General features: G+C 72.4%; 45 protein-coding genes (1 of these 45 cut by a window edge). 22 read left to right on the forward strand and 23 right to left on the reverse strand.

Annotated features, from left to right (window positions below; genetic code table 11):
* Both BM339_RS44555 and BM339_RS44560 read left to right on the forward strand, forming a co-directional pair.
* Positions 1-783 carry the end of an amidohydrolase gene (locus tag BM339_RS44555; protein ID WP_075024766.1) on the forward strand. Its footprint begins 1,086 nt before the window's first position, so the window shows 783 of its 1,869 coding nt (coding positions 1,087-1,869); the start codon falls outside the window, past its left edge; its stop codon occupies positions 781-783.
* A gap of 15 nt (positions 784-798) precedes the next feature.
* Positions 799-2,640, forward strand: coding sequence for an amidohydrolase (locus BM339_RS44560; RefSeq protein ID WP_075024767.1), 1,842 nt, complete (start codon positions 799-801; stop codon positions 2,638-2,640).
* 60 nt (positions 2,641-2,700) lie between these two features.
* On the opposite strand, the gene BM339_RS44565 is transcribed toward BM339_RS44560, so the two are convergent.
* From BM339_RS44565 to BM339_RS44585, 5 genes are read right to left on the reverse strand one after another with little or no spacing between them, the layout of a single operon-like run.
* The gene (locus BM339_RS44565; protein WP_200871954.1) at positions 2,701-3,879 is read right to left on the reverse strand and encodes an NAD(P)/FAD-dependent oxidoreductase; all 1,179 of its coding nucleotides are present in this window, start codon (positions 3,877-3,879) and stop codon (positions 2,701-2,703) included.
* Positions 3,880-3,882: 3 nt separating this feature from the next.
* The gene (locus BM339_RS44570; protein WP_021595083.1) at positions 3,883-4,071 is read right to left on the reverse strand and encodes a ferredoxin; all 189 of its coding nucleotides are present in this window, start codon (positions 4,069-4,071) and stop codon (positions 3,883-3,885) included.
* A gap of 1 nt (position 4,072) precedes the next feature.
* Entirely contained in the window at positions 4,073-4,921 is an 849-nt protein-coding gene (locus BM339_RS44575) for a fumarylacetoacetate hydrolase family protein (RefSeq protein WP_075024786.1), read from the reverse strand.
* Entirely contained in the window at positions 4,921-5,826 is a 906-nt protein-coding gene (locus BM339_RS44580) for a 3,4-dihydroxyphenylacetate 2,3-dioxygenase (RefSeq protein ID WP_075024768.1), read from the reverse strand. The genes BM339_RS44575 and BM339_RS44580 overlap by 1 nt, the downstream gene beginning before the upstream one ends.
* Entirely contained in the window at positions 5,814-7,262 is a 1,449-nt protein-coding gene (locus BM339_RS44585) for an aldehyde dehydrogenase (RefSeq protein WP_075024769.1), read from the reverse strand. Before BM339_RS44585 ends, BM339_RS44580 begins: the two co-directional genes overlap by 13 nt.
* Before the next feature lie 145 nt (positions 7,263-7,407).
* Here BM339_RS44585 and BM339_RS44590 point away from each other — a divergent pair, with 145 nt between their 5' ends.
* From BM339_RS44590 to BM339_RS44600, 3 genes are read left to right on the forward strand one after another with little or no spacing between them, the layout of a single operon-like run.
* The gene (locus BM339_RS44590; protein ID WP_218163926.1) at positions 7,408-8,346 is read left to right on the forward strand and encodes a TIGR03619 family F420-dependent LLM class oxidoreductase; all 939 of its coding nucleotides are present in this window, start codon (positions 7,408-7,410) and stop codon (positions 8,344-8,346) included.
* A gap of 13 nt (positions 8,347-8,359) precedes the next feature.
* The gene (locus BM339_RS44595) at positions 8,360-9,847 is read left to right on the forward strand and encodes an aldehyde dehydrogenase (protein WP_075024770.1); all 1,488 of its coding nucleotides are present in this window, start codon (positions 8,360-8,362) and stop codon (positions 9,845-9,847) included.
* A complete protein-coding gene (locus BM339_RS44600) occupies positions 9,844-10,566 on the forward strand; it encodes a gamma-glutamyl-gamma-aminobutyrate hydrolase family protein (RefSeq protein ID WP_021594448.1) in 723 nt (240 codons plus the stop codon). Before BM339_RS44595 ends, BM339_RS44600 begins: the two co-directional genes overlap by 4 nt.
* Here the strand turns inward: BM339_RS44600 and BM339_RS44605 are convergent.
* Positions 10,543-11,247, reverse strand: a complete 705-nt coding sequence (locus BM339_RS44605; RefSeq protein WP_021594449.1) for a type 1 glutamine amidotransferase — start codon at positions 11,245-11,247, stop codon at positions 10,543-10,545. The two genes, BM339_RS44600 and BM339_RS44605, sit on opposite strands and share 24 nt — an antisense overlap.
* 135 nt (positions 11,248-11,382) lie before the next feature.
* On the opposite strand from BM339_RS44605, the gene BM339_RS44610 reads away from it, so the two are divergent.
* Positions 11,383-12,267 carry a LysR family transcriptional regulator gene (locus BM339_RS44610; protein WP_021594450.1) on the forward strand — a complete coding sequence of 295 codons (885 nt, stop codon included), beginning with the start codon at positions 11,383-11,385 and terminating at the stop codon, positions 12,265-12,267.
* A gap of 27 nt (positions 12,268-12,294) precedes the next feature.
* On the opposite strand, the gene BM339_RS44615 is transcribed toward BM339_RS44610, so the two are convergent.
* Complete coding sequence (locus BM339_RS44615) at positions 12,295-14,016, reverse strand: sensor histidine kinase (RefSeq protein WP_075024771.1); 1,722 nt, start codon at positions 14,014-14,016, stop codon at positions 12,295-12,297.
* Positions 14,017-14,121: 105 nt separating this feature from the next.
* Between BM339_RS44615 and BM339_RS44620 the strand changes: the two genes are divergently transcribed.
* A complete protein-coding gene (locus BM339_RS44620) occupies positions 14,122-14,544 on the forward strand; it encodes a pyridoxamine 5'-phosphate oxidase family protein (RefSeq protein WP_021594452.1) in 423 nt (140 codons plus the stop codon).
* Here BM339_RS44620 and BM339_RS44625 read toward each other — a convergent pair.
* Together BM339_RS44625 and BM339_RS44630 are read right to left on the reverse strand one after the other, a co-directional pair.
* Positions 14,534-15,010 (reverse strand): cyclic nucleotide-binding domain-containing protein, encoded by a 477-nt coding sequence (locus BM339_RS44625; RefSeq protein ID WP_033333447.1) that lies wholly within the window; start codon positions 15,008-15,010, stop codon positions 14,534-14,536. The genes BM339_RS44620 and BM339_RS44625 overlap by 11 nt on opposite strands.
* A gap of 195 nt (positions 15,011-15,205) precedes the next feature.
* Positions 15,206-15,769 carry a DoxX family membrane protein gene (locus tag BM339_RS44630; protein ID WP_024933977.1) on the reverse strand — a complete coding sequence of 188 codons (564 nt, stop codon included), beginning with the start codon at positions 15,767-15,769 and terminating at the stop codon, positions 15,206-15,208.
* A 222-nt stretch (positions 15,770-15,991) separates the two neighbouring features.
* Between BM339_RS44630 and BM339_RS44635 the strand changes: the two genes are divergently transcribed.
* Both BM339_RS44635 and BM339_RS44640 read left to right on the forward strand, forming a co-directional pair.
* Positions 15,992-16,570 (forward strand): Rv1733c family protein, encoded by a 579-nt coding sequence (locus BM339_RS44635; protein WP_075024772.1) that lies wholly within the window; start codon positions 15,992-15,994, stop codon positions 16,568-16,570.
* Positions 16,571-16,704: 134 nt separating this feature from the next.
* The gene (locus BM339_RS44640; protein ID WP_021594456.1) at positions 16,705-17,394 is read left to right on the forward strand and encodes a response regulator transcription factor; all 690 of its coding nucleotides are present in this window, start codon (positions 16,705-16,707) and stop codon (positions 17,392-17,394) included.
* 33 nt (positions 17,395-17,427) lie between these two features.
* On the opposite strand, the gene BM339_RS44645 is transcribed toward BM339_RS44640, so the two are convergent.
* From BM339_RS44645 to BM339_RS44660, 4 genes are all read right to left on the reverse strand, one after another.
* Positions 17,428-18,084, reverse strand: coding sequence for a hypothetical protein (locus BM339_RS44645; protein WP_143118845.1), 657 nt, complete (start codon positions 18,082-18,084; stop codon positions 17,428-17,430).
* 139 nt (positions 18,085-18,223) lie between these two features.
* Positions 18,224-19,153 (reverse strand): Rieske (2Fe-2S) protein, encoded by a 930-nt coding sequence (locus BM339_RS44650; RefSeq protein ID WP_024936209.1) that lies wholly within the window; start codon positions 19,151-19,153, stop codon positions 18,224-18,226.
* Between the two features lie 106 nt (positions 19,154-19,259).
* On the reverse strand, positions 19,260-20,132 hold the full coding sequence (locus BM339_RS44655) for an alpha/beta fold hydrolase (protein WP_235206535.1): 873 nt from the start codon (positions 20,130-20,132) through the stop codon (positions 19,260-19,262).
* A 760-nt stretch (positions 20,133-20,892) separates the two neighbouring features.
* The gene (locus BM339_RS44660; RefSeq protein WP_083598534.1) at positions 20,893-21,633 is read right to left on the reverse strand and encodes an SDR family oxidoreductase; all 741 of its coding nucleotides are present in this window, start codon (positions 21,631-21,633) and stop codon (positions 20,893-20,895) included.
* A 58-nt stretch (positions 21,634-21,691) separates the two neighbouring features.
* Between BM339_RS44660 and BM339_RS44665 the strand changes: the two genes are divergently transcribed.
* Both BM339_RS44665 and BM339_RS44670 read left to right on the forward strand, forming a co-directional pair.
* A complete protein-coding gene (locus BM339_RS44665) occupies positions 21,692-22,300 on the forward strand; it encodes a TetR/AcrR family transcriptional regulator (RefSeq protein WP_075024774.1) in 609 nt (202 codons plus the stop codon).
* The gene (locus tag BM339_RS44670) at positions 22,300-23,217 is read left to right on the forward strand and encodes a hypothetical protein (RefSeq protein WP_075024775.1); all 918 of its coding nucleotides are present in this window, start codon (positions 22,300-22,302) and stop codon (positions 23,215-23,217) included. Before BM339_RS44665 ends, BM339_RS44670 begins: the two co-directional genes overlap by 1 nt.
* Before the next feature lie 6 nt (positions 23,218-23,223).
* On the opposite strand, the gene BM339_RS44675 is transcribed toward BM339_RS44670, so the two are convergent.
* Positions 23,224-24,048, reverse strand: coding sequence for a class I SAM-dependent methyltransferase (locus BM339_RS44675; protein ID WP_218163928.1), 825 nt, complete (start codon positions 24,046-24,048; stop codon positions 23,224-23,226).
* Between the two features lie 35 nt (positions 24,049-24,083).
* Here BM339_RS44675 and BM339_RS44680 point away from each other — a divergent pair, with 35 nt between their 5' ends.
* The 6 genes from BM339_RS44680 (at position 24,084) to BM339_RS44705 (ending at position 30,603) form a co-directional block, all read left to right on the forward strand.
* Positions 24,084-24,974 carry an AraC family transcriptional regulator gene (locus tag BM339_RS44680; protein WP_075024776.1) on the forward strand — a complete coding sequence of 297 codons (891 nt, stop codon included), beginning with the start codon at positions 24,084-24,086 and terminating at the stop codon, positions 24,972-24,974.
* Positions 24,975-25,129: 155 nt separating this feature from the next.
* Complete coding sequence (locus tag BM339_RS44685) at positions 25,130-26,137, forward strand: sulfotransferase domain-containing protein (RefSeq protein WP_143118846.1); 1,008 nt, start codon at positions 25,130-25,132, stop codon at positions 26,135-26,137.
* On the forward strand, positions 26,137-26,937 hold the full coding sequence (locus tag BM339_RS44690) for a class I SAM-dependent methyltransferase (protein WP_075024778.1): 801 nt from the start codon (positions 26,137-26,139) through the stop codon (positions 26,935-26,937). Before BM339_RS44685 ends, BM339_RS44690 begins: the two co-directional genes overlap by 1 nt.
* Positions 26,934-28,133, forward strand: a complete 1,200-nt coding sequence (locus tag BM339_RS44695; RefSeq protein WP_021594468.1) for an MFS transporter — start codon at positions 26,934-26,936, stop codon at positions 28,131-28,133. The genes BM339_RS44690 and BM339_RS44695 overlap by 4 nt, the downstream gene beginning before the upstream one ends.
* A complete protein-coding gene (locus BM339_RS44700) occupies positions 28,130-29,356 on the forward strand; it encodes an ATP-grasp domain-containing protein (RefSeq protein WP_024936207.1) in 1,227 nt (408 codons plus the stop codon). Before BM339_RS44695 ends, BM339_RS44700 begins: the two co-directional genes overlap by 4 nt.
* Entirely contained in the window at positions 29,353-30,603 is a 1,251-nt protein-coding gene (locus tag BM339_RS44705) for a lysine N(6)-hydroxylase/L-ornithine N(5)-oxygenase family protein (RefSeq protein ID WP_075024779.1), read from the forward strand. The genes BM339_RS44700 and BM339_RS44705 overlap by 4 nt, the downstream gene beginning before the upstream one ends.
* Here the strand turns inward: BM339_RS44705 and BM339_RS44710 are convergent.
* The gene (locus tag BM339_RS44710; RefSeq protein WP_075024780.1) at positions 30,590-31,879 is read right to left on the reverse strand and encodes an ATP-binding protein; all 1,290 of its coding nucleotides are present in this window, start codon (positions 31,877-31,879) and stop codon (positions 30,590-30,592) included. The genes BM339_RS44705 and BM339_RS44710 overlap by 14 nt on opposite strands.
* A gap of 834 nt (positions 31,880-32,713) precedes the next feature.
* On the opposite strand from BM339_RS44710, the gene BM339_RS44715 reads away from it, so the two are divergent.
* From BM339_RS44715 to BM339_RS44730, 4 genes are all read left to right on the forward strand, one after another.
* On the forward strand, positions 32,714-33,187 hold the full coding sequence (locus BM339_RS44715; protein ID WP_021594472.1) for a DUF6069 family protein: 474 nt from the start codon (positions 32,714-32,716) through the stop codon (positions 33,185-33,187).
* Between the two features lie 227 nt (positions 33,188-33,414).
* Complete coding sequence (locus tag BM339_RS44720) at positions 33,415-33,966, forward strand: M15 family metallopeptidase (RefSeq protein ID WP_256255839.1); 552 nt, start codon at positions 33,415-33,417, stop codon at positions 33,964-33,966.
* A 62-nt stretch (positions 33,967-34,028) separates the two neighbouring features.
* Entirely contained in the window at positions 34,029-34,718 is a 690-nt protein-coding gene (locus BM339_RS44725) for a response regulator transcription factor (RefSeq protein WP_021594474.1), read from the forward strand.
* Positions 34,711-35,919 carry a sensor histidine kinase gene (locus tag BM339_RS44730; protein WP_083598538.1) on the forward strand — a complete coding sequence of 403 codons (1,209 nt, stop codon included), beginning with the start codon at positions 34,711-34,713 and terminating at the stop codon, positions 35,917-35,919. Before BM339_RS44725 ends, BM339_RS44730 begins: the two co-directional genes overlap by 8 nt.
* Here the strand turns inward: BM339_RS44730 and BM339_RS44735 are convergent.
* Positions 35,881-36,195, reverse strand: a complete 315-nt coding sequence (locus tag BM339_RS44735; protein WP_021594476.1) for a hypothetical protein — start codon at positions 36,193-36,195, stop codon at positions 35,881-35,883. The genes BM339_RS44730 and BM339_RS44735 overlap by 39 nt on opposite strands.
* A 134-nt stretch (positions 36,196-36,329) precedes the next feature.
* Positions 36,330-36,908, reverse strand: a complete 579-nt coding sequence (locus tag BM339_RS49365; RefSeq protein ID WP_021594477.1) for a hypothetical protein — start codon at positions 36,906-36,908, stop codon at positions 36,330-36,332.
* Between the two features lie 270 nt (positions 36,909-37,178).
* Between BM339_RS49365 and BM339_RS44740 the strand changes: the two genes are divergently transcribed.
* The gene (locus BM339_RS44740; protein WP_021594478.1) at positions 37,179-37,592 is read left to right on the forward strand and encodes a VOC family protein; all 414 of its coding nucleotides are present in this window, start codon (positions 37,179-37,181) and stop codon (positions 37,590-37,592) included.
* Between the two features lie 525 nt (positions 37,593-38,117).
* On the opposite strand, the gene BM339_RS44745 is transcribed toward BM339_RS44740, so the two are convergent.
* The 6 genes from BM339_RS44745 to BM339_RS52400 all read right to left on the reverse strand — a co-directional run.
* Entirely contained in the window at positions 38,118-39,089 is a 972-nt protein-coding gene (locus tag BM339_RS44745; RefSeq protein ID WP_177287926.1) for an ABC transporter substrate-binding protein, read from the reverse strand.
* Between the two features lie 44 nt (positions 39,090-39,133).
* Entirely contained in the window at positions 39,134-39,478 is a 345-nt protein-coding gene (locus BM339_RS44750; RefSeq protein WP_021594481.1) for a 4Fe-4S dicluster domain-containing protein, read from the reverse strand.
* Positions 39,475-41,049 carry an FAD-dependent oxidoreductase gene (locus tag BM339_RS44755; RefSeq protein WP_075024782.1) on the reverse strand — a complete coding sequence of 525 codons (1,575 nt, stop codon included), beginning with the start codon at positions 41,047-41,049 and terminating at the stop codon, positions 39,475-39,477. Before BM339_RS44755 ends, BM339_RS44750 begins: the two co-directional genes overlap by 4 nt.
* Complete coding sequence (locus BM339_RS44760) at positions 41,046-41,831, reverse strand: ABC transporter ATP-binding protein (protein WP_024936203.1); 786 nt, start codon at positions 41,829-41,831, stop codon at positions 41,046-41,048. The genes BM339_RS44755 and BM339_RS44760 overlap by 4 nt, the downstream gene beginning before the upstream one ends.
* Positions 41,828-42,676 carry an ABC transporter permease gene (locus BM339_RS44765; RefSeq protein ID WP_256255840.1) on the reverse strand — a complete coding sequence of 283 codons (849 nt, stop codon included), beginning with the start codon at positions 42,674-42,676 and terminating at the stop codon, positions 41,828-41,830. The genes BM339_RS44760 and BM339_RS44765 overlap by 4 nt, the downstream gene beginning before the upstream one ends.
* Positions 42,677-43,094: 418 nt before the next feature.
* On the reverse strand, positions 43,095-44,423 hold a 1,329-nt coding region (locus BM339_RS52400; protein WP_143118847.1), incomplete at its 5' end, for an alpha/beta fold hydrolase.

A 44,423-nucleotide genomic window follows, 5' to 3' on the forward strand; every position in this document is an offset into this window, starting at 1 on the left:
GACGGCGCGACCGACCGGGAGAAGGTCGACGAGCTCACGGCCATGATCGGGCTGGTTCACCAGGCCGGAATGCAGGTGGGGACGCACGCCACGGGCGACGCCGCGATCGACGCGGTCGCCGCGGCGTACGCGCGGGCGCTCGGGCGGCGGCCGCGCGTCCACCCGCGGCACTACGTCATCCACGGCGACTTCACCTGGCCTGAGACGCTGCGCGTCCTGGCGGAGAACCACTGCGGCATCAGTCTCAACCCGAACATCAAGCACCTGATCGCCGACGGCCAGCCGGACATCGTGGGAGCCGGGCGGGCGGCCTACCAGACGCCCTATCGTTCCGCGCTGGAGGCGGGCCTGACGGTGACGAGCGCGTCCGACTCGCCGAACGTCGCGCCGGACTGGCGGCAAGGGCTGGAGACGATGCTCCTGCGCGAGGGCAGGTCGGGCGAGGTGTCCGGCCCGGATCAGGTCATCGGCATGCGGGACGCGCTGCGCACCTACACCACCGCCGGCGCGTGGCAGGACCACGCGGACCGCTGGAAGGGCACGCTGTCCCGCGGAATGGCCGCCGACCTGTGCGTCCTCGAAGGCACCCTGCTCGACCGGCACGGACGGCCGGCATCCGACGCGCACGACATCACCGGCATCCCGGTCGCGCTCACCGTGGTGGACGGCGACATCGCCTACGACGCCGGGAACCCGTCCCATCGCACCGCCGCCCGGCATGGTCAGGCCGTGAGCTGGGCGCGGCGCCCCGACCCCCGCCAGGTATGTGCCCACTGCTCGTGAAAGGAAGGCCCTGACATGGGGAACAGACTCGGACGACGCCGGTTCCTGCAGGGGTCCGCCGCCGCCGCGGCCGGCCTCGCCCTCACCGAGGCGGCGGCCCCCGGGGCCGCCGCGGACACCGGGAGGGGCGGGCCCGCCGACCTGATCATCCACAACGGCACGGTCCTGGTCCTGGACGGGCGCTTCCGCACCGCCGGCGCGGTGGCGATTCGCGACGGCGTCGTGATCGGCGTCGGACGCGACGGGGACATGCGCCGCTTCGCGGGCCGGCGCACGCAGACCCTCGACGCGAACGGCGGCACGGTGCTGCCCGGCATCAACGACTCCCACCTGCATCTCGGCGGCTTCGGGCTCGACTACCCGCCGTTCACCATCGACGTCGACACCGCGACGATCGAGGAGCTGGTCGCCGCCGTGCGCACCGCGGCGTCCGACGCGGCCCCCGGCGCCTGGATCCGCGGGCAGGGGTGGAACGACAACCGGCTGCCCCGGCCGCCGCGCAGGACCGACCTCGACCCCGTCTCCGGCGACCATCCGGTGATCCTCAGGGACTTCTCCGCCCACGCGGTGGCGGTCAACTCCGTCGTGCTGAGGATGGCCGGCATCACCCGCGACACCCGGCCGCCGACCGGCGGGGTGATCGAGAAGGACTCCGACGGCGAGCCCACGGGCGTCCTGCGCGAGACGGCGCGGGACCTCATCGCCCCGCACGTCCCGCCGTTCACCGACGACGAGGTCTCGCGAGCCCTCGACCGCTCGATCGAGGTGCTCCACGGCCTCGGCATCACCAGCGTCACCGATCCGGGGATCGACCTCGGCCGGCTCGCCCTGTACCGGGAGAGGGCACGGGCGGGGACCCTCGGCCTCCGGCTCAACGTGCTGCTGTCCGCGGGCACGTCGCCGGACACGCTGCGCGATGTGCTCGCCGCCTACGAGCCCCTGCGGGACGTGGACCCCCGGGTGCTGCGCGTCGCCGGAGTCAAGATCTTCGGTGACGGCATCCCGACCGCGGCCCGGACCGCGTGGCTGCACGAGCCGTATCTCGACGGCAGCAACGGCAGCCTCATGACGGAGGGAGACACGGCCGCCGAGCAGGTGGCGAGCCTGCACGAGCTGGTCCGGATCGCTCACGACGCGGGACTCCAGGTCGGGACGCACGCGACGGGGGACGCCACGATCGACGCGGTGGTGGCGGGCTACCTCGCGGCGATGCGGCGGAACCGGCACCGCCGCGACCTGCGGCACTACGTCATCCACGGCGACCTGACACCCCGCGCGACACTGCGGACGATGGCGCGCCATGACATCGGCGTGAACATGAACGCGACGATCAAGTACCTGCTCGGCCGGACGCTCGATCCCGTGCTCGGACCGGAGCGGACGGACTACCAGTGGCCGTACCGCAGCGCCCTCGACCTGGGCGTGCGGGTGAGCAGCGCCTCGGACGCGTCGGTGACCTTCCCGAGCTGGCTCCAGGGGGTGCAGTCCGCCCTCCTGCGCGAAGGGAAGTTCGGCGGGGTCGCGGGTGAGGCAGAGCGCATCACGCTGGAGGAGGCCCTGGCGACCTACACCCGGACGCCCGCCTGGCAGGACCACGCCGAACGTTGGAAGGGGACGCTGCGGCCCGGAAACGTGGCCGACGTCTGCGTCGTCGACGCCGAACTGATGGACGCCGACCCGCACAAGCTGGTCGACCTGCCCATCGCCGCCACCGTCCTCGGCGGCAGTGTGGTCTACGACGGCAAGGCCGGCACCCGGACGAAGAAGATCGTGAAAGCCGGAATGTCCCGCGAACGGCACGACCACCGTGTCGCCGCCCTGCAGGGCGGCAGGTGCTGCTGCGACCTCGCCGTCTGAGGCCGTGGCCCAGAGGGCCCCCGATGCCGGATCCGGCATCGGGGGCGCCTCGGCGTCCTCCTAGGAGGCGGGAACCCGGACGTCGTCCAGCAGCAGCTTGCGGTAGCGGGCTTGGGAACGGGTGCAGCCGAGCATGACCACACCGACCAGCCTGCCGTCGCGGTGGTATCCGACCACCGCCTCGCCGCCGAGGTCGCCTTCCAGTACGCGGATGTCGTCGCCGCCCAGGCCCGGCGCGCCGAACGACTGCAGCCGCATGTCGTACTGGTCGCTCCAGAACGAGGGAAGCGGCATGAACGGCCCGCCCTGCTCCCCCAGCAGGGCTCGCGCCGCGCGCTTGGCGGTGTCGGTGGGGATGCTCCAGTGCTCCACCCGCCGGGGGACGTCGTCGTACCGGGGGTTGGGGAAGCGGGCGACATCGCCGACCGCCACCACCTCGGGGCGTCCCTCGACCCGGAGGGCGCCGTCGCACAGCACACCGTCCGACAGGTCGAGCCCGTTGCCCTCCAGCCATTCCACGCACGGCACCGACCCGACCGCCTCGACGACGACCTCGGCGCGCACCATCGAGCCGTCCGACAGCTCCAGCCCGGACTCGGTGAACCGGGCGACCGTGCGGCCGAGAAGGAACCGCGTTCCCCGCCCCTCGTGCCGGCGGCGCAGCTCGGCTCCGAGAGCGGGGCCGAGCGGACGGAGCATCGGCTCGCTCTCCGGCGCGACCACGGTGACGTCCGCGCCGAGCGTGCGGGCGGTCGCGGCGACCTCGCATCCGATGAAGCCCGCCCCGACCACGGCGACCCGGGCTCGCGGACGCAGGCGTGCGCGCAGGGCCGCCGCGTCGTCCAGCGTCCGCACGACATGGCGCGCGGGTCCCGTTCCCGGGACGTCCAGCCGCCGCGGCCGCAGCCCGGTCGCGATCACCAGGCCGTCGTAGGAGACCTCCGTCCCGTCGTCCAGGCGCACGGTGCGCGCGGCGAGGTCGGCGCCGGTGACGGCCGTCCCGAGGCGCCAGCCGACGTCGTCGACGCCGGACCGCATCCTGAACGCCACCCGGTCGAAGGACACCTCGGCGGCCAGGACCTCCTTGGACAGCGGCGGTCTGTTGTAGGGGCGGTGCGGCTCGTCGCCGATGACCACCAGCTCGCCGGCGTGGCCCGCGGCGCGCAACTGCTCGGCGGCGCGCAGCCCGCCGAGGGACGCGCCGACCACGACGATCCGTCCCCCTGCTCTGCCGGGCACCGCCTAGTCCTGGACGGTGATGGCCTGGAGCGGGCAGACGTCCGCCGCGTCCTCGACGGCCTCGCGCAGGGCGTCGTCGGGCTCGCTCTCGTACTCCAGGTGCCCCTCGTCGTTGAGCCGGAAGACCTCGGGTGCGGAGAACACGCACTGCCCGTGGTCCTGGCACGTGTCCATGTCGACGATGACCTTCATGTCACTTCCTCCTCGGTGCGCGGACGCCGCGGAACTCCCAGTCACCGCCGAGCGCGGTGGAGACGACCTCTTCGGACTCGGTGGGCTGCGCGCCGACGTCGTCCCGGACGGGCACCGGGCCCGCCACGATCCGGTTGCGCAGCCGTCCCAGCCCCTCGGCCTCGACCTCGACCACGTCGCCCGGACGGACGGGGCGCGACCCGGCGGGCGTGCCCGACAGCAGCACGTCCCCGGGGAAGAGAGTGATGGTGCGGGCGATGTCGGCGACGAGGTAGTGCATGTCCCAGGCCATCTCGCCGGTGTTGCCATCCTGGACCAGCTCGCCGTTGACGTAGGTGCGCAGGTACTTGCCGCGGAAGTCCCAGCCGGTGACGAGGCCGGGGCCGAGCGGGCACAGCGTGTCGGACCCCTTGACCCGGAGCATCGAGCCGGCATCGGTGTCGCGGAAGTCGTGCAGCCCGTAATCGTTGGCCACCGTGTAGCCGGCGATGTACGCGGCGGCGTCCGCCGGGGCGATGTTGCGGCAGGTCCGGCCGATGACGATCGCGATCTCGCCCTCGTAGTTGAGGTATCTGCACCGTTCCGGCCGAACGACCGCACCGCCGTGGGCGTTCAGCGCCGAGACCGGCTTGTGGAAGTAGGTCGGCGCGGCGGGCAGCCGTGCCCGGAACTCCTCCACGCGGCTGCGGTGGTTGAGATGCACCGCGACCACCTTGGTCGGCCGGCACGGCGGCAGGTGCACGGCCTCCTCGGCGGGCACCCGGCGGCCGTCCGCGGCGACCAGGTCGCCGCCCTCGCGGACGACCTGGACGTCCGCGCCGTCCAGCAGGATCCTGCGGTATTCGGGCATCAGGCCGTCCATCCGTTCTCGGGCCGGTCGAACCAGACGTGCACCTGGCCCGTCCCGACGGAGTTCTCGTACGCGCTGTACAGCCGCCCGGGGGCGGTGCAGGCCCGCTCCCCCAGGGCGCCGATCATCATCAGGTAGTGCCCGAACCGGGCTTCCGGCTTGAACCGGAGGAACTCCGGCATCGTGTCGAGGACGCGGGCGTGGTCCCCCCGCGTCAGCCACGCGATCCGCTCCTCGTCGGCGGCGCGGGCCTCGGGGGTGAAGATGTGCGCCGGGTCGGAGGCCTCGTGGTCGCGGATCTCCCGCAGCGGCCAGAACGTGTGCGACAGCGCCCCCGAGGCGATGAGCAGGACCCGCCGGTCGGTGGCCGCGATCGCGTCGCCCAGGGCGCGCCCGAGCCGCAGGAAGTCCTCGGTGTCGGCGGTCTGGCACACGCCGATCGACATCCACCGCTTGCCCGGCAGCTCCAGGTACGGGTCGTCGCGGACCCCCAGGTACGTCCACAGGTTGACGGTGGCGTAGAAGATCGGCAGGTACGGGTCGTCGATCGGGGTGATCCAGGTGCCGTGCGCGTCGGCGTGGCTCGCGACGGCGCGCGCCAGTTCGGGGTCTCCGGGGAAGTCGTAGGGCACCCGGCACATTCCGCGCGGCAGCTCCTCGGACGTGTACAGCCCGGCCCGCCGGTCGTGCGCGGTGGTGACGAACTCGACCGTCGTGGCCCAGTGGGAGTCGAGGACGACGACGGTGTCGTAGTCGTCCACCCGGTCGAACACGTCCGTCCTCAGCCGCCTCAGCCCGTCGACCAGGGTGGAGTCCTCGCCGCCGTTCAGCTCGCGGCGGGTGACCTCGGGCAGCACGATCGTGGGGACGTGGGCCAGGAGCCCGGCGCCGGTCACTTCTCCCATGGCGCCGTCACCGTGTTCTTCAGGTCGCAGTAGAAGTCGAAGCTCCAGTCGCCGCCCTCGCGGCCGATGCCGGACTCGCGGGACCCGCCGAACGGCGCCCGCAGGTCGCGGACGAAGAAGCAGTTGACCCACACCGTCCCGGCGACCAGGCGCTCGCTGACGCGGGCGGCGCGCTCGGGGTCGCCGGTGGCGAGGGTCGCGGCGAGACCGAACCGGGTGCCGTTGGCCATCGCGACGGCCCGCTCCTCCGAGTCGAACGTCTGGAGGGTCAGGACCGGGCCGAAGACCTCCTCGGTGAGGATCTCGCTGCCCTCGGGGGCGCCGGTGAGCAGCGTGGGCCGGTAGTAGAGGCCGCCGAGGTCGGTGTTGGGGCCGCCGCCGGCCGCCACCCGCGCGCCGTCCTCGACCGCGCGCCGCACGAACCCGTCGACGCGTTCGAGGTGCCGGCGGTGGATCTGCGGCCCGATGCCGGTGGCCTCGTCCCGCGGGTCGCCCTGGACGAGGCGCCCGATCCGGTCGAGGAGCCGCTCGGTGAACTCGCCGGCGACCCGCTCCTCCACCAGCAGCCTCGTCGCGGCCAGGCAGACCTGCCCGGCGTTGTCGTACTGCTCCGCGGCCAGGTCGGCGGCGAGGTCCAGGTCGGCGTCGGCGAACACCAGCAGGGGCGACTTGCCGCCGAGCTCCAGCGACAGCGGGGTGAGGTTGGGGGCCGCCGCGGCGGCGATGCTCCGCGCGGTCGGGACCGAGCCGGTGAAGCTGATCCTGCGCACGCCGGGATGCGCGACGAGGGCCGCGCCCGCCTCCGCCCCCGTCCCCTGGAGGACGTTGAGGACGCCGCCGGGCAGCCCGGCCTCGGCGGCGATGTCGGCGAGCAGCGAGGCCGTGAGCGGCGCCCACTCCGCCGGCTTCAGCACGACGGTGTTCCCGGCGGCCAGCGCCGGGGCGACCTTCCAGGTGGCCAGCATGAGCGGCGCGTTCCACGGGGTGATCAGCGCGCAGACGCCCGCGGGATCCCAGCCGACGTGGTTGCGGTGCCCGCGGGTCTCGAAGTCGTCGTGGCCGAGCCGCAGCAGCCGGTCGGCGAAGAACCGGAAGTTGTGCGCCACGCGCGGCATCACGCCGCGCCGGTGGGACCGGATGAGCGCGCCGTTGTCGGCCGTCTCGACCTGCGCGAGCTCCTCGGCGCGCTTGTCGACGCCGTCGGCGATCGCGTGCAGGATCCGCGCCCGGTCCTCCCGGCTCGTGCGCGCCCATCCCGGGAACGCCCGCGCGGCGGCGGCCACCGCCGCGTCGGCCTCCGCGGCCCCGCCGCGCGCGACCTCGGCGAGCGGCCGCTCGTCGATGGGGGAGACATCGGTGAACGCGGCGGCCGACCCGACCCGTTCACCGCCGATCCAGTGGCCGGTGTCGACGGTGACGCCCGCGACCTCTGCCATAGCGGCACCTCCAGTTCGTTTGGTCCCAAATAATCTAGGAGAACGGGCCCGCCAGGTCAATTCCCGGCGGGCGCGCCTTGACAGTTCGTTTGAGCCCGAACATTCTGGGTGCCGTTCCGAGGACGATGTCTGAGAGGGGACGAGGGTGCAGCCACCGCGCCTGGTGCTCGTACTGAGCGAGAACTGGACGATGACCTCCGGCCGGGACCTGCCGGCCCTGGTCCGCTGGGCCCGCGAGGCCGAGGACGCCGGCTTCGACGCCGTCATGATCAGCGAGCACATCGTCCTCGGCCCGGACTCCGCCGCCGGCGGCGTCATGGGGAACCCGCGGGAGTACGCGCTGCCCGGCAACCAGGACCCGCGCACGCCGTGGCCGTCCTCGCTCGTGCTCCTCGCGGCGATCGCCTCGGTCACGTCCCGGCTGCGGCTGGCCGCGGCGGCGGTGCTCGCCCCGCTGCGCCACCCGCTCGCGCTCGCCCGCGACCTCGGCACGCTCGACCTGGTCTCCGAAGGGCGCCTGGTGGTGCAGCCCACCGTGAGCTGGAGCCGCGACGAGTACGCCGCCCTGGGCGTGCCGTTCGGCGAGCGGGGCGCCCTCCTGGACGAGCAGCTCGAAATCTGGAGCATGCTGTGGCGCGGGTCCCCGGTCTCCTACCGGGGGCGGCACTTCGGCTTCGAGGACGTGTACTTCGAGCCGCGCGCCCATCGGCCCGACGGCCCGCGCATGTGGTTCGGCGGGCAGCGGCTGCACGACAGGCTCCTCGACCGCCTGGTGCGGTACGGGCACGGCTTCCATCCGCTGGGCAGGCCGTCCCCGGAGGAACTCGCCCGCCTGCGCACCGCCCTCGCGGACGCCGGACGCGACGCGGCCGACCTGGAGATGATCGGCGGAACCCGCCCCGTCTTCCCCGACGACCGCTCCTGCGCCCCGCTCGCCCCCGCCCTGGAGAGCATCCCGGAGCAGGTCGCGCAGGGGTTCACGACCTTCTGCGTCAAGCCGTCGCAGTTCATCGACGACCCGGACGGCGTCGGCGACTTCTGCCGCGAGGTCGTCAAGCGAACCGGCGCACTGCTCGGTCACTGAACGGAGAGCGACCATGACCGACGTCCCGTACGAGGAGTGGCGCAGGCGGGCCGCCCGGCTCGCCCCGCGCACCCACCATCACATCGGGGGCGCCTTCGTGCCGAGCCGGGACGGCGCCACGTTCCCGGTCGTCTCGCCGCGGGACGGCCGCGCGATCGCCGACGTGGCCGCCGCCGGCCCCGCGGACGTCGACCGCGCCGTGGCCGCGGCGCGGCACGCCTTCGACGAGGGGCCGTGGCCCCGCCTGTCCCCCGCCGGACGCAGGGCCGCCCTCCTGCGGCTGGCCGATCTCGTCGAGCGCGACCGCGAGGCCCTGGCCCTGCTGGTCTCGTTGGAGATGGGCAAGCCGGTCACCGAGGCGGACGGCATCGAACTGCGCGCCCTCATCGGCTGCCTGCGCTGGTACGCCGAGGCCGCCGACAAGCTCATCGACGAGTCCCCGCGCACCGGCGCCGACTCGCTGGCGCTGGTCACCCGGGAGCCGGCGGGGGTGGTCGGCGCGATCGTCCCGTGGAACTTCCCGCTCACCATGGCCGCCTGGAAGATCGCGCCGGCGCTCGCCGCGGGCTGCACGGTGGTGCTCAAACCCGCCGAGGAGTCCCCGCTGTCCGCCCTGCACCTGGCCGCGCTGGCGGCCGAGGCGGGCCTGCCGGACGGCGTCCTCAACGTCGTCAACGGGCGCGGGGAGACCGCCGGTCGGGCGCTGGGCGAGCACCCCGGCGTCGACGTCATCGCCTTCACCGGCTCCACCGAGGTCGGCCGCCACTTCCTGCGGTACGCGGCCGGCTCCAACCTCAAGCGGGTCTGGCTGGAACTGGGCGGCAAGTCGCCCAACATCATCCTGCCCGACGCGCCCGACCTGGACGCCGCCGCCGACACCGCCGCCTGGGGCGTCTTCTTCAACGCCGGCGAGATGTGCACCGCCCCGTCCCGGCTGCTCGTCCACCGCTCCGTCGCCGGCCGGGTGCTCGACCGGATCGTCGCCCGCGCCGGCTCCCTGGCCGTCGGGGACCCGCTCGATCCCGCGACCGAGATGGGCCCCCTCGTCTCGGCCCGCCAGCGCGACCGCGTCCTGTCGTACCTGGAGGCCGGGGCCGCCGAGGGCGCCCGGCTGCGCGCCGGGGGCTCCGCGATCGACGGGGACGGGCACTACGTGCGCCCGTCCGTGTTCGACCAGGTGAAGCCCGGGATGAGGATCGCCCGGGAGGAGATCTTCGGCCCGGTGCTGGCCGTGCTGGAGTTCGACGACATCGACGAGGCCGTGCGCCTGGCCAACGACACCGAGTACGGCCTGGCCGCCGCGCTGTGGACCTCCGACCTGACGACCGCGCACCGCGTATCCCGCGCGCTCCGGGCCGGCACCGTGTGGGTCAACTGCTACGAGGAAGGCGACATGAGCGTCCCGTTCGGCGGCGTGAAGCAGTCCGGCAACGGCCGCGACAAGTCCCTGCACGCCCTGGACAAGTACCTCGACCTCAAGACCACCTGGATCGCGCTGTGAGCGCCCGCCCGCTGATCGCGATACCGGCCCGGTTCTCGGCGAGCGCGTCGGCGCTGCGCTACACCGCGGAGGTCGCCGCCCGCGCGCTCGTCGAGGCGGTCTGGCGCGGCGGGGGCGAGCCGTTCATCATGCACCCGGCCGACCCGGCGGACGCCGCCGGGCGCCTGGCCCGCTGCGACGGCGTCCTGCTGCCGGGCGGCGGCGACCTGCGCCCGCACCACTACGGCGCGGCGGACGAGCACGAGGCCCTCTACGACGTCGACGACCAGCAGGACGCCTTCGACCTCGCCGTCGCCGCGCACGCCCTCGCCGCGGGGACGCCGCTGCTGGCGATCTGCCGCGGCCTCCAGGTCGTGAACGTCGTGGCGGGCGGGACGCTGCGCCAGCACATGGAACCCGACCACCGCCACGTCGTGCACCGCGTCACCGCCGAGGCGGGTTCGCTGCTGGCCAGGACGACCGGAACCCTCGCGCCGGCCGTCTCCTGCTACCACCACCAGGGGATCGAGACGCCCGGCGCCGGGCTGGCCGTCACCGCGCGGGCGGCCGACGGGACGATCGAGGCCATGGAGCTCCCCGGCGCGCGCGGCTGGTTCCTCGGCGTCCAGTGGCATCCCGAGGACACCACCAGCGACCCGGCCCAGCAGGCCCTTTTCACCGCGCTCGTCCGGGCGTCGGGCGAGGCGGCGGCCCGCTCACCGAAGGCGGGCGTGGCGTAGGAACGCGTCCACGAAGCCGTGCGCGCGGCGCTCGGCGGCGGGAGCCAGCTCCCGGGTGCGGGCGAGCACGGCGCCGGGGTCGAGCCCCAGCCGCCGCATGTCGTCCCCGGCGCCGTTGGCCAGCCACGACTCCAGCTCGCGCACGGTGATCTCGGGATGGAACTGGACGCCGAGGCTGCGCCCGACCTTGAAGGCCTGCGGCCCCACCTCGTTGCGGGCGATCTCGATCCCGCCGGGCGGCATCACCCAGCGGTCGAAGTGGTACTGGAACCAGGGCCCCGGCCCGACGAGGCCGGGCTCGCCGGTCTCGATCCCGACCCACCCGATCTCGGGACGCCGTGCGCGCTCGACCCCGCCGCCGAGCGCCGTCGCCAGCGCCTGGCCCCCGAAGCAGACGCCGAGGACCGGCACCCCGAGGGTGTGCGCCTTGCGCAGCATGGCCAGCTCGCCGGTGATCCAGGTGCCGATCGCCGCCTCGTCGTCGACGGACCACGGCGCGCCCATCGCCACGACGAGGTCCCACTCCGACGGCTCGGGAAAGTCGATCTCCACGCGGGGGTCGTCGTGCCGCCCGGCCGGCACGACGACCCGCTCGGTGACCTCGAACCCGTGCTGGACCAGCCGCTCCCCGACCGGCCCGATCGGGGACAGGGCGTCATGCTCGATGATCAGCGCGCGCATGCGACCTCCGAAGAATGTTTGTTCCCAAACAATATCCGAAGGGCGGCCTCTCTTCTCTGTGGCGATGGCCACGTGAGCCCAGTGACTGATGCACGCCCGACTCTCCTTCGGGATGGGTGATACCTTCACGGCATTATGTTCTCCTTCGAGCAACTCCGTGGCTTCGTCGCCGTGGCCGAGGAGCTCCACTTCGGCCGTGCCGCCGAGCGGCTCAACATGACCCAGCCGCCGCTGAGCCGGCAGATCCAGAAGCTGGAGCGAACGATCGGCGTCCAGCTGTTCGAGCGCGACAACCGCAGCGTCGAGCTGACGGCGGCGGGCGCGGCGTTCCTGTCGGAGGCCAGGCGGCTGCTCGCGCTCGCCGACCACGCCCCCGACCTGGCGCGCCGGATCTCGGCCGGGTCGGCCGGCACGGTGCGGATCGGCTTCACGGCGGCGTCGACGTTCGCGGCCCTGCCGGCCGTCCTGCGCCGGATCGACGAGACGCTGCCCGACATCGACGTCGACCTGTACGAGATGGTCACCCGGGAGCAGACCGAGGCGCTGCTCGGGCACGAGCTCGACCTCGGGCTGGCCCGGCCGCCGTTCGACCGGGAGGTCTTCGACTCGCGCCCGCTCAGCCGGGAGATGCTCATGATCGCCGCGCCGGCCGGTCACCGGCTGGCCCGGCTCGGCCGTCCCGTCCGCCCGGCCGACCTGGCCGGCGAGCCGCTGATCATGCACTCGCCGGACAAGGCGGCCTATTTCTACGATCTGATCGTCAGCCTCGTCCCGATCATGCGCGAGAACGTGGTGCACAGCGTCAGCCAGGTCCTCACGATGATCTGGCTCGTCGCCGCGGGCCGGGGGCTCGCGTTCGTGCCCGAGGCCGCCACCCGCCTGGGCGTCGAGGGCGTGGCGTACCTCCCGTTCGCCAGGCAGGCCGGCAAGCCGGTGGAACTGCACCTGCTCTGGCTGAAGGACGCGAAGAACACGGCCCTGTGGCAGGTTCTCGACCGCCTCGACGGACTCACCCTGTAACGCTGCGGGCGCGGTGCCCGCGGCGGTCTACCGGCCGTTGCGGAGGGGGACCCTCCAGGTGAGCATCGTCCCGCCGCCCGGACGCGACTCGGTGATGCACGCGCCGCCCAGCCCCTCGGCCCGCTCGCCGAGGTTGCGGAGCCCGCTGCGGCGGCCTCCCGGAGGGATGCCGATGCCGTTGTCCTCGACGCAGACCGTGACCTCGTCCCCGACGCCGATGTTCACCGCGGCCTCGGTCGCCTTGGCGTGCCGGGCCACGTTCGACAGCGCCTCCCGCACCACGGCGAGCAGATGCTCGGCGACGTCATCGTCCACCGCCGTGTCCAGGAGGCCGTCCAGCCGCACCGAGGGCGCGAACCCCAGGTGCTCCGACGCGGCGTCGACCAGGACGTGCACCCGGCTGCGCAGCGACTCGGTGTCGGCCGGCCCCTGCAGCGCGAAGATCGTCGAGCGGATCTGCCGCATGGTGTCGTCCAGGTCGTCCACCGCCCGCTGCACCCGGACCGCCACCTCCCGCTTCTGCGTGATCTTGATCGCGGCCATCAGCCCCATCGCGGTCGCGAACAGCCGCTGGATCACGGTGTCGTGCAGGTCCTTGGCGATGCGGTCGCGGTCCTCCAGCAGCGCGAGGCGTTCGGTGTCGCGGCGCCGGTCGGCCAGCTCCAGCGCGACGGCCGCCTGCCCGGCGAACGCCTCCAGGAGCCGCTGCGTCCCCTCCGCGAACACCGGCCCGCCCGGCACGTTGGCCACCGAGATGATGCCGCGCGCCGACGAGCCGAGGCCCAGCGGCACGATCAGCAGCGGGCCGATCGGCACCTGCGTCGGCACGTTCGCCTCGCGCGCCGCCTCGCCGCCGTCGGCCAGCCGCAGCGCCGCCCCGCCGGCGAAGACCGGCCCGGCCACCGAGTGGTGCAGCGGCACCCGCAGCCCCTCCAGCCGCTCGGCGCCCTCGCCGTCGGCGGCCTCCACCGTGAAATCCGTGCCGGCCTCCCCGATCAGCGCCACGGTCGCCAGGTCGGCACCGGCGATCTCCCGGGCGCGCCGGGCCAGCAGGGAGGTCACCTCGTGCGGGTCGGTGCCCGACAGCAGCGCCGTGGAGATCTCCCCCGACGCCTCCAGCCAGCGCTCCCGCCGCCGCGTCTCCTCGTACAGCCGGGCGTTCTCGATCGCGACGCCCGCGGCCGTGGCCAGCGCCGTCACCACGACCTCGTCCTCGTCCTCGAACCGGCCGCCGCCCGCCTTCTCGGTCAAGTAGAGGTTGCCGAACACCTCGTCGCGCACCCGGATCGGGACCCCGAGGAACGTGCGCATGGGCGGGTGGTGCGCCGGGAAGCCGCTGGAGGCGGGATGCTCGCCCAGGTTCGGCAGGCGGATCGGGTGCGGCTCACGGATCAGCAGCCCCAGGATCCCGTGGCCGTGCGGCCAGTGCCCGATCGCGTCGATCTCCTCGTCGCTCACCCCGACCGTGACGAACTGGACCAGCCGCTCCCCCTCCTCGCCGATCACGCCGAGGGCGCCGTACCGGGCGTCCACCAGGGTCGTCGCGGCCTCGGTGATGCGGCGGAGCACCGACTCCAGGTCGAGCTCGCTGCCGATCGAGACCACCGCCTCCAGCAGCGCGTGCACGCGATCCCGCGTCGACCGGGCGGCCTCCAGCCGCGCCTGCAGCTCCGCGAGCAGATCGTCCAGCTGCAACTGCGGGAGGATCAGCCGCGCCCGGTCCGGACCGGTACCTGACTCCTCAGCCACACCGCCAGTATCGCGCAGCATGCGCCCGGGGGGCAGGCCGGGCCCCGCCAATTCCGGGACCTTGGTCCCTAACGGTCCCCGCCGCGCCCGCGCCACTCTGGAGCCATGCAGCGCGACCAGAGCGGCCTGGAGATCCTGGACGAGGGCGAGTGCCGCGACCTTCTGGCGGGAGCCCGGATCGGGCGCATCGTCTTCACCCACCAGGCGCTGCCCGCCGTCCAGCCCGTCAACTTCGTCCTCAGCCGGGACCACATCGTGATCAAGACGTCGCGGACGTCGAGGCTGGCCACGGCCGCCGCGAACACCGTCGTCGCGTTCGAGATCGACGAGTTCGACACCGCGGCCCGGACGGGCTGGTCCGTGGTCGTCGTCGGCCGCGCCCGGCGCGTCACCGACCCGCGGGAGCTCGCCGCGCTCGCGGCCCTCCCCCTGCGGAGCTGGGCCCCCGGGGAGCACGACGCCTTCATCCTCGTCCAGTGCGAGCTCGTGACCGGCCGGCGGATCGCCGAGCCGGTCGTCACGCCCTGAGCGCTCCGTTCCGCTGGGCCGTCTCGGAGAGCTCCATCAGCCGTGCCTGGGTCGCCTCAAGGCGTTCCACGACGAGTCCGGCGAAGCGGCGGGTCAGCTCGTAGCCCATGGACGGGTCGACCGCGCTGAGCGTCCGGACCAGGCGGCCGTCGAACTCGATCGCCCGGACCGGCGTGCCGGCGACGCCTCCGAACCGCCACCGGTGCGGCCCGAACAGCCAGGACCAGCCCAGCACGGATCCCGGGCCGAAGGTCTCCACGACGACGGGCCCGCGGCCGGGCGTGTGCAGATCGACGGCCACGGTCCCCTCCTGGATGAGCCAGAACCGCTCGGCGGGCTCGGACTCGTGGAAGATCCGCCGTCCCGCCGGTATCTCGGTGTAGCGTGCCGCGGTCGCCAGCCTAGCCAGGCCGGTCGCTCGCATGCCGCTCAGGAACGGTTCACGGGCGAGATCTGCTCCGGTCACGATGCCCACCTGTCTCACCCCAGATTCCTTCTCATCCGCTGATTGCCCTTCCATCCCACCCTCCGGGGGAGCCGCTCCACAGGGCCGAACGGCCTTCATGGACGGGACCTCCGCCGCGCCCCTGATCACCTGACCGTGCGACCACGCGCGAGGACGCCCACCGACAGGGTGGGCGTCCTTTGCGGTCTTTGTCGGCTACTTGAGGATGGGGAGGCGCTTGGCCAGGCGGGTGTTGCCCCACCAGCGGCCCAGCCCCAGGGTGTCGCCCGCGCTGACCAGAGCCAGCCCGACGATCAGGATCGCGTAGATCAGGTGATCGTCCATGAACACGTTGTTCTCCGGAGGCAGCACCGCCGTCCACATCATCACCAGCAGCACCGCGCCCGCGGCGGCGGCGATCCGAATCCCGACGCCCAGGACCAGCGCGGCACCGATCCCGCCCAGCCCGATCATGAACAGCCAGTCCGCCCACGCCGCACCCGCGATGTCGTGGTAGAACCCGGCGAACGGACCCGTCGGGGAGTTCTTCAGGAACCCCTCGGTCGGGCTGCCGCCCTCGATCCACGCCTTGGCGGCCGGAGTCGCGTGCCCCAGCCCGAACAGCTTGTCCAGGAACGCCCACACGAACACCCAGCCCAGCGACAGCCGGGCCAGCGCCCAGACATAGCGGGCCGCGGGCGACTCGGTCAGTGGCTTGGGGGTCACCACCCGCACCAAGGTGTCCCTCCGGACGTGCGTCTTGTGCTCGGAGAGTGCCATCGCCACTCACCTTCCATCCCATCGCTGATCTCTTCACCCCTCACTCAACGCCACCCCGACGCCGGGCCCCAGATCCGTTCGGCCCACGATCATCGAGACGGAGGTCCCCCGTCCTTGCGCCCTATCGAGGCCTTCCGGCCCAGGAGAAAGGACCTTCGGCTCTGCAACCACCCAATCCGGGACTTCTAACGTCGTTTCCGGCGGCAATGGAAGGAACGACGCATGAAACCGGTCAAGGTGCGCGCGCGTGCGGACCGCTGGCGCCGCAGGTTCGGCTTCGACGGCAACGACCTGCGCCGGCACGTGGACCGCCTCCAGTGGAAGGTGGGCCTCTTCCTCCTCGTGCTCTTCCTCAGCGTCTCTCCGCCTCTCTGCGCCCACGTCGTCCAGACCGTCCACGACTCGGGCACGCGCACCGAGAAGGAGGCGGCCGCCACGCGGCACCGGGTCAGCGCCACCGTCGTGAAGATCGAGGAGCTGAAGAACCGGCACCGGGTGACCGTCGCCTGGACCGAACCGGAGGGGACACGGCGGACGGACGACTACACCGCCTGGGGCGCACCCGCCGCGGGCGACCGCCTCACGGTGTGGGTCGGCCCCGGCACCGTGTCGACCTCGCCTCCCCCGGGGCGCGGGTGGACGATCACCCGCACCGTGACGGCGGGCGCGGGAACCCTGCTCGCCGCGGGCCTGCCACCGCTGGGCGTCTACCTGCTGGTCCGGCGGCGGTGCGACCGACTCCGCTACCGGCTCTGGGACGCCGCGTGGACCCGATTCGACAACCACCACATCGGTCCGTGACCCGGTCGCACGGCGATCCGGGCGCCGTGCCTCTTTCAGGACGTTGGTCCCGCGATCTACGGACGTCCGGTCCGGGTCACGGCGGCCCGTCGCGGGTAACGTCCAGGGCATCATCTGCGAGCAGAGGACGTGCGATGACGAGCGGTAAGGAAGAAGGCGCCACGGCCATCCGGGTGTTCCTCCTCGACGATCACGAGGTGGTCAGGCGGGGCGTGGCCGCGCTGCTGTCCGCCGAGGGCGACATCGAGGTCGTCGGCGAGGCGGGCACCGCCGCGGACGCGCTGGCCCGCATCCCCGCCGCCAGGCCGGACGTGGCGGTCCTGGACGTCCGGCTCCCCGACGGCGACGGCGTCACCGTCTGCCGCGAGATCCGCTCCCAGCTGCCCGATTTGGCCTGCCTGATGCTGACCTCGTTCGACGACGAGGACGCCCTGTTCGAAGCCGTGATGGCGGGCGCCGCCGGCTACGTCCTCAAACAGATCCACGGCTCGGACCTGGTCGGCGCCGTCCGAACCGTCGCCACCGGCCAATCCCTGCTCGACCCCCGCAGCACCGCCCGCATGCTCGAACGCCTCCGCAGCCGCCAGGAGAAGAAGGACCCCCTCCAAGGCCTCACCGACCAGGAACGCCACATCCTCGAACTCATCGGCGAAGGCCTGACCAACCGGCAGATCGGCGAACGCCTCTTCCTCGCCGAGAAGACGGTCAAGAACTACATCTCCAGCCTCTTCGCCAAACTCGGCATGAGCCGCCGCACCCAGGCCGCCGCCCTCGCCGCCCAGATCAAGGCCGACTCCGCCCATTCCGCGAAGCGGCGCGAATAGCACGCCCCGGGCCGCCTGTGTCCGGTGATGAGGTCAGATCCAGCCCATGTTGGAGGGCTGGGGGAAGCCCCGGTACCAGATGCCGTAGGCGGTGAGCATCGCGACGGCGGGGGCGAACGCGGGGAGCAGGACCCGGCCGAGACCGTCGCGGGTTCGCCAGCCGTAGACGGTGAAGGCGGCGGCGACGGCGATGCCCATGAAGGCCGTGGTGCCTTCGATGGAGTTGGTGGTCCAGGTGATGGCGACGCCGAGGCTGAGCGGCAGGTAAAGCCGGGTACGCGGCGCGGGCGTGCGGGCGAATGCGGTGGTGAGAGCGGCGAAGACGAGCGCCGTTCCGGCGTACCAGAGGTGATGGCCGACGGTTTCGTCCCAGAGGTGAGCGGTCGGGCCCGGTTGGACGTTGTAGACCGAATTGGCGGAGAGATGGATCCCGTGGCCTTCGGTGTAGGTAATGGCGCCGATGAGGTAGAGGACCCAGGTGCGGGGGCGCGCGTGGGCGACGTGCAGAGCGGCCGCGGCGGTGAGCAGGACGGCGTACGGGGTGAGGATGTCGATCCAGTCCGCCCAGCTGGTGTGGCCGACGCTGCCGAGCGGAGCGAGGGCGAACCCGAGATGGTGGGTGAGGGTATAGAGGGCGACGGTGGCCACGAGCCATCGCTGTGCGTATGGGCGGTCGGGAATGGTGGTCATGCCCAGCAACGTAAACGTCCTGCCCGCACCGGAGGTGAGCGATGGTGAATGCCGCGGCACTGGCAGCCGCAACCGGCCGCGACCGTCACCGCCGCACGCGACGAGCGCGGGGTGGCCGTGACGGTCGGCGGCGAGCCGGTCAGGAGGCCGACATGCGCGTGAGCGCGCGACGGCTCTTCCGATGAGGGTGTTCCTCGACCGTCCGCTCGGGGACGCCCTTCGGCGGGACGCGCACCTCGATGCGGCCGTCCTGGACGCGCGTCTCGTAGCAGGGCTGCTGAGCGCTGGCCGGGCCGCGCACGATGCCGCCGTCGGCGAACCGGAACGTGCTGCCGTGCCACGGACACACCACGCAGCCCTCCTCGAACGTCCCCTCGTCCAGCGGGCCGCCCATGTGACTGCAGGTCGCGGCCAGGGCGTACACCTCCCCGGACATCCGGTGGAGCAGGACCCGCACGCCGCCCACGTCCACCGTGCGGTGCTCGCCGTCGGACAGCTCGGCCTCCGCCAGCGTCGGCGTCCACTCCTCCGGGCCCTGCAGCCATGCGGTGCGGTTGACGTTGACGCCCCTGACGAACGACAGGTGACCGCCGAGGTAGGCGCTCGCCGCCAGGACACCCCACCCCACGAACCCCAGCACCTTGCCCTGCCGGCGCTTCCCGCGGGCACGCGCGACGGCCGACGCCACGTACAGGCCCAGCGCCGCGGAGTTCGACGCGGCGTGGACCAGCCCCACGCGCCGCTCCGGTCCCAGCGTGTCGGACCAGTCGTTCAGCCCGGTGATCGCGGTGGGCAGCGCGGCGACCACGCCGGTCCGCACCAGCAGATCGGCCGCCGGCTCGGCATCGCGTCCCCCGGCGATGTCCAGCAGCGCGGCCATGCTCCACGCGCCGATCGGCACGTCGGTGAGCGTCGGGTGCAGCGGGTGCCCCAGGTTGGTCCCGCTGAGCAGATTGCGGACGAGGCGCGGCCGTACCGCCCGCTGCACCGCCTTGCTCACCGGCTTGGCGGCCCCGTCGAGCGCCTCCGCCCTCTCCAGCCGACGCATCATCTTCTGCGGCATGCTCATCTTGCCTCCCCCAAGGCACGACATCACTAATCCGCTCCTATCCCCCGCACACCTCCGAAAACCCCACTCCCTCAACCCGCACACCCGGTGACCTTGCAGAGCGCGCTCAGGTCAGCAGTTCCAGCAGGTGGCCCAGCGTTTCCTCGGGCGCCTCCTCCGGCAGGAAGTGGCCGCCCCGGACGGGGCCGCCACGCACGTCAGCGGCCCAGACCTTCCAGACGTCGAGCGGTTCGTACCACTGCCCGACCGGGCCGGTGGCGCTCCACAGCACCAAGGTCGGGCACTCGATGCGTCGGCGGCCGCGGTCGGCCTGGTCGTCGGCCACATCCAGGGTGGCGGCGGCGCGGTACTGCTCGCATATCGCGTGGACGGCGTCCGGATCGGCGAAGGTCGCCCGGTAGGCGTCGCGCACTCGGTCGGGGAACACGCCGGGTACCTGGGACCAGGCGTCGAGCATGTGGTCGACCAGCACCTGCGGCGCCGCCGCGATCAGTTCCTCCGGCACCGGGCTCGGCGCGGCCAGGAACGACCAGACCCAGTACCCGAGGCTGAAGTCGGCGTCGGCGCGGGCGTAAGCATCGCCGGTGGGCACGACGTCCAGGACCGCCAGGTGGCTGACCGCGGCCGGGTGGTCCAGTGCCATCCGGTAGGCGCACCGGGCGCCCCGGTCGTGGCCGGCCACCGCGAAGCGGTCGAACCCCAGCGCCGCCATGACCTCGACCTGATCGGTCGCGAGCGCCCGCATCCGGTACGGCCCGTGGTCCGGCGCGCTGGGCGGCCTGCCGCTCGCGCCGTACCCCCGCAGGTCGGTCGCGACCACCGTGAACCGTTCGGCCAGCGCCGGCGCGATGCGGTGCCACATCAGGTGCGTCTCGGGGATGCCGTGGAGCAGCAGTACCGGTGGCCCCGCCCCACCCCGAACACCATGGATCGTCGTCTGCGACGTCGAGATGTCGAATTCGTCGAAACCCTCGAACACCACGGCAACGCTACTCCTGCGGCCCGGAATGCCGCGGCTACAGTGCGCACGTGACGGAACTCGAAAGGCTGCTCGCACTCGTCCCGCCGCCCCGGCCCCGGTGGATTCCGATGCCGACTGGACGCGGGTGGAGGACGCGCTCGGGCTGAGCCTTCCTCGCGATTTCATCGAGATCGCCCGGAGGTACGGGCGCGGCGCGTTCTGCAGCGAGTTCTCCTGCCGCACCCCGGAACAGATGATCGAGGAGAATCCCGGGCGACTAGAAGACCTGCGGCTGATGCTCGGAATCACGGGCGAGGACTGCCCGCATCCTGTCCACCCCGAGCCCGGCGGCCTGGTGCTGTGGGGATCCGACGCGGTCGGCGGGGCGCTCTCATGGCTGACCGAGCCCGCCGACTCCCCCGAACGCTGGAAGAGCGTCCACTGGACGCGCGACGACGAGTTCGAGTACCCCGAAGGCGGGGTGGCCGCCGTACTCACCACTCTCATCGAAGGCGCGCCACCGTACGAGGAGAGACTCCGCGCGCTCCGCGAGAGCCTGGCACCGACCAGCGCACGCGGCGGCTTCCAAGGCGCAGATGGCACCCGGCAGGATCACTTCGCCGCGGCCGACGGCCAGTGGACCTTGACCTACGAGACGGCCTACGAGCACCAGCTCCGGGTCGCCCTTGGCTGCTTGTCGCGACGGCCTGCAACGATGATAGGGCCCGGCAAAATAGGCACGGTAAGCCACATTGGGCCGGCGGCGCGGCATCCGACGTCAGCCCTGGCGGGTGGGGCGGATGGTGAGGTCTCCGATCTCGACGTCTTCGGGCTGGTCGATCGCGAAGGCGATGGCGCGGGCCACCGCCTCGGGGGCGATGCCCAGCGTGGCCATGTTCTGCCGGGCCTGCTCGCGCACGGCCGGGTCGTCGACGGCGTTGTCGATGAGTTCGGTGCGGACATAACCCGGGGAGATCGACGTCGTCCGCAGGACCCCGTCGGTGCTCTCCTGCCGCAGGCCCTCCAGGAGGGTGCGGACCGCGTTCTTCGTCCCGGCGTACACCGCCTGCGTGGGGACGATCTTCAGGCCGGACGTCGAGACGACGGTGACCAGGTGACCGCCGCCCTGGCGCCGAAACACCGGCAGGGCGGCGGCGATGCCGTGCAGAATCCCCTTGAGGTTCACATCGACCATCGCCGACCAGCCCTCGACGTCCAGGTCGGCGAGCGGGCCGATCCGGCTGATCCCGGCGTTGCCCACCAGGACGTCCAGACGGCCGAAGCGCTCGACGGCGGCGGTGACCAGCGCCTGGACGTCTTCGGGCCGGGTGACGTCGACGCGCAGGGCGGCCGCCTCGCCGCCGGCGGCTTCGATCTCGGCGGCCAGCCGGTCCAGCCGGCCGGTGCGGCGGGCGCCCAGGACGACGGCCGCGCCGAGGGAGGCCAGGTGGCGGGCCGTCGCCTCGCCGATTCCGCTGCTGGCGCCGGTGATGGCGACGACCTTGCCGTGGATGGTCACGGGATCCCCCAACTAGAGTGGACACATGTCCGGTTATACCGAGGACCGTAGCGGACACGTGTCCGGTTCTGTCAAGGGCGATGGAGTCCGGCGTGCGGACGCGCAGCGCAACCGCGAGCGGATCCTGCGGGCGGCGCGCGAGCTCGTGCGCGAGCCGGGAGAGCTGAGACTCAACGCCGTCGCGAAGGCCTGCGGCATCGGGCAGGGCACGCTGTACCGGCACTTCCCGACGCGTGAGGACCTCCTCGCCGAGGTGTACCGCCGAGAGGTGGACGAGCTGGTCGCCGCGGCTCCGCAACTGCTGGCGACCCACCCGCCGGTGGACGCCCTGGCGGCGTGGTTCGACCGGGTGGCCGCCTACGCCCGGGTCAAGCGCGACGTCTTCGCCGCAGTCGAGGCGGCGACCGGGCATGACCTCGCCGCCCACAGCCTCGGCCCGATCGGCGAGGCCGTGGAGCTCCTGCTGGCCGCCGGCCGCTCGGCCGGCAGCGTCCGCCCCGACGCCGAAGCGCGCGACGTCATCGTGCTCATCAGCTGGTTGTCGCGGCTGGACGACGCCGAACTCGACGCGCGGGGACCCCGGCTGCTGTCGATCCTCGTCGACGGTCTCCGCGCGCGGCGTCCACCGGCAGCGGGCGACCAGGCCGGTTCTCCCGAAGGACGATGATGGAACGGCCAGGTGCGATCGACCGCCGGACGCTCGCCCATCACATCGCCACCGACGTCGACCGGGCGGCGCCGCTCTTCGCGCGGATACTGCTCGTCCGCGCGATCTGGAACCTCCGCCACCATCGGGGCGACCATTCTCTCTGGGTGGCCAAGGATGTGGCCTCCGACTGCCCGGAAGCGCTCACGGCGGCGGGAGGGACCGCGCGGGAATCGGCCCGCATCTTGGTTCCCGGACACGATGCCGAGCACGACCTCAGCACCGCGGTCGCCGGCGCCGATCGGCTGAGTTCGGCCGTCCGACGTGAAGGCGACGCGTACGCGAGATACCAGCTGGCCACCGACCCGGACATCTCCATCGACAAGAAGCGTGCCGGTGAGCTGGGCGACGAGTGGCAGGACCAGAGGGGCCACGTCCGCGATGCCCTGCGTGAACTGCCTGGTGACCTGGGCAGGGGCGAGACCGGATCACTGCTGCTGGACCGCGCCCTCGACCGCGTCTTCAAGCGTGGCCTGTACTACCAGACCCGCCACTACCTGTTCAGCGGGGAGCCGGAGCGCGTATGGCGCCGCCGGGTCGCCGGCGTCCTGCAGAACGCCGCACGCGTCCGCGGTAGCGCGGCGCCCACCGGCGACCTGGCCGACAGCGTCCGCGATGGGCGCCGGGCATTCGACGGCGCCGCGCCGGACACGTGGGCACGGCAGGCCGCCGGCCGTCTCGAAGAGGTCGCGATCCCGGTATTCACCGAGCGGGAGCCGCTCACGGCCGGCAAGATCACGGCGATCCGGTTGGCGGCGCTGTGCCTGGCCTGCGAAGTGGACGGCGCCCGAACCGCCGACCCGTTCCGCGGCATCGTCACGGGGATCACCCTTTTGGAGCGGGCCGCCGTTGGCCAGGGCCATGGAGGACCGCCATGACCCTCGTCAGGTCTCGGTGCGCGGACGGGTGGCCTGGACGAAGGTGACCCGGCCGAACCTGTGGTCGGCGTGCGCGACCTCCCGGGCGTCGTCGAATCCGGCCTCGGCGAGCAGCGTGACGATACCGTTCGCGTGGTTGCGGGCCACGGCCGGGCTGTTCGCCACCCTGGCGCGCAGGGGGCGCGGCAGGTGCCGGAGGGCATGGGCCGGGCCGTGGCCGTGGGGGGCGTGGTCGGTGCCGGACGAGGGGCCGCCGAAGTCGACGACGGTGACCTTCCCGTTCGGGCGGAGGGCGCGCAGCGCCTCGCGCGCGAACGCCGTGCGGCCGTCGTCGTCGAGGTGGTGCAGGGCCAGCGAGGAGAGCACGTGGTCGAGCGTGGCGTCCTGCGCGGGGAACCGGTCGGCGTATCCCTGCACCAGGGTGAGGGGGACGCCGCGGCGGCGCGCCTTCCGCGCCGCCCTGCGCAGGGCCTGCCCGTCGGGGTCCAGGCCGGTCACCCGCGCGTCCGGCTGGACGGCGAGGACGGAGAGCGACAGGTTGCCGGTACCGCAGCCGACGTCGACCACCGCCTGGGCGGCCTCGATGCCGGCGAGTTCGACCGCACGCTCGTGGAGTGCGCGGACGCCGCCCAGCCGGCTGAAGGCGTCGTAGAACGGCAGAAGCCAGGTCTTGCCCGCGCCCGGCAGGAAGGCCCGGTCCCGCTCCTGCGGGGTTCGCTGGTCCAGGATGCGTACTTGAGCGGAAGCTCCCATGAGTGCCCTCTCGCCGTTGTCGGTGTCGGGTCCGCCGCGCGGCGGACCCGGGGTCGTCACCTCTTCAGTCTTGGACATTCCGCGGTCTCCGAGCAGCACATAACGTGGACGCCATGGGACATCCTTTAGGCGATGGGACGCCGGTGTACCGCTACCGGCGGCGTCCCGGCCTGCCCGCCGTGTCGGTGATGCGCTTCAACACCGAGACCGCCCACGCCGATCTCCCTCCCGGCCACCGGCACGCCCACGACTTCCTCGTCCTGGTCTACATCGAGGAAGGCGCGGGTTTGGTCACCGTCGACGGCACCGAACGGCCGCTGCGCGCCGGCCAGGTCCACGCCGTGGCACCCGGGCAGGTCATCGGCATCACGACCGTGGCCGAACTCTCCCGCGGCCGCGCCTGGGCGGTCGCGTTCACGGCGGACGCCGTCCCCGCCCTGGCCTCGGTGTCCCCGCTGACCTGGACCCATCACCCCCTCCTCGCGCTGTTCGCTCCCGGCGCCGGGCACGCCCGCGTGGCCGAGCCCGACCGGGCGGCCTGGTCGGCGTGGCTGGCCGACCTCGACGGGGAGCTCGCCGACCCGGGACGCCTCGGCGCCCGCGAGGCCGCCGCCGCCGCGCTCACCCGGCTCCTGGTCGCCGCCGCCCGGCTGGCGCCCGCCGCTCCCGGCTCCCCCGACCCGCTCGTCGAGCGGGTCTTCACCGAGATCGAGGCGAGGTTCCGCGAAGCGGTCTCCGCCGCCGACATCGCCCGTTCCCTCGGCTACACCCCCGGATACCTCACCACCGTGCTGCGCAGGCGCACCGGCCGCCCGCTGCTCGACTGGATCACCGAACGGCGCATGATCGAAGTCCGGCGGCTGCTGCGCCGCACCGACCTCCCGCTCGACGCCGTCGCCGCCCGGACCGGGCTGGGCGACGCCACCTACCTCGTCCGCCGCTTCCGCAACCGCTACGGCGTCACCCCGCAGCGGTGGCGCCACGCCGAACGCCGAGGACCATGACGGCGGCCGCCGGACCGGACCGCTCGTCCGGCCGGATCTGACGCCCCGGCCCCGCCGGGAATGTCCGGCTAGTGGCCGGGGGCTTGCCTGGTGCGGTCCTGGCCCTTGCTGGAGGCTCGGAGCCCAGCCAGCAGTGATCGCCGAGGGGGCCGGGCATGCCGCCTGTGACGTCGGAGACCGTCCGGGACGAGACCGATCGCGCCGAGCGCGTGATCGTCGTTTCGATCATGAAGTCCGGGACGCATCTCATCCAGGAGCTGATGGTCGCCCTCGGGTACGGCGTCTACGGCCAGTCGCGCGTCACGCCGGACATCCGGCCGGTCCTGGACGACGACACCCGCCGGCGCCTGATCCGCGCGGTGCACGAGCCGGCGGACGCCGAGAGGCTCGCATCGGCGGGCGGGCAGACGTTCCGCGAGGCGTCGGACGAGGCCTGGAGCGCGCTGGCGTGGTCGTGGCAGGCGAAGTTCGGGATGCCGCTGGAGAACCGCTACGGCCGCGAGATCGTCAACGGCCCCCTGGTCGAGCAGGCCCTGCACCGCACGGCCGGCTCCGACTTCGCCGAGACTCCGGCGAACGTGGCCTGGATCCTCACCGAGTTCGACGTCCCGAAGATCGACGGCCATTTCCTGCGCGAATGGTCGGAGACCGGGAGACCGCGCATCATCTTCAACTACCGCGATCCGCGCGACGTGCTGCTCTCGGCGGTCAACTTCCTCGCCGGCCGCACGAAGAACGGGTACGGCAATTTCGCCGAGTTCAAGGTCTTCAACAGGATCCTCCGGGCCCTTCCGACACTCGGCGACCGGCTCCTGTACGCGATGACCGATCCGTCGTTCCCCGGCCATGACGCGTACGAGAAGGCGCTCTGGCTGCTGCACCATCCCGACGTCTGCAAGGTCTCCTTCGAAGAGCTGGTCGGCCCGCAGGGCGGCGGTTCGGCCGAGGCGCAGCGGGAGGCGGTCGGCCGGGTGCTGCGATTCCTCGGAGTGGACGACACTCCCGAGAACATCGCACCGCACCTGTTCAAACCCGACGCCTTCTCCTTCTACAAAGGACAGATCGGTTCGTGGCGGGACGCGTTCACGCCCGAGCACGAGAAGCTCTTCGCCGACCGCTACGGCGAGATGCTCTCCGCCTACGGCTATCTGGACGCCGTGTGATGGAGGTCGTCGATTCAGAGCGGGTCCGCGCCTGCTTCGACGGCGGGCGGCCGGACATCGCCGCGCTGTGGGAGCTGTGCGTCCTTTTCGAGTGGCCCGACCGGGCCGCGGCGGTGGACGGGATCGCCGCCTGGCTGGGGCCGGCGGACGGGCTGAGCGTCCTGGACCTGGCCTGCGGCACCGGCTTCCCCGCCATCGAGCTCGCCGCCCGCGGATACGACATGACCTGCTCCGACGGCAGCGACCTCATGCTGGAGCACTTCCGCGCCAACGCCGCACGAGCGGGCGCCGATCTGGACGCCGCCCAGGTCCTGTGGCACGACCTGGGCGAGTTCTACGGGCGGACGTTCGACGTCGTCATGTGCCGCGGCGGAGGTTCGTACCTGTACGCGGGCACCTGGGACAAGGACGCCGAGCCCGACCCCGCCGCGCTGAGCGAGGCGATCGGGCAGTTCGCCGCGATGGTGCGTCCCGGCGGGCGGCTCTACCTCGACATCATGCACGCCGACGACCTGGCGCGGCGGGAGCCCGCGCGCACCGAGCACCCGCCGGTGTCGATCGGCGGGCGGGTGGTGCGGCTCAGCGAGACCACCGTCAACCACGTCGAGAGCGGGACACGGACCTGGCGCAGCACCCTCGTGGTCGACGGGTCGGCGTACGAGTTCGAACGCCGCTCCCACCACATGGACCACCCGGCCCTGGTCGAGATGCTCACCGGCGCGGGCCTCACCGACGTCCGGCCCGAGGCGATCCCGGGCGAGCACTACCAGGTGTTCACCGCGAGGCGCCCCGAGCTGTGAACGGCGTGCGGCAGAAGGTGCCCCGGCCCGCGGTGTTCCTGTCGGGCGGCATCTTCGCGCTCAGCATCTGCTCGTTCGCGATCGTCCCCCTGCTGGCGCTGTACCTGTCGAGGGAGCTGCACACTCCGGCCGGACGGATCGGCATCGTGCTGTCGGTGCTGGCGGTCTCGAACCAGGGGCTGCAGGTGTTCGTGGGCATCGCGGCCGACCGGTTCGGCACCCGGACGATCCTCGGTGTGGGGATCCTGTGCGCGTCCGCCGGGTATCTCGGGTTCGCGGCGCGGCCGGTCTTCTGGGCCCAGCTCGCGTGCGCGTTCGCGCTGGGCATCGGCAGGGCGACGCTGTCGCTCGGCGGGAAGGTGCTGCTGACCCAGGAGGCCGGTGCCGCGCAGGCGTCCGCGCTCACCCTGCGCAGCGTCGCGGTCAACGCGGGCGCGGCGCTCGGGCCGCTCGTCGGCGGGCTGCTCCTGACGCGCTTCACCGTGGCGCTGGTCGGCGCGGTGGCGGTGCACGCGCTGTTCTGGCTGGCCCTGGTCCGCCTGGTGCCGCCGCGCCCCCAGGGCTCCGCGCCCCCGGACCGGCCGCCGCTGCGCGCCCGGTTCGCCGTCCTGCTCACCAACCGCCCGCTCGTCGGGCTGACCGCGGCGAGCGTCGGCTTCTGGTTCCTGTACGCGCAGCTGACGTTCACCTTCCCGCTCTACGCCGACGACCGGTTCCACCTCGGCGGACGGGTCGGCCTGCTGTTCGCGGTCAACGCGGCCCTGGCGGTCGCGCTGCAGTACGCCGTGGTCGGCACGCTGACGCGGCGCACGGACGGATGGTCGGCGACCTGCCTCGGCTGCGCCGTCGGCGGGCTCGCGTTCGCCGTGCTCGCGACGGTCCCGGCGGGCTGGTCCCTGCTCGCCTTCGTCGTGCTGTTCAGCCTGGCCGAGCTCATGGTCGTGCCGATCCTCGACATCGTCACCGCGAAGATCACGCCGGACGGGGCGGCGGGCGGCACGTTCGGGTTCGCCTCCCTCGGCTGGGCGGCCGGGGGCCTGCTCGGCAGCGCGCTCGGCGGCGTCGCCTACCAGGCGGCGCGGGACGCCGGACGGTTCGAGGTGTTCTGGGCGTTCAACGGGCTCGTCGGGTTCTGCGCGGCGGCGGGCTTCCTCGGTCTGCGCATGCGATTCGGACGGGCGGTGGCACGAGCGTGAAACCGGTGTTGATCGTGGTCGGCGGCGGCCGCAGCGAGTACCGCGGCTACATCCTGGAGCGGATCTCCCGGAAGTACGCGCTGGTGCTGCTCTCTCCGCAGCCGCCGACGTGGGAGCGGCCGTACGTCATCGACCATCTGCCCATCGGGGCGGGCGAGGACGACGAGATCCTGGCGGCCGCGGCCGAGGCCGCCCGCCGGTATCCGGTGGGGGGCGTCGTCACCTACCACGAGGCGTGCGTGGAGCTGGTGGCGAGGATCGGCGCCGCGCTCGACCTCCCGCAGTGCCCGCCCGAGGCGGCGGCCCGCTGCCGGGACAAGCACGCGGCGCGGGAGGCGATGCGGGCCGCCGGCGTCCCGGTCGCCCGCGGCGTCCTCGCCGCCTCGGCGGACGAGGCGAAGCGGGCCGCCGACGAGATCGGCTACCCGGTCGTCGTCAAGCCCCGGGCGCTCACCGCCGGGTTCGGCGTCTCCCTCGTCACCGGCCCGGCCGAGCTGGAGGCCGCGGTGCGCACCGCGGAGGCGAACGCCTTCCCGGAGCCGTGGCGCTTCCGTCCGGGGATCCTGGTCGAGGAGTACCTCGACGGACCGGAGATCAGCGTCGACTGCGCCGTGCGCGAGGAGCGCCCCGAACCGGTGATCTTCGCCAGGAAGCTGCTCGGGCACGCGCCGTACTTCGAGGAGATCGGGCACATCACGGCGCCGGCCGAGGCGGTGGCACCGGATCCCGGGCGCGTCCGCGACGTCGTCGTCGCCGCGCACCGGGCGCTCGGCATCCGTTCGACCGTCACCCACACCGAGGTGCGGCTCACCGCGTCCGGCCCGAAGGTCGTCGAGGTGAACGGCCGGCTCGGCGGCGACGTCATCCCGCTGGTCGCGCAGGTCGCCTCCGGGCTGGACCTGCCGGCGGCCTCGGCGGACATCGCGGCCGGCGCCGAACCCGATCTGTCCGCGCCGCGGGACGGCGTCGCGGGGATCCGGTTCTTCTATCCCGACTCCGCCGGGCGGGTGACCGGGCGCGGAATGACCGCCCGCCCGGCGGGCCTGCACCAGGTGACCTGGCTCGTCGGCGCGGGCGACGAGCTGCGCCCCGAGGCCGGGCGGCTGCACTTCGCGCGGGCCGGCTACGCGATCGTCACCGCGGACGACGTCGACCAGTGCGCGGCCCGGCTGGAGGCCGCCGACCGCGCGCGCTACCTGCACGTGGAAGGGGCCTCCGAGTGAACCGGTGGGACGTCGAGGTGCTGGCGATCGGGGCGGGACCGTCCAACCTGGCCCTCGCCGTCGCGCTCGAAGAACTCGCACCGGATCTGGCGGCGCGGACGCTCCTCGTCGAGCGGCACGACTCGGTGGTGTGGCAGCGCGGGATGCTGCTGCCGTGGGCCCGCAGCCAGGTGTCGTTCCTCAAGGACCTGGTGACCCTGCGCAACCCGCGCAGCGAGTTCACCTTCCTCAACTATCTGCACGCGGTCGGCCGCCTGGACCAGTTCGTCAACCTCGGCACGTTCCAGCCGTACCGGACGGAGGTGTCCGACTACCTCCGCTGGGTCGCCGGATCCCTCGCGGAGGTGCGCATCGAGTACGGGCGCCGGGTCGTCGCCGTCGAGCCGGTGTGGGACGACGGCTCTCTCGACGGCTGGTGCGCCAGGTTCGCGGACGGGCCGGACGTCACGTGCCGGCATCTGGTCGTCGGCGTGGGCCGCGAGCCCCGCGTCCCGGACGTGTTCCGCTCACTGCCCGGCGGACGCGTCGTCCACAGCAGCCGATTCCAGGAGCGCGTCGACCGTCTCGATCCGGACGCGGCGCACCGGTTCGCCGTGGTCGGCGGCGCGCAGAGCGCCGCGGAGATGCTCTGGGAGACCTACCGCCGCTTCCCGCGCGCGGAGTGCGTGATGGTGACCAGGTCGATCGGCCTGAAGACCTACGAGCACAGCCGGTTCGCGAACGAGCTGTACTACCCGTCCTTCACCGGCGACTTCCACGCCGGCGCGCCCGGCTTCCGCGCGCGGACGCTCGCCGAGATGCGCGGCACCAACTACGGCGCGCTCGACCCGGACCTGCTGGACGCGCTCTACGACGAGCTCTACCGGCTGCGCCTCACCGGTTCGAACCGGATGCGGATCCTCCCGATGACCGACGTCGTCCGGGCCGGGACGGACGGCACCGGCGCGCTGCTGACCCTCGCGGACCGGCGCACGGGCGACGAGAACGACCTGCCCTGCGATCTGGTTCTGCTCGGCACCGGCTTCCGCGGGGAGATGCCGCCGCTCGTCCGCCGGATGGCCGAGGCCGTGTCGGGCGGGCCGGTCGCCGTGGACCGGTACTACCGGATGGCGCTGCCCCCGTCCGCGACGGCGACCTGCCACCTCCAGGGAGTCAACGAGGCCACCCACGGCATCGCCGACTCCCTGCTCAGCGTCCTCGGCGTCCGGGCCGAGGAGATCGTCACCGATCTCCTCAAGGCGCGCTGATCCCCTGGGCGGTCCGGCGGGCGTGCTCGCGCACCAGGGTGTGGAAGCGGAAGCGGTCGGGCGTGGGCTCCTGGAGGAGATGGGCGTCCAGCAGCCGGTCCAGAAGCCACCTCGTCCGCGCCACCGGCGTCTCCAGCATGGCCGCGGCGGCGTGCACTCCGAAGTCGGTGGTGAGGTGCGCGCCCAGCGACCGGTAGGCGGACCGCTGGTCGGCCGGAAGCCGCCGGTACGACAGGTCGAGGGCCGCGGCGACGCTCTGCGGCCCGGCCCGCAACTCCCCCGGCCGGTCGTCGTTCAACCGGTCCAGCAGGTCACGCACGGTCCACGCGGGGTGCGTGCGGAGCCGGACGGCGGCGATGCGGACGGCGAGCGGGAGCAGCCCGCACCGTTCCACGATGTCCGTCAGCACCGCCGCCGGGGCGTCCTTCACGCGCGCCGGCCCGGCGGTGCGGGTGAACAGGGCGACCGCCTCGTCCGCCGCCGGCACGTCCAGCGGGACGGTCCGGACGCCGTCCAGGCCGATCAGGCGGCGCCGGCTGGTGACGATCAGCCGGCAGCCGGCCCCCGCCGGAAGCAGCGGGCGGACCTGCTCCTCCCCGGCGGCGTCGTCCAGGACGATCAGGACCCTGCGGCCGGCCAGGACGCTGCGGTACAGCGCGGCGCGGTCGTCGAGATGCTCCGGTACACGCCCGCCGGTGACGCCGAGGGAGCCGAGCAGGCGGGTGAGGGCGGCGCCCGGTTCGACCGGTTCGGTCTCCCGGCGATGGCCGTGCAGGTCCAGGTACAGCTGCCCGTCAGGGAACCGGGGCATGAGCCGGTGGGCGGCGTGAACGGCGAGCGCCGTCTTGCCGACTCCGGGCATCCCCTCGATCGAGACCATGGACGGCATGCCGGCATCGTCGTCCCGTTCCAGAGCGAGCAACTCCTGTGCTCGTCCCTCGCAGACGTCCACCCTGGCGGGGAGTTGGCGCGGGATCACCGTTTCACCCCCCGCCGGGGAGCCGACCGGGCCTCGAACACCGGCGACCAGGATCGCCCGCTCCTCGCTGTTCAGGCGCAGCGCCTCCGCCAGGAGCAAGATCGACGTGGGCCGGGGCTTCTGCAGTTCCCGGCTCTCCAGCCTGCGGATCGTCCGGACGTTGAGGCCGGTGCGTTCGGCCAGCTGCTCCTGCGTCAGCAGCGCCCTCTCCCGCCACCAGCGCACGAGCACGCCGACGGGCGGCTCGTCGCCCGGGGCCCAGAGGGCGGCGATCGAAGCTCGTTCGACACTGCTCAACGACTCGCACTCCTCAGACTCGCCGCGGTCCCGTGCCCGGTCGCCGTCCGCTCCGCGCCCGGTCCCCGCCAGAAATATCGTCACGGCCATCAGACATGCGTCCGGCCTGTTCAGCCCACGGTCGGACGAAATCGGACGGAATCGGACCCTCTGCGGCACATGCCCGCCGCACAGCGGCTCAGCGGTACCCGCACAGACCACAGTCGAGGACCGCCTTGTCCTGGGCGTCCCACCGGTCGCCGCCGGGCCACGACGGCAGGGCGTCCGTCACCGGTAGCGCCGCCGTCCGAGACGACCCCGGGCACGCCGCCGCCGTCGAACCAGACACCCCCGGACATCCACCGGACGCCCGCCAACCGAAGCCCAAGTCGTACCGTCCCAGATCTCCCTCGCCTCAACGGTCCGCTTCATCCGCGCCAACTGGGCCGACCGGTGAGCCCGATCCCCGTGCGCGACGTTCCTAGCCTGGGCCGGACCAGACGAGGCGACGAGCGACGTACACCCCGGAGCCACTCGTACGTCCTGCTGCTGTGCACCGTGCTGTGGCGGCTGGACCCGGTACTCGTCTCCGTCTGCGCGATCGGCTTGGTGACGGCGATCGGCGCCCCGCTGTGGACCCGCCTGGTGCCCGACCTGGCCATCCGCGTCGACCGCTGGGTCCCGGCCGACCGGCACACCGCGTGGGCCACCGGCGCGTCAAGGCTTACCTACGGTAACAGTCCACCTCGAAATGGCTGGTCAGAGGCGATTTCAAGGAATTTCGCCGGAGAGCGATGAGTATTGCGCGGGGCCGCGGTCTCAATTGTCGACTCACTTACCCGAAGGAGAGCGACCATGACCGTCCAGCAGAGCATCGCCCCCGCCACCTCCCAGCGCCGCGCCGCGGCCCCGGCCGTGAACGGCACCACCGCCACCCGCGATGTCCCGCTGTGGCGTACCGGCGTGCTCGCCTGCATCGCCGCCGCCGTGGCCACCACGATCGTCGCCGCCGTCGCGAGATCGGCGGGCGTGCCCGTGGAGATCGACGGCGAACCAATTCCGGTGCTGGGCTTCACCCAGTTGACGTTGCTGTTCAGCGCGATCGGCGTGGGGCTGGCCTACCTGCTGCGCCGCCGGGCCGCCTCGCCCAAGCGCGCCTTCCTGACGGTCACCGTCGCCCTCACCGCCCTGTCGATCGTCCCGGACCTGCTCGTCTCGGCGACGATGGACACCCGGTTCACCCTGATCGCCACCCACCTCGTCGCCGCGGCGATCGTCGTCCCGCTGGTCGCCGGCCGCCTGCCCGCCCGCTCCCGCCGCGCGTCCTGAACGGGCACCGCCGCAGCCCAGGCCCATCACCCCCTGACCGCACCGAGCATCCGCCGACGCCGGCACCCGCATTCACGGGTGCCGGCGTTCGCTTCGGCGCCACCACGGTCGACGTATCGCTGGCGTATCGAAAACCGCATACGGCGCCGCAACGGCCTCCCGCTTTCAGTTGAGGCATGGACCACAGCGGATCACCGTCAGCACCGGCCCGCCGTAGGCGCAGGTTCGTGCCAGACAGTCCGGCGTTGCTGGCGGCCGTCACGCGGCTCGCCGGGGTGCTGCTGGTGCCGGTCGCCTTCTGCCGCGCACCGGGCCGCGCCCGCTTCCTGGCCTGCCAATGGGCGCTCTGCCTGCGCTTCCCCGCCGAGGATCTCCACGGGCTGGCACCGGAGACGCTCGCGGCGTTCACGCACGCGCGGGCCGAGGCGTTCTGGCGCGACGGGCAGTTGATCGGGCTCACCTCGGGCCATCGCGACGCGGCGGAACAGCGCCGGATCTTCGCCGCCGAGGTGCGGCGCACCGGGTCGGTGTCCGCGGCGCGGCGCCGGGTGCTGCCACCGGAAGAGTCCGGCCACGTGCGAGGGCTCGCGCTCGACGTCCGGCCGACCGAGGGCGCGCAGTGGCTGGAACGGCACGGTGGGCGTTACGGGCTCTACCGCGTCTATGAGAATGAGTGGTGGCACTTCGAGTACCGCACCGTTGAGCCCGTCCGGGTGCCGCATCCGGGGTGCGCGGCGTCGTTGTCCGGGCGCACGCACGGGCCGCGGGTGCGGCCGTGAACGGTGCTCCGGTCGCCCCGTTGCATATGTCGGCGATATGCCGGGTTGCCTAGGCTTTCGGCATGCGTGTGCTGATCGTGGAGGACGAACCGTACCTGGCCGAAGCCGTCCGGGACGGACTGCGGCTGGAGGCGATCGCCGCCGACATCGCGGGCGACGGCGACTCCGCGCTCGAACTGCTCGGCGTCAACTCCTACGACCTGGCGGTCCTGGATCGCGACATCCCCGGCCCGTCCGGCGACGAGATCGCCCGGCGGATCGTAGCCTCCGGCAGCGGCATGCCGATCCTCATGCTCACCGCCGCCGACCGGATCGACGACAAGGCCTCGGGGTTCGAGCTGGGCGCCGACGACTACCTCACCAAGCCGTTCGAGCTCCGGGAGCTGGTGCTGCGGCTGCGCGCACTGGACCGCAGGCGGGGCCACGCCCGGCCCCCGGTCAGGGAGATCGCGGGCCTGCGGCTGGACCCGTTCCGGCGCGAGGTCTTCCGCGACGGCCGCTACGTCGCCCTAACCCGCAAGCAGTTCGCCGTGCTCGAAGTCCTCGTCGCGGCCGACGGCGGCGTCGTCAGCGCCGAGGAGCTGCTGGAGCGGGCCTGGGACGAGAACGCCGACCCCTTCACCAACGCCGTCCGCATCACCGTCTCCGCCCTGCGCAAACGGCTCGGCCGGCCCTGGCTGATCGCCACGGTGCCCGGCGTCGGCTACCGCATCGACACCGGCCCCGCCGACCCCGGCGATACCCATGGATAGGCAACCAGGGCTCAGCACCCGACTGAAACTCACCCTCAGCTACGCCGGATTCCTCATGCTCGCCGGCGCCCTGCTCCTTGCCGTGGTCTGGGTGTTCCTCCTGCGCTACGTGCCGCCCGACACCACGTTCCCGACCGGGCCGCGGGACGAATGGTCCGGCGGGCCGCACCCGCCGTTCATCCCCAACCGCACCGACCTCCAGCGGGCCTTCGTCCCCCGCGCGACCACGGCCATGGCGTTCCTGCTGGTGTTCGGCCTGCTGGGAGGATGGCTCCTCGCCGGACGGATGCTCGCGCCGCTCACACGGATCACCGACGCGGCACGGATGGCCGCCAACGGATCGCTGTCCCACCGGATCCGGCTGGAAGGCCCCAAGGACGAGTTCCGCGAACTCGCCGACGTGTTCGACACCATGCTCCAGCAGCTCGAATCCCACATCACCGAGCAGCGGAGGTTCGCCGCCAACGCCTCCCACGAACTGCGGACGCCGCTGGCCATCTCGCAGACGCTCCTGGAGGTCGCGCGCAACGAGTCCACGGGAGACCACGGGGAACTCATCGAACGCCTTCGCGCCGTCAACACGCGGGCGATCGACCTCACCGAGGCGCTCCTGCTGCTCAGCCGCGCCGACCGCGGCGGCTTCGCCCGCGGGCCCGTCGACCTGTCCCTCCTCGCCGAGGAGGCCGCCGAGACGCTGCTTCCCCTCGCCGAACAGCGCACGATCGCCCTCGACGTCACCGGTGAGCCGGCGCGGACCGTCGGCTCGGCGGCGCTCCTCCTGCGGATGGTGACCAACCTCGTCCAGAACGCCATCGTCCACAACCTCCCCGCCGGCGGCACCGTCAAGGTCCGCACCGAGACGTGGCCGGACGCGAGCGTGCTGCGGGTCGAGAACACCGGCCATCCCGTCCCGCAGGAACTCCTGCCGACCCTCACCGAGCCCTTCCAGCGCGGGACGCAACGCGTGCGCACCGACGAACACGCCGGCGTCGGCCTCGGGCTGGCCATCGTGAACAGCATCGTCCAGGCACACGCCGGAAGGCTCGACCTCGCACCCCGCCCCACCGGCGGACTCCGAGTAACGATCCGGCTCCCCCACGGACCAGGATCGAATTCCGTGGTCGTACCGGGCGTTCAGGCCTTCGGGGACATCCCTCGTGCGTCACATGGTCTCAAGGGCGGCCATCATGAGGAGGACTGAGAACGTGCACCCGCCGAACAGAAGGACTCCCGAGGTCACGAGCGCGAGCCCCGCCGAGGTCAGCCGCCGCAATATCAGGTAGGCCACCACGGCGCCCAGGAAAGCGAGCACGGGGAGATAGGGGATGAAGAGGCTGGTGGCGGCGACGAGGAGCGCGCTGCCCAGAGGAACCCCCACCTTGCTCGCCCCTTGCAGGTCACGACGCGTGACCACGGCGGCGACGCCCCCGGCGAACACAGCACATGCCGCGATCATCAGGATGATGAAGTAGTCCACGAACAGCCTCCGTATCGGGCGGGATCGTTGAGAGCGTTGATCAACACCTACGATCCAGCCCGAAGGCGAAAAGTTCGGTCGAGAACGACTCGACCGTCAGCGCACGGGGGCAGCCGCCCGCGACGACGTTCGAGTTAAGGGTGCCGAGGAGGCCGGGCGTCGGGATATGGAATTTTCTCCGGGTGACTCGGCGCCGTCGCCGACCGGGCCTGCTTCCGTAGATTCCGCTCGTGGCGTACGCCGAGGACGGCTATGCCGACGAACCCCAGTGCTCCCGTCCCAAGGAATGGACCCATGAAGAAGATCGTCATCCAGTCGTTCTGGTTCTCACCGGCAACATACGCGGATTCGTTGTTCAGGTAGGCTCTGGCGGTCTTCCCGCGCTTGCAGGGTCCGTCCGACTGCACCTCGACATCAGTCGATCCGCGGCCGCCCGCATCCGGACGGAAAGACCCGTGGCAGGTCGACTTGCCCCGGGTACCGCTCACCTTTTCGGTGATCGTGACGGTGCCCGGTGTTCCGGCCGCGCCCCGAGTCACGAGGTATTCCTCGCGGGCCATGAGGCCCACGGCGACGGTGGCATAACCGAACATGATCCCAAAGGCGCCGAAGAACAGGTAGAGGATCAGGAACTTCGTGCTCGGAACCCGCTTTGCGGGCGCCTGAATCCGTCCCGGAGGAGGAAGCTGATAGGGCGTATTCTGCTCTTCCACGCCCGTGACTTTATGGCCGGGCCGGCAGTTTTGGCAAGGCAGGGAATTCGGTGGCGCCGATCGGGACAAGCACCGGACATTTACCGGACAGTTCATGGACGACTGGTTTAACAGACCGACCCGATGTTTGCGTCAGGTCGCCCTCACCGGGGACTCCTTTGCCGAAGCTCGCCTCTGCCGAGTCCAGATACCGGTTGCCACGCGGAGAGACGGGCTGTGAGGATCGAGGCGCAGGCTGGTTCCGGCATTATCGATGGAGGGAGGCGCCCGGTGACCTCGCAGCTCAATCCGTACATCAGCTTCGACGGCAACGCCCGGGAGGCGATGGAGTTCTACCAGGACGTCCTCGGCGGCGAACTGACGATGCACACCTTCGGCGAGTACGGCGACCCGAGCGCGCCCGAGGCCGAGAAGATCATGCACGGCATGCTGCAGTCCGATCTCGGCTTCACGCTCATGGGTGCGGACACCCCGCCCGGCATGTCGTACAACCCCGGCGACAACATCGCCATCAGCCTGAGCGGCGACGACGCCGACACGCTGCGCGGCTACTGGACGAGGCTGTCCGACGGCGGCGACGTCGCGGTCCCCCTGGAGATGCAGATGTGGGGCGATGAGTTCGGCCAGTGCACCGACCGCTTCGGCACCTCCTGGCTGGTCAACATCAGCGGCTCGTCCGCCTGATCACCACCCGCACGTGAGCCGCCGCTGGTCGGGACGGCGAGGCCTCGTCACGAGCGGAGGCGCTCGGTTCGCAACGGACGCAGCGGTCCGCGCTCACCACCTCGATCATGCCGGTACCTCCCGGGGTTCCGCGGCGGGCTCGGCGGCCGTCCACACCTCGTCCAGTCCGCCGACGAACCGCCGGTGGTCGAACTGCCGCGGTCGCGGAAGGTTCTCCAGCCGGTACATGCCCCGGGCTTCGGGACGGGCCAGGGCCGCGCGGCAGCACCACCGGGCGTGCGCCGCATCATCACCCCCGGCCTGTGCACCCGGCGCCGCATCCGCTTCATGTACTAGGGTCCCTGGAGGCTGCCGCGCCGCTCGGCGCCGTCCTCGTCGCCGTCCGTACCGTCCGGCGGGACGTACCACAGGTTGTTGCCGCCCGACGCGGTCGCCCGCTCGTGCCGCAGTAGCCCTTGTCCGCGAGGACGACCCGGGCCCCGGCGGGTCCACCGCCGAGGACGAGGACGTCGGCGTCGAGCCCGGTCATGTCCGGGCCCCGGGCGCGAGCCAGGAGTCAAGCGTGTAGTCCTTCTTGATGAGCGCCTGCTGGACGAGGAAGGCCTTGGTCCCTTCGAGCAGTTTCAGCCCCTCAGCCGGGAAGGGCTCGTCCGGCAGCTGGTCCTTCAGCGTCGTCTTGATCGAGATGTCGGGGGCGTATCCGCCGGTCTTGCCCACGTACGCGGTGTAGTTCGCCCAGTCGGCCTTGGAGGCCCGCGCGGCCTTGGTCTCGGCCTTCTGCCACACCTTGACGATGTCCGTGTGCCCGGCCAGGTACTTCTCCGTCACGACCGTGACGGACGTGCCGAGCAGGTCCGGGTGGTCGCGGGACGCGACGTCGATCGACCTGTAGCCCTTCTGCTCCTGCGCGACCTGGTCGGCGGAGACCAGGCCGCCGGCGTCGATCGAGTTCTTCTCCAGCGCCGCGATGATCGCCGGCGTGTACATGTGGATGATCTCCTTCGGCCTCACCCCGGCCTGCTCCAGCGCGCCGAGCAGGTAACGGTGGATGTAGGAGCCGGTCTGGACGCCGATCCGCTTGCCCTCCAGGTCCTTGAGGGACGCCGGCCCGCCGTCCTTCCTGGCGACGATCGCGGCGTCCAGGCGGACCGAGTTGAGCGACAGCAGCCGGGTCGGCAGGCCCTGCCCGCGGCCGATGAGCGCCGGGGTGTCCCCGTACATGCCGATGTCGAGGGAGCCGCCCGCGAGGGCCTGGTTCAGGTCGGGGCCGTTCGGGAACGTCGCCACCTTGATCTTGGTGATCCCGGCGGCCTTCAGCTCCGGGAGCAGCTCGCCGCGCTGCTCCAGGAACCCGACGGCGCGGGTCAGCTTGTTGCCGACGCCCGAGCCGATCACTCCGATGCGCAGCGTCCCGGAGCCGCTGTCGGCCTCGGACGAGGCGCATGCCGTCGCGGTGAGGACGAGCAGCCCGGCGGCCAGAAGTCGGGGGAGTTTCACGTTGGTGCCTTTCACAGGGGTGCTCAGGGGTTCTTCACGGTGTTTCAGGAGGTGAGGCGCGGGCCCGCCCGGTCCAGCGACGGCCCGACCGCGAGCTTGGCGCCGGGGGTGCGTCCCCGGCCCCAGCCGATCTGCGCGCGGTAAGTGCCGAGCGCCCCGTCCGCGGCGAGCGCCGCCTCGTCCGGGGGCTCGGGCAGCGCGTGCGAGCGCGGGTCGACGAACAGGGCGTCGACCGGGCAGTACGCCTCGCACATGAAGCAGGTCTGGCAGTCGCTCTGCCGGGCGATGACCGGGAAGCCGTCCGCGCCGCGGTCGAAGACGTTCGTCGGGCAGACGTCGATGCACTTGTCGCAGGCGATGCACCGGTTCCGCGAGACGATCTCGATCACGACGCCACCGCCAACGCCGCGGTCTCGGGACGGGTCCAGACCTCGTCCAGGCCCCCGGTGACGAGCCTGCGGTGCTGGGCGGGGTCCTGGTCCGGCAGGTCCTGGCGCTTGTGCATGCCCCGCGTCTCGGTCCGGGCGAGCGCGGCGGTGTACATCCAGCGCGCGTGCGCCGTCATCGCGGCGGCGGACCGCGCCCGCACGACCCCGGCGCCCTCCTCGCGGAGCGTGCCGCGCAGCTCGCGCCACGTCCGGTCCAGGGCGTCCAGTGCCGGGGTGAGCCGGTCGCCGTGCCGCAGCAGGTTCTTCTCGTAGGGCAGCACTTCGGCCTGGACGGCGGCGACGTAGTCGGCGTGGCCGCCGGCCGCGGGGCCGGCCGGGTGGAGGCCCGCCTCGCCGAGCGCGCGCACGGTCCGTTCCCCGGCGCGACCGCCGAGCCGGGCGGCGTACCGGGCGGCGCCCTGCCCGGCCCAGGTCCCCGACGACATCGCCCAGGCGGCGTTGTGGCTGCCGCCGCCGGTGAAGCCGCCACAGACCAGCTCGCGGGTGGCGGCGTCCCCCGCCGCGTACAGGCCGGGCACCGAGGTGGAGCAGTCGGGGCCGGTGAGGCGGATGCCGCCGGTGCCGCGCACGGTCCCCTCGGCGAGCAGCGTGATGGGGAACAGGTCCGTGAACGGGTCGATGCCCTGCCGGTCGAACGGGAGGAAGAAGTTCGCCTGCGCGAGGCGCATCGCCCGCTGGTCCTCGGGCGTGGCGCGGTCGATGCGGCACAGGACGGGCTCGCTGAGCAGCGTCCGGGCGATCACGGACCGGCCCTTGCGGCTGCCCGCGCCCTCCAGCACGGTCCCGTCCGCGCGGTAGAAGGTGGCGAACGAGTAGAACGCCGTCTTGGTCACGGACGTGAAGGCGGGGGCGATCGCGTAGGCGTTGGAGAACTCCATGCCCGACAGCTCCGCGCCGGCCTCCGCCGCGAACAGCGCGCCGTCCCCGGTGTTGACGTCGCAGCCGAGCGCCCTGCTGAGGAAGGCGCACCCGCCGGTCGCGAGGACGACCGCGCCCGCCCGCACCCGGAACGGCCGGTCGTCGCGCAGGTGGTACCCGGCGGCTCCGGCGACGGCCCCGGCGCCGTCCGCGAGCAGCTCGGTGACCGGGCTGTGGTCGAGGACCCGCACGCCCGCCCGGCGGACCCGCACCCGCATCCGCCGCATGTACTCCGGCCCCTGGAGGCCGCGCCTGATCTGCCGGCCGTTCTCACCCACCGGGAACGGGTACCTGGAGATCTCGGCGAGCTCGTTCATGTTCGCGTACGTCTGGTCGAGGACGCGCGCCATCCACTCGCGGTCGGCGAGGTAGCCGCCGAGGCCCTCCCGTCCGGCCATGGCCGCCTCCCGGGCCTCCGGGTCCGGCTCGACGTACCAGACCCCGGTGCCCGCGGACGCCGTCGCGCCGCTCGTCCCGAGGTACCCCTTGTCGGCGAGGACGACGTCCGCGCCGGCCTCCGCCGCCTTGATCGCGGCCCACGCTCCGGCGGGGCCGCCGCCCGCGACGAGCACGTCGGCGGTCAGGTCGTTCATGATGCCTCCTTGGCAGTGGCGACAGTTCGTCGAGCGGAGCTCGTCGGTTGAATGGCGGTGGGTGGGGGCTGGAGGACGGTTCGGACCCCGAGCCCGTCCAGCAGGTCGCGCCGCAGCGCGATGAACCGCGGGTCGTCCAGCGACCGCGGCCTGGGAAGGTCGACGACGTAATCCCGCGCGATCCGGCCGCCCGCGAGCAGCAGCGCGCGGTCGGCGAGCAGGAGCGCCTCCTCGACGTCATGGGTGACCAGCAGCACCGCCGGCCGGTGCTCGGCCCACAGGTCGGCGACGAGCGCCTGCGCGTTGAGCCGGGTGAGCGCGTCGAGCGCCCCGAACGGCTCGTCGAGAAGCAGCAGGTCGGGCGTCCGCACCAGCGCCCGGGCCAGCGCGACGCGCTGCGACTCGCCGCCGGACAGGGTGAGCGGCCACGCGTCGGCGCGGGCCGTGAGCCCGACCTCGGCCAGCGCCGCCTCGGCCCGCTCGCGCAGGCCGCGCCCCCGCAGGCCGAGGACGACGTTGTCCCACACCCGGCTCCATGGGAGGAGGCGGTGCTCCTGGTAGACGACGGCGCGCCGGCCGGGGACGCCGATCTCGCCGCTCCCCTCGCCGTCCAGCCCGGCCAGGGCGCGCAGCAGCGTGCTCTTCCCCGAGCCGCTCGCGCCGAGCAGCGCGACGAACTCGCCGGGGACGATGTCGAGATCGACGCCGTCCAGGACGGCGCGCTCGCCGAACACCCGCCGGAGACCGCGGACGCGCACCCCCTTCTCCATCGTCGCCGTCATCGCGCCACCAGCCCCCTCCGCCAGGCCAGCGCGCGCCGCTCGATGAGCCGCACCAGCAGGTCCGTCGACACGCCGAGCAGCGCGTACACCACGAGGACCAGGAAGACCGTCTCCATCTGCAGGAACTGGGTGGCCTGGTTGATGACGAAGCCGATGCCGCTGGCCGTCGCCGACTGCTCCACGACGACGAGCGTCAGCCAGGCGACGCCGAGCGACAGCCGCAGCCCGACGAGGATCTGCGGGAGCGCGCCGGGCAGGATGACCTTCCGGATCAGCCCGAACCGGCCGAGGCCGCAGGTGCGGGCGGACTCCACCAGCCGCTCGTCCACGCCCCGGATGCCGTGGAACACGTTGATGTAGAGCGGGAACACCGTGCCGACCGCGATCAGGCCGACCTTGGACGTCTCGCCGATCCCGAACCAGATGATGAACAGCGGGACGAGCGCGAGGTGGGGAAGCATCCGGACCGCCTGGACGGGCGCGTCGATGATGTCCTCGCTGATCCGGGACAGCCCGGAGAGCAGGCCGAGGGCGAGGCCCGTCGGCAGCCCGATCGCCAGCCCCTTCAGCACCCGCACGAGCGAGACGCCGAGGTTCTCGAACAGCGCGCCCGACGCGAGCATCTCCCGGCCGCGCACGGCGACGTCGCTGAGCGGCGGCGTCGTGCTGCCCAGCCAGCCGGCCCGGGCGCCGATCTCCCACAGCGCGAGGACGGCGACCAGCCCGCCGGCCTTGCGCACCCGGCGCAGCAGCGACAGCAGCACGGCACCAGAACGGGCCGCGGTCGAGACCCGCGCCACCACGGGAATCGCCGAGCGGGGCGGATCGAGCAGGTCGGTGGACACAGAGCACCTCCGGGCAGGGGGAAGCAGAACGAAAGACGGCAGGAATCGGCCCCCGAGAGGGCGCGGGTGAGAGGAAGAGGGGCCGGTCAGTGGCCGCGGCGTGCGGAAGAGCGGTTCAACAGGACGCGCTGCACACGCGAAGGAGGTCGACGTGGCGCCTCGCCACCAGGACCTCCGCTGCGTTCATGTCCCCAGGATGCACACGGCACCGGGTCCCTGTGAAGCCCCCAAGAAGCTGCCTCCACCTGCGAAGACATCCGCGGATGGACGATTTTCCGACAAAACCTACCGATTTACCTGGGAATATGCCCGTGACGGCCTCCCGCCGCGATCGCCGCGAAGGTTACGCAGATCACACCGTCCGGAAACCCCAGGTGGACGGACCGTAACACCCCCTCCACCGAGGGTCCCCGCCCGGTCACAGTTTCCGGTTGAGTACCTCGCCGACGTGCATGAGCGAGCGCGGACTCGTCATGTGGTTGTGGTGGCAGTCGACCTCATGGCCGTCGAACTCGCCGTCGACGAAGGGTCTCCAGGCGTTCGGGTCCCAGCCCCGCTCCTCCCTGCTGTGCTTGGAGCCGAAGAAGATCAGCGTCCCTTGGAACACTCCCGGCGTGAAATCGCGTTGGAGTCGCTGGTTGTGCGCGAACATCCTGGTGAAGGCTTCGACGGTCGCACGATCCACGCCCTCCGCCCCGGTGGCCGCGGCGTCGAGGAGCCCGCTCTCCCCCAGTTCGGCGCCATCGCCGATGACGTCCGCCACCACGTCCAGCGCGTCGGGTCCGGCGGGATCGGCGGCCGCGTCCAGTTCCGGAAGGCTGGGGTAGCTGTCGAGTATCACGACGGTCTCGACGTCGGCGCCTCGCGCCTGCATGAGGGTGGCCACGAGGTGCGCCATCACTCCCCCGAACGACCAGCCGAGCAGCCGATAAGGCCCGGACGGCTGGATGGACCGGATATGCCGGATGTAGTCGTCGGCCATCTCGTCGAGGCTGCCGGCCGGACGTTCAGTGCTCTTCAGGCCACGCGCCTGAAGCCCGTAGATGGGGACGTCTTCGTCCAGGTACCGGAGGAGACCTGAGTAGGTCCAGCTGATGCCTCCTGCGGGATGCAGGCAGAACAGCGGCGGCCAGTGCCCTTTCCTGCGGATCGGCAACAGGGGCGCCAGCGGGTCGTCGTCAGGGTCGGCATCGATCCGTGCAGCCAGCTCCGCCACGCTCGGGGCGTCGAACAGGTCGCGGATCGTGACCTCGACCTCCAGCACGGACCGAATCCGGCTGACCAGGCGAGTCGCCAGCAGCGAGTGCCCGCCCAGGTCGAAGAAGCCGTCGTCGATCCCGACTCGGTCCAGGTTCAGCGTCTCGGCGAACAACTCACACAAGACCTGCTCTCGCGGAGTCCGCGGCCCCCGGTCGGTGGTGGAGGCGGCGAAGTCAGGTGCGGGTAGTGCCTTGCGGTCGAGCTTGCCGTTGGGCGTCAGCGGAAAAGCATCAAGCGAGACCACTGCGGCCGGAACCATGTGATCAGGCAGCATCAAAGCAACCGCCTGACGCAGCCGAGCCGGATCGCATCCGGCCTCCGGGGCGGGCACGACGTACCCGACCAGTCGCCAGTCACCGCGACGATCCTCACGCGCGACAACGACCGCCTGCGCGACCCCCGGTTGCCGTGCGAGCACCGCCTCGACCTCGCCCGGCTCGATGCGGAATCCCCGGATCTTGACCTGGTCATCGACACGGCCGACGAA

Origin of the sequence: Actinomadura madurae, assembly GCF_900115095.1 — a bacterium.
Lineage (GTDB): Bacteria > Actinomycetota > Actinomycetes > Streptosporangiales > Streptosporangiaceae > Spirillospora > Spirillospora madurae.

Bases quoted from the DNA above. Each gene is read 5' to 3' on its own strand.
- BM339_RS44560 (WP_075024767.1), top strand. From the start codon at position 799: ATGGGGAACAGACTCGGACGACGCCGGTTCCTGCAGGGGTCCGCCGCC.
- BM339_RS44570 (WP_021595083.1), bottom strand. From the start codon at position 4,071: ATGAAGGTCATCGTCGACATGGACACGTGCCAGGACCACGGGCAGTGC.
- BM339_RS44575 (WP_075024786.1), bottom strand. From the start codon at position 4,921: ATGCCCGAATACCGCAGGATCCTGCTGGACGGCGCGGACGTCCAGGTC.
- BM339_RS44580 (WP_075024768.1), bottom strand. From the start codon at position 5,826: ATGGGAGAAGTGACCGGCGCCGGGCTCCTGGCCCACGTCCCCACGATC.
- BM339_RS44585 (WP_075024769.1), bottom strand. From the start codon at position 7,262: ATGGCAGAGGTCGCGGGCGTCACCGTCGACACCGGCCACTGGATCGGC.
- BM339_RS44595 (WP_075024770.1), top strand. From the start codon at position 8,360: ATGACCGACGTCCCGTACGAGGAGTGGCGCAGGCGGGCCGCCCGGCTC.
- BM339_RS44605 (WP_021594449.1), bottom strand. From the start codon at position 11,247: ATGCGCGCGCTGATCATCGAGCATGACGCCCTGTCCCCGATCGGGCCG.
- BM339_RS44610 (WP_021594450.1), top strand. From the start codon at position 11,383: ATGTTCTCCTTCGAGCAACTCCGTGGCTTCGTCGCCGTGGCCGAGGAG.
- BM339_RS44620 (WP_021594452.1), top strand. From the start codon at position 14,122: ATGCAGCGCGACCAGAGCGGCCTGGAGATCCTGGACGAGGGCGAGTGC.
- BM339_RS44630 (WP_024933977.1), bottom strand. From the start codon at position 15,769: ATGGCACTCTCCGAGCACAAGACGCACGTCCGGAGGGACACCTTGGTG.
- BM339_RS44635 (WP_075024772.1), top strand. From the start codon at position 15,992: ATGAAACCGGTCAAGGTGCGCGCGCGTGCGGACCGCTGGCGCCGCAGG.
- BM339_RS44640 (WP_021594456.1), top strand. From the start codon at position 16,705: ATGACGAGCGGTAAGGAAGAAGGCGCCACGGCCATCCGGGTGTTCCTC.
- BM339_RS44645 (WP_143118845.1), bottom strand. From the start codon at position 18,084: ATGACCACCATTCCCGACCGCCCATACGCACAGCGATGGCTCGTGGCC.
- BM339_RS44650 (WP_024936209.1), bottom strand. From the start codon at position 19,153: ATGAGCATGCCGCAGAAGATGATGCGTCGGCTGGAGAGGGCGGAGGCG.
- BM339_RS44670 (WP_075024775.1), top strand. From the start codon at position 22,300: ATGGAACGGCCAGGTGCGATCGACCGCCGGACGCTCGCCCATCACATC.
- BM339_RS44675 (WP_218163928.1), bottom strand. From the start codon at position 24,048: ATGTCCAAGACTGAAGAGGTGACGACCCCGGGTCCGCCGCGCGGCGGA.
- BM339_RS44680 (WP_075024776.1), top strand. From the start codon at position 24,084: ATGGGACATCCTTTAGGCGATGGGACGCCGGTGTACCGCTACCGGCGG.
- BM339_RS44685 (WP_143118846.1), top strand. From the start codon at position 25,130: ATGCCGCCTGTGACGTCGGAGACCGTCCGGGACGAGACCGATCGCGCC.
- BM339_RS44690 (WP_075024778.1), top strand. From the start codon at position 26,137: ATGGAGGTCGTCGATTCAGAGCGGGTCCGCGCCTGCTTCGACGGCGGG.
- BM339_RS44715 (WP_021594472.1), top strand. From the start codon at position 32,714: ATGACCGTCCAGCAGAGCATCGCCCCCGCCACCTCCCAGCGCCGCGCC.
- BM339_RS44725 (WP_021594474.1), top strand. From the start codon at position 34,029: ATGCGTGTGCTGATCGTGGAGGACGAACCGTACCTGGCCGAAGCCGTC.
- BM339_RS44730 (WP_083598538.1), top strand. From the start codon at position 34,711: ATGGATAGGCAACCAGGGCTCAGCACCCGACTGAAACTCACCCTCAGC.
- BM339_RS44755 (WP_075024782.1), bottom strand. From the start codon at position 41,049: ATGAACGACCTGACCGCCGACGTGCTCGTCGCGGGCGGCGGCCCCGCC.
- BM339_RS44760 (WP_024936203.1), bottom strand. From the start codon at position 41,831: ATGACGGCGACGATGGAGAAGGGGGTGCGCGTCCGCGGTCTCCGGCGG.